This window comes from Peribacillus loiseleuriae (genome assembly GCF_001183985.1).
GTDB classification, from domain to species: domain Bacteria; phylum Bacillota; class Bacilli; order Bacillales; family DSM-1321; genus Peribacillus; species Peribacillus loiseleuriae.
The window spans coordinates 4,360,963-4,418,633 of sequence record NZ_LFZW01000001.1 but is presented as its reverse complement, the minus strand read 5'-3'; the positions used below and the strand labels follow the sequence as shown (position 1 = coordinate 4,418,633).

The window sequence follows — 57,671 nt, the reverse complement described above, 5'->3', positions numbered from 1 at the left end:
GAGTTAAGCTCTTTAGATCTTTACTTGCTGTAATAGTTTTTTCAAAAACTTTCTCAAGAGTAAGGGATTCTTCTTTTTGCACAGGTTTTTCAGTTTTTATTTTGGCTTCGGAATTTCCATTTTCCGAAACCTGTGTAGCTTTTTGGCCACAGGCACTTAAGAGTAATACTAGTGCGAAGAGGGGCAAAGCTAATGATTTTAGCTTCATTACATCGACTCCTTTATAACTATGATAGAAGTTGTTCAAAAAATCCGGTGAAAATTGCTATTGAATTTCTTTATTGTTCTGTCTCTCCGGTCTCCACGTATTACTCTATACGCTCCGGGTTCTCAAGGCTGTCGCTCCTCGAACTTCATGGCTCTTTTTTATCCTTCTTTTTGAACACATACATACACATACATAATATAATAAAAAAGGGAAAAATTGTTGATTTGACATTTTTTTTATTTAAATAAACCTTTCAGCCTAAATATTTAGGTAGAAAATAGGGAGAAAGTATGAAAACATTTTTTGATAATAATGGACATCAAGTTGACTTTTCAAGTAAAGATGAATTTGGTGATGCTTGGCATGTGCTTGTTTTAACGTGTTGGAATGGGCGATGGGTTGTAACACGACATAAGGTGAGGGGACTTGAATTTCCAGGTGGGAAGCGGGAAAAAGGAGAAACGATTGAGGAGGCAGCAGTGCGTGAGGTGTACGAGGAGACAGGTGGGAAGGTAGACAAATTGCTTTATCTTGGACAATATCGCGTGCACGCGGTAAGCGGCCCTTTCATTAAATCGATTTACTTTGCGGAACTTACTGAGCTAGTTAGAAAGGACGATTATCTGGAAACGGAAGGACCGGTATTATTGGATAAACTTCCAGATCATCTAAAAACGGACTCTCGTTATAGCTTTATTATGCGAGATGAGGTTATTCCGTTAAGTATAGATCGACTAAGACAGATTCTACCAGATTGTAAATCATATCAATAAGGCTAAGGGTCAGATGCCGCAACTACTATTACTAGGAGTGCGTGGTCAGACCCTTTTATATCGCCTTATCATTTCAGCGGTCATTCTTAATAAGAGCTTTTTCAAGTAATTCAACAAGCTGGTACATAACTGTGGCACAGACAGCAATTATCATGAGCGACAATAGGACAAGATTAAAATTGAATACTTGGAAGCCATAGGTAATCAAATAGCCAAGTCCTTTGGAAGAAACAAGGAATTCACCGACGATAACGCCAACCCAGGAAAGACCAACATTTACTTTCAAGGTCGAGATGATGGTTGGAAAGGATGCGGGTAGTACAGCTTCTTTAAACGTTTGAAAGCGGTTGGCGCCAAATGTTTGGAGCACTAATAGATAGTTCGGATCAACACCTTTAAATGCGGTGTAGACGACAATGGTCGTAATAATGACTGAAATAATCGCTCCCATTGTAATGATAGAAGTGAATCCTGGCCCGAGTGCTACGATTAAGATAGGCCCAAGAGCGACTTTTGGCATCGCATTCAAGATGACAAGATAGGGATCAAGAACTCTTGAAAGAAATGGCGACCACCAAAGAATCGCGGCAAGCAATGTCCCAAGCAAGGTACCGATGATAAATCCAAGTACTGTTTCTGCTAGGGTTATGCTTAAATGGTTAACCAATGTGCCATCACTAATTTTTGTAAGAAATAGGCTCCAAATCTTTGACGGTGAGCTGAAAATGAGTTGATCAATCCATTTGAATCTTGAAGCGATCTCCCATCCTGAAAAAAAAGCAATGAAGATGAGGAGTTGATAAAACCGAACCAAGCGTTTCTCTTTGACGAGTGCTGCTTTGTATTGGTTATGCAGTGTATGAATGTTCAAGGCTCTCAAGCTCCTTCCATATCGTTTGAAATAGGGAGGAGTAACTTGGATGGTTACGGGCTTGAAAAGGAGTTAACAATCTAAGTTCATTAGGTACTTCAAATACTTTGTGAATTCTGCCAGGATGGGCCGCAAACAAGTAAATACGGTCGCTCATGGCAATCGATTCGCCAATATCATGTGTAACAAGCACAGCTGTTTTACCATATGCCTTCAATGTTTCAGAAACGAGGTCTTCAAGCTTAAGCTTCGTTTGATAATCGAGCGCAGAGAATGGTTCGTCTAGCAACAGGATCTTTGGATCAACGGCGAGTGTTCTTGCTAGCGCTGCCCGCTGCCTCATTCCACCTGACAACTCCCTTGGATATTGATGTTCTACACCAGGTAAGCCAACATCTTGAAGGAGCTTCATCGCTGTTGATAGAGAAGCTTCTTTATCATGTTTCAATAACTTTAACCCGAGTGTTATGTTTTGCCCAATCGTTTTCCACGGAAATAAGTAATCTTGCTGTAGCATATAGCCTATTGAAAGCTCATCCCTTGAAAGCACGGGCTGCCCTTCCAGCAAAACAGTGCCAGCTGTTGGTGGAAACAGCCCCGCGATAATAGATAATAGGGTCGTTTTTCCACAGCCACTTGGCCCGAGAAAGGAGATGAACTCCCCTTTCTCGATGGATAAGTTAATATTTTGCAGTGCCGGTGTTGCTGTTTGCTTGGAAAAGTACGTATGATCAACGTGATTGATTGTTAGAAAATTCATGATTACTTCGATACCTTTTCTGCAAATGTTGTGTTCACTAAGTCTTCATAAGCTAATCTACTTGGTAGTTCACCTGCTGCATCCATAATGTTCTGCAAGTTATTCCATTCTTCTTCATCTAAAATAGGATCTGTTGCGAATGAGCCTTGTGCTTTATAGCGATCAACAACTGTGCTAATTAATGCAAGATCGGTGTCTTCAAAAAACGGTTGAATCGCTTCGGCTACTTCCGTGCTGTTATGTTCTTGTACCCAATCCTGTGCTTTTTTCACAGCACGCGTGAACTTCTCGACGGTTTCGCTATTATCTTTTATATAACTAGCTTTTGTCATGAATGTTGTGTAAGGAATATGCCCAGATTCTGTTCCAAATGAAGCGGCAATATGGCCTTTCCCTTCTTTTTCAAACAGGCTGGCAGTCGGTTCAAATAGCTGTACATAATCACCTGTACCTGAAGCAAAAGCTGTTGCAACGTTGGCAAAATCAATGTTTTGGATAAGAGTAAGATCGTTGTGAGGGTCGATACCGTGCTTTTTAAGTACAAACTCACCGGCCATTTGCGGCATGCCACCTTTACGCTGACCAAGGAAAGTCGACCCTTTTAGCATATCCCAAGAAAAGTCATCGATTTTTTCGCGAGACACGAGGAACGTTCCATCAGTTTGAGTGAGTTGCGCAAAATTTATGATTGGATCATTTGCGCCTTGTGCGTTCACGTAAATCGATGTTTCAGATCCAACAAGGGCAATATCCGCCCCGTCCGATAATAAAGCAGTCATCGTTTTATCGCCGCCAGCTGTCGTTTGTAAGTCAATGTTTAGTCCTTCATCTTTAAAAAAACCCTTTTCAATTGCTACATACTGAGGCGCATAGAAAATAGATCGAGTCACCTCTGCGACTCGTACTTTTGTCAAATCTTCTTTGCCACATGCAGCAAGAGCAAGGATTAAAAAACATGTCAATACAATCATGAATCCTGCTTTTACCCAATGTTTCATCTTTCATTCCTCCTCTATTTGTAGGTCATTCACCTAGAATAACGTATGCAGCAGTGAAAAATGTGTGAATGCCTATAAGAGAGAGAAAAAAGGATTGCGCCACTTCCAGCGTATAAGGCCTAAACCGGGATAAAATGTGGGAGTTGATTTACAATAAGGGAAACGAGTTTTATGGAAGGAGGATGTATGGTGGAAGATGGCACAATTGTAACGAAGCAGCGGTTTCCATCACCGCATCCAAATATTCGTCTGTTTATCGTAACGTATCTGTCACAAGGGTTGAGGGTGAAGGGACTTCTTGCTGAGCCAGATGACGATCAAATTTATGATGGTTTCTTATATTTACGAGGAGGCATTAAAAATGTCGGCAAAGTACGCCCGAGTCGTATTGTGCAATTTGCAGCAGAAGGCTTCATAGTGTTTGCCCCGTATTATCGGGGAAATCAAGGCGGAGAAGGGGATGAAGATTTTGGAGGGGAAGACCGTGCTGATGGGATTGCAGGCTTTACATTACTCGAACAGCATCAACGTGTAAATCCCGATAACATCCATATTTTCGGGTTTTCACGAGGGGGAATTATGGCCCTCTGGACGGCGATCCACTGTAAATCAGCAGCCTCCGTTGTCACATGGGGCGGAGTGTCTGATATGTTTCTAACCTATATGGAACGAGTAGATTTACGTCGCATGATGAAGCGTGTCATTGGTGGTACGCCTCAGAAAGTTCCAAACGAATATAAATACCGCACACCGTTGTTTGCAGTAGATGAACTTGAAGCACCAGTCCTGATTATTCATGGTGAAAAAGACAATAACGTATCGATTGAACACGCCTACAAGCTGGAGAAAATATTGAAGGAAAAAGACAAGCCTGTTTGGAGTTGGTATTTTGACGAATTTAGCCACTATTTCCCGCCAAACGTCAACCGAAAAGTCGTTTGTGATTTAACACAGTGGATGAAAAACCAAACGAGAAAGCAATGGGCTAAAACGTAAGTAAAGGAAGGGAGGTTTATGCTTTGGGAATGCCGCTGGAGCTAAACACGATGATCGTGACAAAAGGACGTGAAAGTAGAGAGGAAGAAAATCTTTTTCGCTTAACGAAAGACGGCTATCGCCTATACCCAATTGATATTCCAATTGAAGTTCGCAAAACGATTGAAAGTGAAACAAATGGAATGGCCGTTATTCAAAAAGTCTCTTGGTCGAACAACCAAACCGACATCACCTATCAGTTGGTGTCATTGAATTCAACAAATTAAACAAGCTGGCCTAAGAGTAACGGGTTCCGTTTAGAGGGACAAACAATATAATGAACAGTAGATGAAAAGGGTGAAATCGCGTTGATTTTACCCTTTTTCATCTACTGCAATGCTTGAGTCATATATAAATATCGAGTCTAGTAACATATGTATCATTTACGCTATTGACGATAAATATTTAAAATATCATATTATTATAAATAGTTTAATAATTGAAACTTTTCTTATCGAGAGAGGCGGAGGGACTGACCCTGTGAGGCCTCGGCAACCAGCATATCATGCCCGGTGCCAATTTCAGAGGAATTTTAACAATTCCGTAGATAAGAAGGTGGATAATTCTTGAATATAAACATTCAAACTCCCCTTCTGTTCATATGCAGTGGGGAGTTTTTTGTATGAAGGACATGGGGGCGTGGCTTCACGACTTACTAATATAGCCACTCTACTTAGCGGGTATAATCATTTTATCGAGAAAGCATCCAAAATTCTGGCTCCGTACCGCTACCATTGTGATTAGGCGAGTATAGCGTTTTTAATGATATTTCCTTTAATGATATCAAAAATTAGAAGTCATGTTGAAAATCGTGTAATTACATTGAGTAATGGAACCCCTGTGCCAATACTTGGACAAGGAACATGGTATATGGGCGAGGACCATAGAGCAAAAGACAATGAAATAAAGGCGTTACAACTTGGAATTGAGTTAGGAATGACCTTAATTGATACGGCAGAGATGTACGGAAATGGCGGTTCAGAACGATTAGTCGGTGAGGCAATAAAAGGGATTCGGGACAACGTTTTTTTAGTTTCTAAAGTTTATCCCCATAATGCAGGAAAAAATAAGATTTCAACAGCGTGTGAAAACAGCTTAAAACGATTAGGAACAGACCATTTAGACTTATATCTTTTACACTGGAGAGGAAGAGTTCCATTAGAAGAAACGATTGAAGGAATGGAAAACCTTAAAAAGAAGGGAAAATTTTGAGGTGGGGTGTTTCAAATTTTGATACCGATGATATGCAAGAATTATTAAGTGTTACCAGTGAAACAAATTGTGCGACCAACCAAGTTTTATATCATCTAGGATCCAGAGGAATTGAGTTTGATCTACTACCATGGCAAAAAGAACATCAAATCCCAATCATGGCATATTGTCCTCTTGCTCAAGGAGGATCTTTAAGAAATCAATTATTAAACGATCCGACGATCCTCGAAATTGCCAGAGAGCACAATGTTAATCCATTGCAAATTGTTCTCGCTTGGTGCATCCATTCAAATGATGTGATTGCGATTCCGAGGTCGACACAAGAAAAACACGTGATTGAAAATGCAACTGCTGCTTCTATTGAGTTGAGCAAAGAAGAACTGGATAAACTTAATAAGATTTTTCCAAAACCACATAGAAAATTGCCATTGGATATTGTTTAACAAAAAATATAGCCTGTTTTTGAGAAATAATGATCAAAAATAGGCTATATTTTTAATAATCAAGACTTTAACAGACGCTTTACTTTTTGGTGGAAGCAGTTTCCGATATTGGAGTTCTCTAAAAGAATATCGTGTCTTTGTACTTATGACTTTACTTGTACATCTCTCAACAAGCTTATCTTAAGTTATCATATATTCTGATACAATAATTTAGATTTAGTCATTTTAAACTATATTTACATTCAAATAATGACTAATTAATGGAAGTGTAAGTTGCTAAATTGTCTATCAAGCCTTTTCTTTTATTACAGACTTTTTTTGTTTTAAGTGAACGTATCATTTGTTATAGGAACGTATGTTCCGGGTTGTGGGATTATTTAAATAATAGGATGTTCCTTGAAAACTGAAAATAGGGAGTTGTGATAGGGAAAAACGTCTGTTATGTAAAATTTTCAACGTTCAACATATCGTCATCTCAAATGACAACCCTATTAAAAGTATCGCCGGTTGAACGGCGTAGTTGGCACCGACCTTGTCCCCTTGAGAGAAATTCTTTCAAGTATTGCTCACCTAAGTCTCTCCCCTGCCACTTCTTATGGAAGATAGTAAGTGGGGTGTTTGTGAGAAAGAACCCCATCGGCTTTAGCCAAGGGAGTGGTCAGATTTATGCTAATCCCTTAGTTGACATAGTAACTTTTTGTAGATAATCAGAACTAAGACTATAAGAAACAACTTTCTTCTTGTACTGCTTGACTACATCAACGTGATCATCGTAACTATAAACAAAGAAATTAACATCTTTTTTGCCTCTTTTTAGGTTGATGACAAATGGAGTAACATTAGTCTCTGGATGTAGAAATAATTTTTCATTACCTGGAAATATATAATATTTTTTTAAAAAGTTAGCTTCATTAAAATAGTCAGTAAATCTAACCTTTTCTTCCTCTGTTAAATGCTTTCCGTTAAATGTTACAGTAACCTCTTTTGACTCAAGTTTTGGATGAAGTTCAAATTTACCTATGACCCATCCCACCATTGCACTTGGAGGGCTAAGTAAAAATTTGAGAATAAATCCAACCACTACCGTAATAACAAAAGTCATATTATATCAACTCCTTTTTTAATTTCAGTGAAAATGAAATAGTTTTGATCGTTTAACTGATTCACTATTATTGATTTTTATAATAAAGACACCAATTTTAAAATGCAATTAAATATGAGATGTGTCACTAATTGTTCAAATAAGAAAAAATTTTTTTAAACAGATATTTAGCTGTTTAATAGGGTTCTAAACTTTTTAAATAACTTGATATATGGGCTTTTATTAATAGCTAAAGATGAAGGGAGATGGTGTAAACAATCAAGTGGATGGTAAAATTCATTGGAAAGTGGATGGGTACAAATGTTACAACTTATTTTATAGTGATGATTTAGATGAGAATTTATCCCGGTTTAACAGGCTGTAATACCCCCACCTCAATTTTTGTGAGAGAATCAAGAAATAAATAGTTGGGGGATAAACAGCCTGTAAATCCCCGATTGGTTCAACTAACCATCAGTGGGGATAAAAAAACCCCCCACTGATTGAAGTTTCACTTTATCTTTGGGCATTTCGGATAGACTTTTTTACTAAAATTCAGTGTAGAAGTGGCCTATGAAAATGTTGATAGCTTTTGTCGTAATTATTTTTATACTAGCTTTGGTTGGGACAGTATGGGCAGTGAGTAAGATTGATAAAAATTATACTAGCTCTACTAAAAAAATATTTCAAGCTTAACATTCATATATGCTATCGTTATTCTATTGTCTTTCATTGCACTTGGTGTGTACATCAGTCTTTCTGTTTAGTGGAAATTAGGGTAAATAACCTATTGGTCGTGATGACTCAATAGGTTATTTATTTGTATTAAAGAAAAAAGTAATGATAATTAGGTTACAATATTTAAAATGAGTTTTTAAAAAGGGATGCAAATAAATGGACTGGAATATTGATCGAAAAGCTAAAAAGCCGATTTATAAACAAATTGCTGAGTATATTGAAAATGGAATTGCTGATGGAACTTTTCCCCCAGATAAACCACTACCCTCGGAGAGATACTTAGCTATGGAGTTAAATATAAATAGGAGTACTGTTGTAGCCGCATATGATGAGCTTGAATCAAATGGTCTAATTCAACGTAATCGTGGAAGTGGTACCACTATAAGTAAGGATATATGGGGGATAACTAAAAAACGTATACCTAGTTGGAACAGATACATTGAAGCAGGTTCAATTTTACCTAATCTACCGGTCACTCAAAGAATACGTAAAGAGATGGAAGAGCAAAAATTAATCAATTTAGCCAGTGGTGAATTATCGGAGGACCTCTTCCCAATGAACGCCTTAAGGGAAATTACTTCAACTCGGTCTTTTATCGGTAGGCTAGGTTATGATCATCCACAGGGGAATGCAGTATTAAGGACTACAATTACAAAGCATGTGAAGGAATTCCGGAATATTGAAACAAATCCATCTTCCATACTTATTACTTCTGGAGCACAACAAGCTTTACACCTAGTTGTTCAATGCTTATTAAAGCCCGGTGATGCAGTGGTGATTGAAGATCCATCCTATCATTATAATCTCCCAATATTTAAATCAGCAGGTTTAAATATTTTCTATTTACCAGTAAATGACGATGGTGTAGATCCAAATGAGTTACTGGCATTACATAAAAAACATCGTATAAGAATGATATTTTTAAATCCAGCTTTTCAAAATCCAACAGGAACTTTGCTGAAAGAGAGTCAGCAGAAGGCGATTTTAGAAATATCATCAGAACATGGAATTCCTGTTGTGGAAGACGATCCGTATAGTTTAACGTCTTTTAAAGGAGAAGAAGTTTCAACATTAAAATCACTTGATAAACATGGAAATGTCCTGTACATTAGCTCTTTATCGAAGTTCGTTGCTTCAGGTTTAAGAATTGGCTGGATTATAGGGCCAAGATCGGTAATAGAGAGATTATCTGATGCTAAACAACAAATTGATTTTGGGCATGCTAGCTTTACCCAATGGATCGCTAACGATTTTTTAGAATCAGAGCATTTCCATTCTCATATCAAGAAATTAGTGAAGGAATTAGAAAATCGGCGCAATCAAATTGTATCAAGTTTTAATTATTTTCTAAAAGATCAAGTGGAGTTTACTATTCCTCAAGGTGGAATCCATATTTGGTGCAAATTAAAAAGAGATGTGAATGAAATGAAATTATTGGAAAACTCCATAAAGCGAGGAGTTATCTATGTGCCCGGGTCTATGATGGGATCCAAAAGATGTTATGTACGATTCACTTTTGCTAGAGAGAAAGAAGAGACTATAAATGAGGGAATAAAAAGGTTTGCGGATGCACTAAACTTAACCAGATAAAGTGAATCCCCCACGGATGGTTAGATGAACCAATCGGATCTTTACTGCCCGTTAAGGGTGGGATAAAAAAGAGAATCATGATTTCATTCATGATTCTCTTTTTTATAGTCTAGGAGTAAATGGCCGGAAAAATATTGAAGTGTATGATTGAAAAACATTTAAATTCATTATGATAGAAGAGTAGGTTACTCACATGGCTATCACGATTGCTGCAAATTCTGGCAGGATCTTTCAGCATTGTTTAAGTTGCTACCATCATAAAGATTAATGAAAAAGAAAGAATACATGATATAATCGATACATTTTTTGAAACAAGTAAACTCATGTTATTTCTCCTCGTTTATCATGAATTTATACTTATAAATGAAACATTAGGGGAAATCTGAAGATACATGTTTGCCCTATTAGAAAATAAGTATGCTCCTACATAAAGATACTTAATAAAGAAATATATTAAGAGACTTAAGGATTCGGAAATGGTACGTTATTTGAAAGTAGGAGAGTTGAAATTATGGAATTGGGCACGATAAAACAAAAATTTTTCCTATCGATTGGTTGGCTTAGTGTTGTTATGGGACTTACTTCTTTGGCCATTCTTAATATTTTTCTCTTATGGGGATACGATATACCGATTGCGAATAACATCTTTTTTTTGCTTTAGCTTGTTGTAACGAAGTTACTTACTACTAGAATATGGGCCTCTTAACCAACCTATAAACTCTGCTAAATCTACTATAGTGATGTCTCTCTTGCGTTTTTTTTCGGCGAATTGAGTGTGGGAACCTCTCAAACGCAGTGGGCATAAGCTGATAATATATATATCGAATTGAAAGGATGTCTTGTACATGTTTCCTTATCTCCAAGAAATTTATCAATTCCCCTATCCCGATTATAGGTTTATGCCCGGCGGGAACTATTCCCCCCCTTATTCTGAAGGATGGTGGCTCAGGAGCAATGGTGCCCTTGAATCGGATGAAAGATATCGTTTACCCGCACAGCAACGGCTTACCTTCGTACTTGTGCATGGTTCTTGGGCTGACGCTCACTTCTGGGACGGCGTAGCGGCGGTGCTGCACAGTCAAGGGCATGCCGTCTATACGCCGGAATATGCAGGCCACGGCAAAGATCCGAACAAAGATGTCACGCATGCGATGATCACAAAGTCCGTCGTTGATTTTATAACGAAACTGAACCTACGCAACTTTGTTCTCGTCGGGCACAGCTTCGGCGGAACTGTCATCCAAAAGGTTGCAGAACAGGTATCGGATCGCATAAAGCGCCTTGTCTTCTGGGACGCGTTCGTCCTGAAAGACGGCGAATCGGTTGCCAACGAATTCTCGCCCCAAATGAGGAAAGGTTTCGAGCAACTCAGAGCCGGCTCGAAGGACGATACGATCATGCTTCCATTTCCGCTGTTTCGGGATTTTTTCGTCAATACGGCCACTTTAGAGGAAGCCAAACGGATGTATGCAGGTATCACTCCGGAACCGGCTAAGCCGCTTTTCGAGAAGCTGGATCTTAAAGCGTTCTACGCGCTGCCTACGCCCAAAAGCTATGTCTATTTCTACCAAGACAACGCATTGCCACAAGGAGAGGGCTTCGGCTGGCATCCGCATATGTCAATACGGCTCGGCCAGTCCCGCCTGATCGTCGGCGACGGCGACCACTTTACGGACACGCGTACAAGGCCAGCTATGATGGCGCAGAAGTTTTACGAGGCGGGCCGAGACTGACGCGCTGTAAGAGCATTTTATTGTGTGGCCAGAGCAAGATTGATCCGTAAGCCACCAAGATTCGGGAATTGATAGAAAAGGAAACAAGAGGTATTTAAAAAGTCTATCCTTTGCAGGGTGCCTCTTTAAGTATGAGTATTATCTAATTAACTCACACTTAAAGTGTTTCCAAATACTCAATATAGAATTAACGGAAGTAGTAGGAACAACTAGGCAGTGATTATAAGCAAGATTAAGCTAACGGGGGCAATAATTAAAAATGAGCAACGCCCATGCAGCGCTGCTTTAATCATATCTAAAAGTATTTTTGATAAAACTCTTGTCTCAGACTGCCGCTTAATGGAGCATAAATACGAGTGGTTTCACTCTTTTCATGCCCTATTAAACTTTGAATAACATCAATCGGAGATCCATTATCTAGTAAGTGAGTGGCGTAGCTATGTCTTAATTGATGTGGATGGATCTCTTTATTGATACATGCACGGTTTGATATTCTTTTAATGATATATCTCATTTGTGCGATGCTCAATCGATGAGGAAACTTTTTTGTAACAAAAATTGCTGCGTCCACATCTTGACGACTGTCTATATAACGTTTAAGCCAAACATCACACCGAATATTAAAATAAACTACTCTTTCTTTATCACCTTCTCCTCTAACGAATTGTAAACGTTTTTTGTTATAGTGATTACTGGGTTGGATAGCATGTGTGGCTGTCATAGTATCTGGCGTAGGTGGGGCCGATACCAGGGAGAGGGATTAGAGGAAGTGTCTCTTTTTATTTGTATAAACCTAGCTTTTTTATGCAGTTTAGAGGTTTCTTCAGAAGCCGAAAACGTTGATGTACCAACGATGTATAAAATCATACACAAACAATAAAAAAAGACGTTAAACCCCTTGGTGCTCAAGGGGTTTTTAGTATAATTACTTCCTGAAATGGGCTTTATGTTAACTAGCTTTGTATAGAGTATTCATGTGATACTTTGGGACCTTGTTCATACAGATAGGTAAGGGTTTGAAGTTATAGCTCCCTTTTCACCGAGCTTATAACACGATCATTCTTACTAAATCAAGTGCTATTCGACTAAGAGAGAGCCCTTCAAGGCGTTACTCTATCATTTGACTCTTCGATATAACCCTTCAATCCCTGAAGGAATTGTCTAACTTTTATCTGAGTAATGTGACCATTCTCAAGTTAGGATAGAAACGTATCGCACCGCAATTTGGCCCGATTGCGGAGCAACTCCTTTATAAAAATGGTATAGATGTTCTTGTAAGGATATAATAGTCTTATACTAAATCAAAGGAGTCTTGCTTTATGAGCCAAAGAATTTCTTACTATGAAATTGCACCTGATGGTATGAAAATTATGATGGATATGGAAAAATACACGAAAACGACGGCAATCGAACGAAAACTTCGTGAGCTTATTAAAATACGTGTTTCTCAAATTAACGGCTGTGCATATTGTTTGAATATGCATACAGCAGATGCACGAAAAATGGGTGAAACAGAACAAAGAATATACTGTGTTAGTGCTTGGCAAGAGTGTGAATTCTATACAGAAGCAGAAAAAGTAGCTTTAGGATTGGCAGAGCACGTTACATTAATCCCGACAAAACGTGCTCCAGATGAGCTTTATCAACGAGTGCGTGAACATTATGACGAAAAACAGTATGTTGATCTTGTTCTGATAATTAATCAAATTAACAGCTGGAATAGAATTTCTATTGCAATGGGTAGTAGAGCAACTGAGAAATAATTACTCTAAATCGCATTTTCAATATTCAGCAATAGAGCGCTTTAATTGAAGAAGCAGTTAAAAGGATCTTCCAACCGAAGATCCTTTTTCAGTACCGATAAAGTCGCATTATGTTAATTAAATTTGTATAAAGTAGTCATCTAATCCTTTTAGATCTTGTTCAACGAAGCAGGTTAATTGAGGGAAAAGTGATATACTTACTTTGTAAAGCAATTTGAGAAAAGACATCCAAGTGGAATTAAATTGGGGGAAAGTAATGATTAAAATTCTAAACTCATTTTTGGATAATGATTTTGAGGGATTGATTTTAAGACCATCCTTATTTTATTCGTGGATAAATAGTATTCGTTTTGAAATTTCACATCCGCGGATACCACACTATGAAAAGGAAAATTTAGAACAGACTTTTCAACGAGCTATCACCTTGTTTAATAAGGTGTTTGGAGAGAAAGATGAAATTTTGTTTGTTACGGACGTACATTCTACTAGTAATGACCTTTTTCTTCAAAGAAAACCTTTAAACGTATATCTAAAATATATAAAAGATCAACAAAGATTATACAAATTACAGTATCAACTTCTGCCAAGTGTTTTCGAGGATGAAGATGCCCAATTTGTGACTCATCACTTTGTGCTTCCTTGTAAGAAAAATGAGATTAAATATGCTCCGCTTTTAAAAGCCATTAGTTATGAAGACTTTGCTCATCCATCTACTATTCTGAAAAATAATCCTCAAAGTGGGTATGATATTTATTTTGTTAATCTCTCCAAGAAAATAATTTTTCATTTGTATGATGATCGTGGATGCGATGTCTTAGCGGCTGATAAAGAAACTATACGCTTTCTTTATGAAGAATGTAACGATTGGATCTTGGATTATGACCGCGAAGAAATTGACCTTTTGTTTAGGGAGAAAATAATTTCCATGTTGAACTAACGAGGTAGTTTAGTTTAAGTTCACTTCTTCACAAACTATATTTTATAGTAAAAGATAGTTTTGGAACATATAATCATTTCAGGATGCTGGTTATGGGAGTACAAAGAAAGCATTCGCAAAATCTCTGGAACGATTACAAGTGGATTATTTAGATGTATATTTGATTCATCAACCATTTGGTGATGTATATGGTTCATGGCGTACTATGATAAGTAAAGGAAAAAATTAGAGCGTGGAGGTTCACAGGTAACAGCAAACCAAAGTCTTAATCATTGCAAGAAGCTGGGTTAAGGCTTTAGTTTTTGTATGTTCCGAGACCTTGTAGACGAACTTCTCACTTTTTACAAGCTTTTAAATAATTTATAATTATCATATAATAGAAATAATTGTAATGCACTATTTAGGGGTATAATTGAGTCAGAAAAGGTGTGAGAGTAGGTCATTCCTTAGCTTGGTGTGAGCCTACATCTTTTTTGCTAAATTTAAGGGGAAAAGGTTGATAAAAATGAGCAACAGTGAAACTAAAACAGACGTCATTTTAATTGGTGCCGGAATCATGAGTGCGACTTTAGGGACAATCTTGAAAGAATTAGTGCCGGAATGGGAAATTACAGTACTTGAGAAGCTAGCAAACGCAGGAGAGGAAAGCTCTAACGAATGGAATAATGCGGGAACGGGGCATGCGGCATTGTGCGAGCTTAACTACACGGTCGAAAAACCAGATGGATCTGTAGATATTAGTAAGGCTATAAAAATTAATGAACAGTTTCAGGTTTCCATGCAGTTTTGGTCTTATCTTGTAAATAGCAAGCTGATAAAAAATCCGCAGGACTTTATCATGCCATTGCCTCATATGAGTATGGTACAAGGGGATAAAAATGTAACGTTCTTAAAGAAACGTTTTGAAGCGCTGTCAAACAATCCGCTGTTCCACGGGATGGAATTTTCTGATGATCCAGTAAAACTGATGGAATGGATTCCGCTTATTATGCAAGAACGTCCATCGAATGAAGCGATAGCGGCAACAAAAATCGACTCTGGAACGGATGTCAACTTTGGTGCTTTAACGCACATGTTGTTTGGCCACTTAAAGACTAGAAACGTTGATATCAAATTTAAACATAGTGTTGATAATATTAAGCGTACTAGTGATGGCTTATGGGAAGTAAAAGTGCGTAATGTCGATAGCGGTAGCGTCGAACGCCATACTGCAAAATTCGTCTTCATCGGAGGCGGGGGCGGAAGCTTGCATTTACTGCAAAAATCCGGTATTCCAGAAGGGAAACACATTGGCGGATTCCCAGTAAGCGGGATTTTCATGGTGTGTAATAATCCAGAAGTTGTTGCGCAACATCATGCAAAAGTATACGGGAAAGCTAAAGTTGGTGCTCCACCAATGTCTGTTCCACATCTTGATACACGATATATCGATAATAAAAAATCGTTGCTATTTGGACCATTTGCCGGCTTCACACCAAAGTTCTTAAAAACAGGTTCAGTGTTTGATTTAGTAACTTCCATAAAACCGAGTAATGTCTTAACGATGTTGGCGGCAGGTGCAAAAGAGATGTCATTGACAAAATACCTGATCCAGCAAGTTATGTTATCGAAAGAACAGCGAATGGAAGAGTTACGAGAGTTTATCCCGAACGCTAAGCTTGAGGATTGGGATTTAGTAGTAGCGGGCCAACGTGTACAAGTGATCAAAGATACTGCTGAAGGTGGCAAAGGAACGCTTCAATTTGGTACCGAAGTTATTACTGCAGCTGATGGCTCAATTGCAGCATTACTAGGTGCTTCTCCAGGTGCTTCTACTGCTGTTCACGTTATGCTTGAAGTAATGAAAAAATGCTTCCCACAACATATGGAAGAGTGGGAACCAAAGATCAAAGAAATGATTCCTTCTTATGGCGTGTTATTAATGGAAAATCCTGAGCTACTGCACGAAATTCATTCTTCAACAGCAGAGACGCTTGGTTTAAGAGAAAAAGAGCTAGTCTATAGTTAATTCTTTATTTCTATGATGAAGAGATTGAAAAGGCAATGATTGAAAAACAGAGATAAAATAATAGAATATCATTGAAATCAAAACACAGAACCTTTGAAATCTTTGGATTTAAGGTTCCTTTTTTTAGATATGCAGTTAGAGGTTACAGTGACCCGAACCAAAAGTAAGGGCGAATTTTCTATGATATTCGTAATACTAAGACTATAAAAGTATAGATTATAAACAAACAAAAAAACAGCTGCCGTGAATTTCACGACAGCCAGGGTAAAGTTATCTTTACCCTTACTTGCCCTTACCCTTTCCTTTGCCAGTACCTTTTGCTACCGGGTTTCGAGTTAAGAACTCATCCAGTCCTGTTTTTTCTGCTTGTTCAATTAACTCTAAAATCGGGGCTCTTCCCATCTATAAAACCACCTTTTAAGATATGGTTCATTATACAATCACTCTTACACTCCTAATGCTGGGTATATAACTAACATTAAAAACGAAACGATAGATATCTATGCAAGAAAAGATATTCATAAGGGAGAAGAAATAATGATCAATTATAATGGAGGCCCAAAGGATCAGTCTCCATTATGGTTTAAAGTTAGAGAGTGAAATTCGTTGCCTTGCATGTGTGGGAGTCCTCAGATCCTTTTTTTTGAAATGATGAAAACTAACGTAAGGTTTTGGTGAATGAGATTATTATTGTCTTCGGAATTAAAAAGCGATTGATTACAAGAAATTGTCCATGTATGATAACCCTTTTAAATCCCTTTTGATTTCTTAGTAGGAAATGATTATGGAAGGGGAGCTTTTTATTACAAATTTGATTTTTGTATCTAATCAAATCCTATATTAGTTGGCTTTTTTTTGCAGTTTTAGCCATTACGGTGAACCGTTGATTTTTCCACTGCATGGATGGCTATGGGCAGGTTAGTTGCACAAGTTATAAATTGAATAGTTTAAAGTCATAGAGCATTTCCCTGTAATGAGGAATGCTTTTTATCCTGTTTAAAATTAAAAGGATAATTATATAACGATAATAATGTAATTAAAATCAATGTTTTTTTATTGTGAAACGATAAAAGATGTGTTAAAATCAACTTTCAATAAATACGTGAGGTGCTTTTTATGAAACGAGGAACAACACTCTTTTTAAAGATCGCTGTTATTCTTATTGGAATTCCGGTTCTTGCTTTGTGCATATTTTTGGTGCCTGAGATAGCGAATTATGCAGCAAAATTGTATCCAGATATCACTTATATGAAATATCTCATTTTAATCGATTTGTATGCAACGGCGATACCTTTTTACTTTGCTTTGTATCAAGCTTTTAAACTTTTAAGCTATATTGACAAGAATAAAGCTTTCTCGGATTTATCTGTAAAGGCTTTAAAGACTATCAAATACTGTGCAATCACAATCAGTATCTTGTATGTGGTAGGCATGCCACTCTTTTATCTCATGGCAGAGATAGACGACGCCCCAGGTATCGTAGTAATCGGATTGGTCGTTATTTTTGCTTCAATGGTAATTGCGGTCTTTGCAGCAGTTCTTCAAAGACTTTTACAAGAAGCCATCGATATAAAATCAGAAAATGACTTAATAGTCTGAGGTGAAAACAATGGCGATTATAATCAATATTGATGTGATGTTGGCTAAAAGGAAAATGAGCGTCACGGAACTTTCGGAGAGGGTTGGAATCACAATGGCTAATCTTTCTATATTGAAAAATGGGAAGGCAAAAGCGATTCGATTATCAACTTTAGAGGCGATTTGTAAGGCTTTAGAATGTCAGCCTGGAGATATTTTAGAATACCGAAGCGATGAAGAAACCCAAGAGCAATAAATATTTAACATTGAAAGGAGAGGCACAAATCATGAGAGCACTAAAACAACTCGTTCGTTTTGGTTGGGAGCAGGCCCTATCATGTTTGTTCCCTGTCGTTATTTTTGCCTCTTTGGCTTTTACACAAATCATGCCACTTCCCTTCCTGCCAAGGTATGATTGGCTGCTCATCATCTGCCTTCTGATGCAGTGGTGGATGGTGCGTTCTGGGCTTGAAACACGGGATGAATTAAAGGTTATCACATTGTTCCACCTTATTGGACTTGCTCTTGAACTTTTTAAGGTACATATGAGCTCCTGGTCTTATCCAGAGGAAGGATATTTCAAAATTTTTGGAGTGCCTTTGTATAGCGGATTCATGTACGCAAGTGTAGCGAGTTATCTTTGCCAGGCGTGGAGGAGGCTTAAGGTTGAACTGGTTAAGTGGCCACCATTTTTGGTAGTTGTCCCTCTTGCAGCTGCGATTTATTTGAATTTTTTTACCCACCATTATTGGATTGACGTCCGTTTTTGGTTATCTGGACTTGTAATTATCGTCTTCTGGCAATCATGGGTCACATACGAGGTTGGTGGAACTCGTTACCGTATGCCACTCGCACTTTCTTTTGTGCTCATTGGATTTTTTATATGGATAGCCGAAAATATCGCAACGTTCTTTGGAGCTTGGGAATATCCAAACCAAACCGATGCATGGAGTATCGTTCATCTAGGAAAGGTGAGTTCATGGCTCTTATTAGTGATTGTTAGCTTTCTTATAGTAGCGACGTTAAAGCAGGTTAAGGGAAAGGATTCCACTAGGGTCGATACTAGTCAATTTTTATAACTGTTAAGATCCCTCTTTAAAAAGGTCGAATCCTTAGCATAGTAAGGAATTCGACTTTATTTAGGTTGAAGTTCTCCTAGCGTACAAAATTCCGAATAAAATAAATTGGAAAAAGCAACGGTCCAATAATCTGCCCTATAAATGTTAGACAAAAAAATAAAGTAGGAATAGTTGGACCTGAGTTTAAGGCTGGTGAGACGAATAAATGGTTGTGGCATTTTGGAGGAGATGAAAAAGCTATAAAATCTGGCAACTTTAAAGTAGTTGCTGTGAACAAGAAGACTGGAAAAAGGAAAGAGTATTGGTCTCCGAAGTCGGTAAGGTTTGGAATTACGGTACCTTAGGTTATGCACCTGTTCGAGGATCGTACAGTTCCAGACCATCAAATATGTCTTTATCTACACCTGGTATTTGGCGTTTAGAAGTTTTTATCGGTTCCGAACGATTTGGTGCAATTGTTGTCAATGTAAAGTAAAGAACTAAAGCACACTTTGGTTAAAAGGGTGATTAGTGAAACATCCAGGCTGTCATTGTGGCAGCTTTTTCTTATTGAGCGAAGGTGCAGGATTGTTGAGCAAGGGAATTGTCTGAAATATTTATGGGGAAATGTAGGGGTATCTACAATTTTTTCACCTAAATATTTTTAACTAGCTTACAATGCAGGTGATGTACTAAACGTTACAAAAGCAATGAATGGACGACCAAAAGGTTTTGAGAATGTTTCCTTAGGGGTTAGTGATTTTGCGTGGTTTCCAAGCGGAAAAGAATTTATCGTTTCATCACAAGCTAATTTACTTCCTGCTGGATGGCAACCCGTTCATCTTTTTAAAGTTCCAGTAGATGCTAATCTTCATTCAAATAAAATAAAGCCTTTTTACACCATTCAAACAAATACACCTGACCTATTTGCTATTGATGCCGAATATTTTAAGTGGAGTACTGATGGCAAGTGGGGTAGCTTTCTAGCAACACCCACTGCGTCTTGGTCCAATGATAGCAATACACTATGTGTAATATCATCAGCAGGAGAACATTTTCAAGTTGTAGGAAAGATGCTCTGGTATGAAAACTGGATAAAATGGGCTCCGACAAAAAAACAAATAGCCTTTCTATTAAAAGGTAACTGAGTGAAAAAATCATAGTAACTTATTTAATCAGACATCGTCTAAGAATTAAAGGGGGGATTTGATGAAAAAATGGATTGGAAAGTTCTTTGTACTTTTTGTTTGTATATTAGTTTTTGGAGGTTGTAGTAAAAGTTCTAAACAACTAACCAGAATTGATATTCAAAAAGTAAAAATAGATGAAAATTATGGCGAGGCTGTCATGATAACAGATCAAGATGAGCTAGAAAGTATAGAAGCAATTTTCAAACAGATTAGTTGGGATAAGAATATTATTCCTAAAATGGCAAGAAAAGAGGACGTAAAAACAACATTTTTCTATGAATTTGATAAAAATAGGCCTGAGAAATTAACTGAATACAGTATATGGTTAAATCAAGAAAATGGAACTGCAACTATCATTAGTAGTGATAAAGATGAGAATTATGGAAAATTAGATAAAGAGAATAGCGAGGCTTTAGAAAAGCAATTGATAGATACAAGTTCATCTGAAAGTAGAGAAAAGGTTAATATTTACAAAACGATAAGTTTTTCTGAGGTTAATGAGAAGTCGTTCGTTGTCATTACAGATTCTGAAGAAATCAATAGCATCAAAGAAGCAGTTAATGGTGCAGAGAGGGTTTCTGGTATTGTGAATATGGCTGATCCGCAGTACAAGGTCGATATAGGAGAAACGTATTACCTTTGGGTAAGTGAGAAATCTGGAACAATAATGGATGTAAAAGACACTCATACGATTTATACGCTTTCAAATAAGTCAGTTAAACAAGTTAATGAGTTGATAATAAGCAAATTTGATAATTGAAAACATTTCCTTGTTAAAATTACATGTGACTCCCTTCAATAAGGAGTAGAGCCTTCCTTATTCAAGAGTAACCGGGCAGGTTAAAAGAAGAAAGAATTTTCAATAATAATTCAAATGGTATCTTTAATATGCCATCGTTAATTAAGAAAATAGTCTAATTTTTATCGAGAGGAGGAAGAGTGTGTAAACATCTTAAAATTTAAAAAAGGCTTACTGATGATTGTCGCTTTTGTAGTTATATTAGTAATCTCAACTTTCCTCATAGGAAATGATAAGAAACAAATTATAAGTGAAATGGAAAATCATAGCGACGATATAGGCATACAACATATTGAAGTGTTGGATGGTAATAAATCTGTTGCTTTTATCAAAAAGGATGACGGTACAGAAAAAGAAATGTACTTCGGAAAAACTTTGTTTTCTTGGAAGTTCAAACGGGACTACATCTTTTATCCAGAGGGAGTTAATGAACCAGTTCAACTTTCATTTTTCCAATCTCCTTTTACGAAGGAAGAAACATTAGATTCTATTCTACTTAGGGTATTCGATAATGAAATAAGTAGGGTAAGAATCAAAAAAGGCGACAATATTATTCATGATTTTGAACTTTTGCCCAAAGGTTCTGGTAAAAGGTTTGGATTATTTAGAACTGATAGTAATGATGTCTATGATGCTGAATATATTGCTTACAATAGTGAAGGTGAAGTGGTTTATGCAGGTAAACCTGGCGAGCAATCTCAATAAAGAAAGATTAGAAGAAATAGTAATCCTTATTAAGCTAGCGGGGAAGGTTAGTAAGAGAAGAGATATAAACATTTGCCTTTTACTTCTATTGATTTTATTTTGAGACTGACGTAATATATATTGAAATTAACTATCTATTTAAAATTATGTGAAGAGAAAGAGTACGTTATAAGTCCTGTTCCAAAGAGAGCTGGTGATTTGCTGAAAGCTAGTGTTCAGGTTATAACGGAAAATCCTCTCTGAGAAGTAAAGCTGAATGATTAGTAAGCTTTATCGAATTCCACCGTTAGAGGGCCAGCGTATGATTGTACGTTGGTCAAGAGTAATGATAGGCTTATTTATTGCTTAGCAGTAGGTGAGTTATTCATTAAACAAGAGTGGTACCGCGAGTTCAAATCTTGTCTCTTAATGAGACGAGATTTTTTGTTTTTTTCATCCTTTTTAAATCAATGAAAATAAAATGTAAAGTAGGCGAAGGCGTAATGAAAACACTATTATTCGTAACAGATTTATACTATGAAGCAAAAGGAAGAAATTATTATGAGGAGGATTTGTTCCTTACTTCGAAGCTGAGAGAAGATTTTCATTTAGTCATCTGTCATCCTGAAGACATCGAAGCATTTGAAAATAACGCTGACTTAATTATCTTTCGAAATGCAGGTCCAGTCGCAAATTTTAAAGATAAATATGAAGCGTTCCGTAACCGAATTGTTTCGAAGTATTTAAAAACATTTAATTCATTTAATGGCAAGGCTGATATGAACGGGAAGGAATACTTAATTGAACTAACGAATGCTCATTTTCCTGTTATTCCAACTATTGATACTCTTGATTTTTTAGATAAGCTGCCCAATGTAGACACGTATATTGTAAAGCCGAAAGATGGGGCAGATTCTATCGGTATGGAATTTGTCACGAAAGATGAATTGGGAGAGAAAGTTGATTCAAAATCAAAAAACACATTGGTACAACCCTTTATCAACTTTGAGTATGAGGTCTCATTTTATTTTATCGATAAAGAATTTCAGTATGCTCTTTATGCACCAGATAAGGAGAAAAGATGGGAATTAAAAGAATATGTACCTACTGAAGAAGATTTAACTTTTGCTAAACGATTTATTGAATGGAATAATCTTGACTGGGGAATTCAACGAGTTGATGCTTGTCGGAATGAACAAGGGGAGCTTTTATTAGTCGAATTGGAAGATTTAAACCCTTATCTTTCCCTATTAGAATTATCTGCTGAAGCACGTCAGAACTTTGTAGAATCAATGAAAAAATCATTACAAAAAGCTCTTCAAGCATAAGTTCAAGAACAATCATTAGAAGAGGGTATCTCATAAAGTCTGACCTCTCGCACTCTAAATCAGTATGTAGTGCTTCATACATTAATCTTGTACTGTATTTAGTTGCTGCGGGTCTGGCCCTTTGCCTTTGAGACGCCCCCTTAATGTATTGTTCATTACACTAGGATTACTGTGTGATTTTGTCTGTTATTTACGGCGAGCTATGGTATCTTGCACCTCTTAGCGGAAGGGGAGAGCCTGTTTTTTTGCTGATTGTTGCTATTGACATTGCCTGCGTCATTTTCTACAAACCATCCATCTGGAGTTATTATCCTAATAAATTCAAGGTTACTTTATTCCTCTTTTTACCTTTAGAAAAAGAGAGAACCGATAGTTGTATTCTCAAAATAACTATGATAAATTAATTGTGTAATCGGTTACATGGAAGGTTACATCGTGCGAGGTGAAGTTAAATGGCAACAATAAAGGATGTCGCTAAACAAGCAGGGGTCTCAGTAGCGACCGTTTCAAGAGTGTTAAATGATAATGGGTATGTTCATGGAAATACTAGAAAACTGGTAATCGAAGCCATTCAGCAGCTAAGCTATAAACCGAATGAAGTCGCTCGATCCCTTTTTAAAAAGAAGTCTAGATTGATTGGTTTATTGCTTCCGGATATTCGTAATCCATTTTTTCCTGAGCTTGCACGAGGGATTGAGGATGAGATACAAGAGCAAGGCTATCAATTAATCATTGGCAATATAGATGAGAAATATCCAAAAGAAATGGATTATATACAAACATTTCAACAAAATAATGTAACTGGAATCATTACGGCAACGAATCTGACGGGGCGTAGCCATTATGATGATCTTTCATCACCGGTGGTTTTCCTTGACCGAACCTTTAATGACCATCCATCTGTCTTTGCAGATGGAATCGAAGGTGGAAGAATGGCTGCCTCGGAGTTAGTGAAACGAGGCAGCAAACGGATTACCATTCTTAAAGGGCCTGCGCAATTGCAGACCGCACAAGATCGATTTAACGGAGCAATCGCTTGGCTTCGTGCAGAAAAAGTAGATTTTTCTGTGATTGAGACTAGTTCATTTTCTTTTTCAGATGCAGAGATGTGGGCAAAGGAATTATTTGAAAAATATCCCGATACAGATGGTATACTTGCGAGTAACGATGTGGTTGCGGCCGCGGTTCTGCATGAAGCATTAAGATTGGGGAAAGCGATACCAGAAGACCTGCAGCTGATCGGATTTGATGACATCCCGCTAAGCAGACTGCTATTTCCACCGCTATCTACGATTAGGCAGCCTGCGTATGATATGGGAAAGGAAGCGGCAAAACTGCTTATAAGATTGATCAATAAGGAAACACATTTTGAAAAAAACATACGGATGCCTGTTATGTTTATCGAAAGGCAGACGACAAGAAAGGTTGAGGAAAATGGTTAAAATAACAGTAATCGGAAGTTCGTCGATGGACTTGGTCGTAATAGCGCAGAAACGACCTAATAAAGGAGAAACGATACTTGGGGAGTCCTTCAAAACAGTGCCAGGCGGAAAAGGGGCCAACCAAGCAGTAGCGGCTAGCCGTCTTGGCGCAGAAGTAACGATGATTGGCCGAGTTGGCGATGATGATTTTGGGATAGAGATTATTAAGAATTTCTCAAAAAACAATGTGCTAACGCAGTGTGTGGAACGGGTTACAGATATGGAAAGCGGAACCGCTCACATCACGCTTGCTGAAGGAGACAACAGCATTATCGTTGTCAAAGGGGCAAACGACATGGTAACGGCGGAGTATATAGAACAGAAGCTAGAGGTTATTCGAGAATCCGATATCGTTCTCATTCAACAAGAGATTCCAGAGGAAACAGTAGAGTTTGTCAGTGAAACATGTTATGGCATGGGGATTCCACTGCTATTAAATCCTGCGCCTGCGAGGCCATTAAGCCAAAAGGTCATAGAAAGAGCTACTTATATTACACCGAATGAACTTGAAGCAGCCGTGCTATTTGGGAGTGACGATATTCATGCAGCCTTAAAGCAATATCCAAATAAGGTGTTCATTACAGAAGGAAAAAATGGTGTGCGGTATCATGATGGGGAAAAGGAAGTTCTCATTCCATCTTATCAAGTGGAAGTTGTAGATACGACTGGAGCAGGAGATACGTTCAATGCGGCCTTTGCTGTTGCATTAGCAGAAGGCAAAGGGTTTAGTGATAGTGTTCGTTTTGCGAACAGAGCAGCCTCTCTTTCGGTTACGAAGTTTGGAGCTCAAGGTGGCATGCCAACAAGAGCTAACGTTGAAGAGAGTCTTTAATGTGAAAAGGTTCGGGATATTGATATCCATGAAATCAACCAAAAAAACAGGCCCTGGAGCCTGTTTTTTTATTAGGTTTCTATTGGGATTATCTACTTTGAAAAGCAACTTTTAAACCAAGCACGAGATAGATCGTTCCGACGATTTTGCCGCTAAAGCGGCCGAGCCAAGATATTCGTTTAACCAGCCGACCAAGTGGACGGATGCAAAAGGCAATCAGCGTAGTGTACATCACACCTAGCAATACAAAGAGTAAGCCGAGAAACAAGAATTGTAGAACAGATGCCCCTTGTTCAGGGTGAACAAACTGCGGCAAAAATGCTAAAAAGAAGAGAGCTGTTTTCGGATTAAGCACCTCCGTTAAGATTGCCTGTCCATAAGTATTTAAAGACGATACCGGAGCAACCTTTGGCAGCTTAGGATCAGATGGCTTTTCTAATAGCGCACGAATACCGAGATAAATTAAGTAAGCAGCACCTGCAAACTTCACTATGTTAAAAGCAAGTGCGGAAGTCATCAAAATGGCAGAAAGTCCAACTGCGGCAAATATAGTATGAATCAAATCGCCAGTCGCGAGTCCAATACCAGCAATTACGCCTGCTCTACGCCCACCTTGAACAGTGCGAGTGGCCGTAAGAAGAACAGCCGGACCTGGAATCAAAAAGAGCCCAATTACGACTGCAATGAACGCTCCTAAAGTAGAAAAATCAAACATTGGGGTTTCCTCCTATTCCTTCAATATCGTCAAGTATAGTAGAGGATGAATCGTAAATCAACAGCCGTTCAAGAGTTTAAAAACAATTTGTGTGGGATGGTATCCATTATCAAAAGGAATGTTTGAGATAATATGGCGATATAGATATAAAGAAAAGTAGGGAATGAATCGCTTTAGAATAAGTGATGTCTACATTTTGATTGTCAGACTATCCAATTGCTGTCTAAATGACATGAAAATTAGGAAGAAGTGTATATAATTAGAATGTACGTCATAAGCCCGAAGAAATGACAAATAGCCATCTAAAGATGGGTAGAAAAAGATCAATCAAGGATTGTTGAGGTGAAATAGAATGGACAATCAATATTTTGTTGGTTGGGGAACACTTGCCCTTATTAATGCAGGATTAGCGCAAGGTAAAAATAGGACTGGCTTAAATTGGTTTTTATTATCTTTGCTGCTTGGACCAATTGCAACATTGATCTTATTGTTTTCAGAAAAGAAGCCAGACTAAATGAACTTTATCAGGATTAAACGATATGATACTATTTAGTCAAAAAAATAATGATCCCAAATCGAAATTGGAATCATTAAAGTACATATTATAAGAGAAAACTTTTATCTTTATTGAACAGATCCTCGCTTAATTAACGACACATCAATTGTTTCGTTTACAACGGGCTCATTGGAAATAAGTTTTAATAGATTAACAGTAGCAAGAGCTCCCCATTTATGCTTGGAATAATCAATTGTAGCTAAATTTGGCATGATGTATTGGGACATTTCAATATTATCAAATCCAATAATATGAACATGTTTTCCAATTTGATACGTTGTTGTTGAAAGATAATCATACATGCCAATGGCCATTTCATCATTTAAACAGAAAACGGCAACAGGCTCCTTGTACTCTTGAACGATTTGATCTGCTGCGCGTGCTCCTGAAAGTTTAGAAAAGTCGCCTTTAATTTCCTGATAGTGAATATGGTCATATTGTTTAACCGCTTTCCTAACAGCTTGCAGACGTTGATTGGCATCATAAGAAATATCAGGACCTGTAACGACATAAAGCTTTCGGTGGCCTTTTTCAAGCAAATAGTTGATGGATAAAGCGGATCCAGTTGTATTATCCAGGATCACTCGATTAATGTTTGGATGTTCAAGTTCTCGATCTAGGACGACTAGTTTACTCCCGAGGTCAGCATATTTGATTAATTCTTCATCCGAAAAACCCCAATCCAGAACAATCGCTCCGTCTATCACTTGTTCTGGTAGGAAACGATGAGATTTAATCCCGCTACAGACGATAAGCTCATAATCAGTACTGTTTAGCGTATCATTGATTCCTTGCAGAAGCGGTCCAAAAAAATTACCACTGTAATCGGACATTAAAAAAGCACCTATGATTTTTGTTTCGCGTTTTTTTAATGAGCGTGCGGCAGCATTTGGAACATAGTTCAATTCTTTTGCAATCTCTCGAATCCGTGCTGTAGTAGCTTCTGTTATTTTTGAGCTTCCATTCAGAGCATACGATACAGTTGAAATCGAGACACCGGCTTTTTTCGCGATATCTTTTATACTTACCACGATAACGCCCCCTATCTTTTCCTTAACGGTATTATCTGTGTAGTATATCGTATTTGATTAGGTGAAAAATCTCAATATATGTCTCGTAGGAAAAAGGCATCCATTATAGATCGACCGGTTACTCCTCCTCTGTTTAAATAAGTAATGGAAATTTTCTAATAAACTATTGAAAACGGTTACCTTAAGATTTATAATAACTCGTAGAATCGTATTAATAAAAAATATCGATAATCTTAGTAATGGAATATGAGCGTTTTATATTTTTTTATCGTTTATCGAAACGTTTCACTAAACGTGATATAACTGAAAACTATGATAAACATGAATTCATTTTGAGTAAGAAAATAAAACTGATGCTCTTTTCATGAAAATCTACACACCTAATAAAATAGTAGAAATGGGGATAAAGATGACAGTGATTCCAATAGCAGTTCAAATGTATTCATTGCGTGAGGAAAGTGAAAAAGACTTTGCTGGTACATTGAAAAAAGTTGCAGAACTTGGCTTTGATGGAGTTGAATTTGCTGGACTTGGAGGATTGACGGCGACAGAAGTCCGTGTGTTATTGGATGATCTAGGGCTGAAAGCTGCATCTAGCCATGTTCCACTTGACGAGTTGAAGCACAACTTGGCACAAGTAATTGAAGATCAAAAAACATTAGGAAGCAATTATATAGTCTGCCCTTATTTAATGCCGGATCAACGAAGTGAAGAAGATTATAATACGCTGATTCCATGGCTAGATGAGGCGGGTGAAACGTGTCTGCGTGAAGGGATTACCCTTTGCTATCATAATCATGATTTTGAACTAGATCGCTTGTCAGATGGAAGAATGGCACTAGAGGCGATTTTTGATGATACAAACGCAGACCATGTGAAAGCAGAACCAGACATATACTGGCTGACAAAGGCCGGGGAAAAGCCAGTAGAGTGGCTCAATCGTTATAAAAATCGAACTCCACTCGTTCATTTGAAAGATATGACGACAGATGGAGAACAATTTTTTGCAGAGCTAGGAACTGGCGGTGTTGATATTGAAGCCGTGCTCACTATAGGAGAAGAAATAGGTGTTCAGTGGTGGGTGGTTGAACAGGATCTAAGCAGAACCACGCCATTCGAAAGTATGGAAATCAGTATCAAGTACTTGAAAAAGAAACTTTCTTATCTTCTGAATAAATAAAAAGGGGACAAAAGAATGGCATTAAACGTAGGGATCATCGGTTGTGGGAATATTAGCGGCATATACTTAGAAAACAGCCATCGTTTTCCTGAATTTAATATGGTGGCATGTACGGATCTGGATAGTGAAAAAGCAAAAGCAGCTGCTGGAAGATATGGCATTCAACATATAAGTAGTGTGGATGAAATGATGGCCTCACCTGATATTGATATCGTATTAAATTTGACGGTTCCACACGCTCATGCAGCGGTAGCGCTAAAAGCAATCGAAAATAAAAAGCATGTGTATACAGAAAAGCCGCTCGCGATTTCATTTGATGATGGAAAGAAAATCATGAATGAAGCTCGTCTCAAACAAGTTATTGTAGGATCTGCACCTGATACTTTTCTAGGCGGAAGTATTCAATTGGCTGGTAAGTTAATGGAAGAAGGTATGATTGGAAAACCGATAGGCGCCTCGGCCTTTATGATGTCACGTGGACCGGAATCCTGGCACCCGAATCCTGACATTTTTTATCATGTAGGCGGCGGTCCGATGTTCGACATGGGCCCCTATTACATAACCGCACTAGTTAGCTTATTGGGGCCGATTAACAGAATCACTGGATCTGCACGCATTACATTTCCAGAACGAACAATTACTAGCCCGAAGAAATATGGAGAAAAAATAACAGTTCAAGTCCCAACACATGTGTCTGGTATTCTCGATTTCGTAAACGGAGCGACCGCGACGATTACAACAAGCTTTGATGTATCAGCAGCCCGGACACCGTTCATTGAAATTTATGGAGAAGACGGTACAATCAGCTTGCCTGATCCGAATCATTTTAATCAGCCATTACTCGTAAAACGACATGGTGAAGAAGATTGGCAAGAAATAAAGCCAGAAGGGGACGCTCGTGATAATTTGCGTGGCATTGGGCTTGCTGATATGGCTAAAGCGATTGAGTTAGGAAAACAACCACGCGCAAATGGCAAGATGGCTTTACATGTGCTTGAAATTATGCATGGGATTCACCGCTCATCTGAAGAGGGGAGTCATTATATGTCCGAAAGTACATGTGACAAGCCGCCTTTGTTATTGAAAGGAATTGTTTAACAACGGGAAAGGCTAGGGAGGAATCAAGGATGAGTACTTTAAAAGTAGGCGTTATCGGCTGTGGAAGTATAGCGAAATATCGTCATTTGCCTGAATATCATGCCAATAAGCAAGTTGAGATTGTTGCTGTTTGTGATATTGTCGAAGAACGTGCTGAAAAAATGGCTGCGCAATATGGTGCTAAAGCATTTGTCGACTATAAAGAAGTACTGAAGTTGAAAGAAGTCGATGCAATCAGCGTCTGTCTGCCAAATTATTTACATGCACCTGTTTCCATTGATGCGTTGAATGCAGGCAAGCATGTGCTTTGTGAGAAGCCCATGGCAACGTCAAAGGAAGAAGCAGAAGCGATGATTCAAGCCGCAAATATAAATGAAAAAACGCTGATGATCGCACATAACCAACGCTTTGTGGCTTCCCATCAAACGGCAAAACAAATTATTGACAGCGGTAAGCTCGGGAAAATTTACAGTTTTAAAACAACATTTGGTCATCCAGGTCCAGAGGCATGGAGTGTGGATGGTGCAGATAGCTGGTTCTTTAATAAAAAACAGGCTTTTATCGGTGCAATGGGCGACCTTGGCGTCCACAAATCAGATTTAATGCGTTATTTACTTGGCGAGTTTACAGAAGTAGGCGCATTCATTGAAACGAATGCGAAGAAAGATACAGAAGTGGATGACAATGCCGTCTGTATTCTACGAACAGAAAGTGGGATTGTCGGTACGCTTACAGCTAGCTGGGCATATGTGTCGGGCGGTGACAATTCTACAGTTATCTACGGAGAAAATGGAACCTTACGTTTAGAAGCTGATCCAGAATATTCATTAATTGAAGAATATCGAGACGGCAAAGTGATTCATCATAAGCTTGATAAAATTCAAACGAATGAAGATGGTGGCCAGACAAATTCTCATGTCATTGATCATTTCGTTGAGAGCATTTCGGGAAATAAAGAACCACTCATCACGGGTGAAGAAGGCTTGAAATCACTAAAGATTATTCTAGCGGCACTTGAGTCACAGGAAACGAAAAAAATTATTTCATTGGAACAGGAAGTGTAATTGAAATGAAATTAGGCGTATTTACTGTATTATTTGCAAATAAATCATTTGAGGAAATGCTTGATCACGTGAAAGCTTCAGGGCTTGATGCGGTTGAAATCGGTACAGGTTGCTATCCAGGGAATGCACATTGCCCGCTTGATGAACTTTTAGAAAATGAGCAGAAACGAAATGACTATTTAGAAGCTGTCACATCACGTGGTTTAACAATCAGTGCATTTAGTTGCCATGGCAATCCACTCACACCGGATAAAGCCTTTGCAGAAGAGTCGGATTCTGTTTTACGTAAAACGATTAAACTAGCGTCTCTTCTTGGGGTTCCAGTAGTTAACGCTTTTTCTGGCACTGCCGGTGACAGCGATGAAGCAAAGCAGCCGAACTGGCCTGTCGTTCCTTGGCCTGCGGAATATGGTGATGTGTTAACGTGGCAATGGGAGAATAAATTGATTCCATATTGGAAGGAAATTGGTGAACTGGCTACTCAGCATCATGTGAAGATTGGTCTTGAATTGCACGGTGGCTTCCTTGTTCACACACCATACACGATGCTAAAACTACGTGAAGCAACATGTGAAGCAATCGGTGCGAACTTAGACCCAAGCCATATGTGGTGGCAAGGAATTAATCCAGTTGCTGCGATAAAAATCCTTGGTAAAGCAGGCGCCATTCACCATTTCCATGCAAAAGATACGTATATCGATCAAGACAATGTCAATATGTACGGATTGACAGATATGCAGCCATACGGAAACGTACAATCACGAGCATGGATGTTTCGAAGTGTCGGCTGCGGCCACAGCATGCAAGAATGGTCAGATATGATGAGCGCACTTCGTACATATAACTATGATTACGTTGTCAGTATTGAGCATGAAGATGCGATTATGTCCATTGAAGAAGGCTTCTCACGTGCAGTGAAAAATTTAAATGACGTATTGATTCGCGATTCTTCGGGTGATATGTGGTGGGCATAAAAGTGTGTAATTGAAAAGAGGCAAATCGCCTCTTTTTTGGCGTAGAAAATAAGTAGATTTAGCTGCTCTTATTGTTTGTTTAAGTAAAAAATTTTCATAATGGAATATAATTGGAGTGTAACTAGAAGGTTAAGGAGGAGAAAACGATGTCTTTTAGCTTTACAGGCATTCACCATGTTCAATTAGCCGCACCACCAGGTTCGGAGGAAGTAGCAAGAAAGTTTTTTGTAGGAATTTTAGGATTTGAAGAAATCGAACAACCGGAACCAATGAAAATACGAGGTGGGGTGTGGTTCGGATTTGGAAACTATCACCTTCATATTGGCATTGAAGAACCGTTTTCTCCTGCCAAAAAGGCTCATCCAGCGTTCGAGGTAAAGAATATAGAGGCTTTGAAAATTCATTTGGCTGAAAATAACATTTCTTTTATAGTCGACACAGATTATCCAGGGGTAAACAGAATCTATATCGAGGACCCTTGGGGAAATCGAGTGGAAATTTTAGAAAAATGTATGTAACGAATCCCTTCATAAAAAGAGAAGGGGGGAAGTAATGCAAAACCCAAGGAATAGAATCCCTGGGTTTTGTTTTTCATGATGAAATTATGCTGTGTCCTTATTGTTTATATTGAAAACTTTAAAGGATTGTATGAAAAGAGTGACGGATGACATCCCCGCGGCTAATGATTCCAGCCAATACCCCATTACGCACGACTGGTAATTTTTTTATTCGTTTTTTTCCTAAAATGGCTGCAATATTTTCAATATCTTCATGATAGTTAACTGTGATAACCTTTTTCTTGGCAATATTCAATACGTTTAAATCAAGTATCTTCTTTGCCCTTTCCTCAAATTCATCGTCATCCCCTTTTAACACGTTCACATAATAGATGGAGTCTACAAAGATATCCTTATGCTTGCCAATATGTCTCATAATATCACCATCACTTATATACGCGATGATTTCATTTTTGTCATTGATGACTGGAAGACCGCTTATGTGGTGCTCAATAAATTTCTTGATAACGGAACGGATGGTATCGCTCCCAAAAACCTTGTAAACATGACGATTCATAATTTCATGCGCTTTCATATGAGTCCTCCTAAATATCAGTCATGAAAAAGGGAGCGTATCTTTAAAGCCTCAACTTAATGACTCCTTCCAGAGCTTGTATTAGTCACTCTAATAAAAGGTTGATACGAGTATATAATTGTATCATACAATTAAATTCCAGGAAGTCAATCCTTCTTTTACAGATGTTTACGGTAGGGTATCATGGTTTATATAGAAGGATAATAATAAGGTGGTAAAGAAATGAATATGCATGCACTGGAAACCATTGAGCTTGAAATGGCGGTTCTGGCTCGCCTTGTCAAATCGATGACATCTGATTTAAGGAATTTAGACAAATCTGCCTATCTTCTGTTGCATCAATTATCTTCAGAAGGATCCTATGGAGTAAAAATCTTGGCAAATAAATTGCATTTGGATATTTCCACAGTAAGCAGACAAACTGCATCTATGGAGCAAAAAGGGTATGTGTGCAAGGTTCCTGATCCCAAGGATGGTAGATCATACTTCTATCAGATTACGGATTTGGGATTAAAGGAATTGAGCCAATACAAACAAGCACGATTGGACAAGTTGGAAGAATTGCTAAACGGTTGGTCTGACGAGGAAGGTCAAAACTTTGGGCAACTGTTAAAAAAGTTTAATCAAAGGCTAATGGAAAAGTAATGGTCTGATTAGATTTTTTGGAGTAAATATTGGATTTGTTTGGTTAATATAATGATTTTTTTGAATGTAAGTGCTGCTCACAATTGAACTTTGTGATAGTAGCAGGAATTATTTTGATTTGAAAAATTGTTAATAAAGGAATAATAAAAACACGCTTAAAATGATTCTAAGCGTGTTTTTATTAAAGTCAAATAGTCGACCTGCCAAGTTTCTCAATCCTGTCAGGAGAATTGTTTTCAGAATTCTCTTCTTTTAATAACTCATCATTTGATTCGGTCCAGCTTTTTGATTATGAAGAAGTTGCTATGCAATAGGGTAATACTTCATATTTGCTAAAATTTGCTCGTACGTTATAAATTCATTTGTGTCATTAAATTCACTCCCAGTTTTCAATGTGGTTAATGCGCTTTCAATTAAAAAATGTTTAGAATCCTCATTCTTATTCATGATTTCTTCTTGTATAAAATATAATAAGTTTAAATACGTAGTAAGTTTTGGAGCTTTCGGTGCCAATTGCTTCTCCATCACCTTTTTTACATTCAATGTTGCAATAGAAAATTCATTGTTGAAAAAATCATTGTAATTCAATTGAGGATGTAGTTGATTTATATTTTCTCGTACGAATAAATGAATATCCTTTCTGCTAATATCATCTAGAATCGTCATTACACGATCCAAACAGTATTGAGCCATTTGAGGTACGGGTATTATTCTGTTTAAAGCTTTACTTGTATGCATCATATTTTTCATCATCCCTGTATAAAGCACCGCACAATCCACCAAATATTTTTCTTGGTTTTTCGGGAAAATATTTAAAAAACGTTCATATATCCAAGTTAAATAGAAATATTTTGACTGCTTTATGAATGTAATGAGGTCTGGATCATTGGAGGCGAACACATCCTCAATGAGTTGAATGATTTTATTTTTCCAGCTAAGCTCCATCATAAAACTGACTTGCTTAATAAAAATGTCCTTGTCTGTAAGATCTTCGCCAATGAGAAGTTTATCTCTTTCCGATTCCATGTTATCTTGTATCAGATTGAAGACCGCTTTAAACAATTCCCCTTTGGAAGTAAAATAATTATAAAAAGACCCTTTCGAAATCCCGCTATGGTTCAAGATATCTTGAATGGATGTAGCATGATAGCCTTGTATAATAAATAATTCATGTGCTTTATCTATGACATTCCTTTTTTTCTTATTCACGATTTGTCCTCCTTTCAAGGTAAGTCAACTCCATTATTTGCTAACATTATACCACGAATAAACCATGAGTATAATTTTATACTCATGGTTTATTTTTTTCTTGATTGTTTATTCTGTAGATGATAATATGAGTTCAGCGGAACCGATGGTACAATATTGAACCGTTGGTATAAGATGATTAAAAGGAGGAGAATACTTTATATGTCAGAGAAACAAATGAAACCCTCATATGGCATACTGGCTATTTTAATGACAGGTGCTTTCGTAGCCTTATTAAGTAATACGTTACTAAATGTCGCACTACCGTCCATTATGAAGGAATTTGATGTCAGTGCTTCAACCGTACAATGGTTGTCAACAGGTTATATGCTAGTAAACGGGATCTTAATTCCGACAACAGCCTTTTTAATTAAAAAATATACGGCGAGACGACTATTCTTAATCGCTATGGCATTATTTACAATTGGTACATTAATTAGTGGATTTGCGCCGAGCTTCTCAGTGTTACTTGTAGGACGCATGACACAAGCTTCAGGGGCAGCATTAATTATGCCTTTATTAATGAACGTACTCTATACATCATTTCCACCTGAAAAACGTGGTTCTGCAATGGGGATGTTCGGGATCGTAATGATTTTTGCACCTGCTATTGGACCAACACTATCTGGCTGGGTCATCCAACACTATAATTGGTCGGTATTATTCTTTATGATGGTCCCGCTTATGGTTATCGTGTGGTTTTTAGGCTTCTTTAAATTACACGATCAAAAAGAAAAAAGTAATGATACAATCGATGCCTTATCAGTCGTGTTATCAGCTCTAGGGTTTGGTGGTATTTTATACGGATTTAGTTCAGCTGGTAATTCGGGGTGGGGTGCACCAAGTGTGTATGTATCCATCATTGTTGGTGTACTTTCATTGATCTGGTTAGTCGTTCGTCAATTCAAACTTGATGTACCAATGCTTGATTTTAGAGTATATAAACATCCAATGTTTGCTCTATCCTCTATCATTTCGGTGACATTAAACATGGCTATGTTCTCAGCTATGCTGCTTATGCCCATTTATCTTCAAAATATTCGGGGGATCTCTGCGATGGATTCTGGTTTACTCATGTTACCGGGGGCATTAATTATGGGGATTATGATGCCGATTACAGGGAAAATCTTTGATAAATTTGGTCCTAAGCTATTAGCCTTTGTCGGTTTAGCGATTATCATCGTAACAACCTACTTATTTAGTCAATTAACAGATTCAACTGGATACACACATTTAGTGGTACTTTATTCCGTTCGCATGTTTGGTATTTCCATGGTGATGATGCCGATTATGACAAACGGTTTAAATCAACTTCCACCTGTTTTAATCCCACATGGTACGGCGATGAACAGTACGATCCAACAAGTATCTGGAGCGATTGGTGCTAGTTTACTTGTAACCATTATGTCTAATCGTACATCGATACATGTAGAAGATATGATGGCAGCCGCTATGTCGAAATTAACAACGATGCCTACCGGTGAAGCGCTTGTGGAACTACAACAACATATTACAATGGAAGCGACGATTTCGGGGATTAATGATTCGTTCTTAGTATCTACAGGAATCGCTGTTGTTGCATTTATTCTGTCCATCTTTCTTAAAAGAACAACGGCTCCAAAATCACTTAAAGAGAAAGAGAAAGAGAAAGCTGAAGTATATGAAGGATAATAATGTACAGACTTTCTATAGAAGTACGAAGGCCAGAGATCAATCGGATCTCTGGCCTTAAAATTGGATATATTTACTTATACGAGAGGGATCTATTAAAAATTCTATGGTACGGAAACGATTCGAGGAATGAGAGATCAAATGAGTAAAATTCCCTAGTATTTAGAAACCTAGTTAAAAGCATTCAATGAACGGGTTCTTTGGTCAATGAAAAGAATGTGAAAAATTATCCATTTATATGAGAACCATCGATTAACCGTTGCAGATAGTAGGAAATGTTATCGTTTATTATATTTTGCAAGTTGAATAAGGACACATGCAAATGGTATATAATTTTAAGCAGAAAAAACTATGGAATGTTCAAACCATAGTTTTTTCTGCTTATAGAAAAGATATGAACGTGTTGATGGTTATTGGATACTATTTAATTTACAGCATTTGAGTTTGAATTGGATCCCATGTTCCATAAGCTAAATAGAATCGTGACTAATCCAAGAATTACGCTTGACCAAACCGCTCCATTTGATATTGAATAAATAAATGGGAAAATGACAAACCAGACACCGGTAACGACTGACACCCAGTTTTGCCATGAATTCCAACCAGATTTGTTATAACCGCACCATGCTGCGATAATTTGAATGATTCCAAAAACGACACTTAACCACAAAGCTCCTGTTTGATCCGAAAAACCAAGAACCCATGGTGCGATAAAAAACCAGACACCGATTAATGCGTTTAAGACACTTCTTGTTTTCATGACTACCCCTCCTTAAAGTTTAGGAAGCCCATTAAGACTTCCTTGGTGAAGTATATGTTTAGAAATAATAAAAATTGACTAAAATTATATTTTATAATTAGTTATAGGAAAAAAAGGGGGAAATCCAAAAGGAAGAAGGAACGTTCTATCTTAATGTTTTGTATGAAGGACATGGGGACGGGTCTCCGCGACGTATTAATATAGCCAATCTACTTATTTTACCTTAGATAGTATCCAAAATTCTGGCTCCGCACCGCCACCATTGTGATTAGGTGAGTGTAGCGTGCTACTTGATAGATCCTTCATGGCAATTGGTGGCGTTTTAACGCCATATAGGTTTTGTATGTAGGATTAGGCTTAGGAATGATTCTAGTTCCTCTTTTGCTTATTCTAATTATTTGGATATTACTCAAAGAGTGTGTTAGAAAAGGAGGATAAAAAAATCCGAGAAATTCTGCGAGCGGTCGTCTCAAACCTTTCGCTTATGCAGTGCGACTCAATTATGGCTGTCATGTCCTTGTTGAAATTATGTTGGTGGAATTGAAAGACTAAACACGCTTGGATTTATAAATCCAAGCGTGTTTTTTGTAGCTTTTTATAAAAATCAAATAGTCGGCCCGCCAAGTTTCTTGATATCATCAGAAACATTGGAGAATTTTTTGAAATTGTCTTTGAATTTCTCGGCAAGCTCGGTTGCTTTTTCTGTGTAAGCAGCTTGATTTGACCAAGTTTTAATCGGTTGAAGAAATTCGTCTGGAACCCCTGGTACATGAAGGGGGATTTCAAGTCCGAAGATACCGTCTTGAATGGTTTCAATATTGTTCAATTCGCCTTCAAGGGCGGCTTGAATCATGGCGCGTGTATAGGCGAGTTTCATTCGGCTTCCCGTTCCATATTCCCCGCCTGTCCATCCTGTGTTTACAAGGAAGACCCTAGAGTTGTTCTCATCGATTTTTTGGCCGAGCATTTCTGCATAGCGAGTCGCTGGTAATGGTAGGAATGGCGATCCGAAGCATGTTGAAAATGTTGCTTCAGGTGTTGTAACACCTCGTTCTGTACCAGCCAATTTACTTGTGTATCCGCTTAAGAAGTGGTACATCGCTTGTTCTTTTGAAAGCTTCGAGATTGGAGGCAATACCCCATAGGCGTCTGCGGTTAAGAAAATAATGGCATTCGGGTGACCCGCTACACTCGGGTTAATGATGTTGCTGATTGCTTGTAGCTGGTAAGCTGCACGAGTATTTTCCGTTAATGTACCATCCTCATAATCAGCTACTCGTGTGTCTGGATTAACGACCACATTTTCCAATACTGCACCAAAGCGAATGGCATCGAAAATTTGTGGTTCTTTTTCACGTGAAAGATTGATGGTTTTGGCATAACAGCCGCCTTCGATGTTGAAAACGCCGTTAGAAGACCAACCGTGCTCGTCGTCACCAATTAACTTCCGACTTGGGTCAGCGGATAAAGTGGTCTTACCTGTCCCAGACAAACCGAAGAACAAAGCAACATCCCCTTCCCTGCCAACGTTTGCTGAACAGTGCATCGGTAGAATTCCTGCTTCCGGGAGCAAGTAATTCATAATGGAGAAAACAGATTTTTTCATTTCTCCGGCATATTCAGTTCCACCAATTAGTACAGTACGGCGTTCAAATGAAATGATGATGAACGTTTCTGATTTAGTTCCGTCCACTAAAGGGTCCGCTTTGAAACCAGGAGCGGAAATGACCGTGAATTCTGCTTGATGACCGAGTAATTCTTCATCGTTCGGACGCACAAACAATTGATGGGCAAACAAGTTGTGCCAAGCATACTCGTTAATGACTTGAATAGGAAGTCGGTGTTGTGCATCTGCGCCAGCAAATCCATTGAATACGAATAGCTCTTTTTTTTGTTTTAAATAATTTATTACTTTATTGTAAAGGTTTGCAAAAGTATCTTCAGAAATAGGCTGATTAACCGGACCCCAGTCGATTTTGTCTTTGAACACTAATTCTTCCACTATATATTTATCTTTAGGAGAGCGTCCAGTATATTTGCCTGTTTCGGCACTAACTGCACCCGTTGATGTAAGAATAGCTTCATTTCGTTTAAGAACCGTCTCAACTAATTGAGGCACAGAAAGCTGTACGTTTACATTTGATCCGGCTAATAATTGATGTAATTCATTTGAAATGCCCACTGTATTCATAGATAAGATACCTTCCTTTACCCTTATTTACAGAAAAGTATAACACATTAACATAATTAGTCTATACTAATCATGGTGTTAAACTCACTTTTTTCCTGAATAGGTATTTTATTTAGGTAGTAAACAATATTCATAGAATCAAACAACCTATAATGAAACTATTAATTAGGAAAAAATTCTTGACACTTTTCCTTATAGTGCGTTATTATTTTAAATTGTACGGATTCTCTTATCCCGAGTTGGTGGAGGGACAGGCCCTAAGAAACCCAGCAACCTGCCGAAGTGTAGAAAGTTTGCGAAAGATTTATTGCAATTAAAAGCAATTCTCTTTTAATAATTTTGGCGTTGGTGCTAACCTGAGCAAGGTAAAAAACCCTTGAACGATAAGAGTGAAAGGATAGATTCAGTCAATAAACCTTTCCTCAATGATGGGGAAGGTTTTTATGTTTTTCGGGAACACTGATGAACAATGCTGAGAAGATCTGCATCTATTATAGAAACCAATAAGGGAACGAGCTCCGTCAAAAAAGGTGGATAAGATGGATGGGGTAAAAGCCTCCGTTTGCGTACCTAACACATAATTTCAATAATAAGGGGGAATTAAGATGTCAACAAAACGTCGTCTTTTTACTTCTGAGTCTGTTACAGAAGGCCATCCGGATAAGATTTGTGATCAGATTTCAGATTCAATTTTAGATGCTATCCTAGAAAAGGATGCAAACGCGCGTGTTGCGTGTGAAACTTCAGTAACTACTGGTCTTGTACTAGTAGCTGGTGAAATCACAACTTCCGCGTATGTAGACATTCCGCGTATTGTTCGCGATACTATTGCTGGGATTGGCTACACTCGTGCGAAATTCGGCTTTGATGCTCAGACATGCGCTGTTTTAAGTTCAATTGATGAGCAATCAGCAGATATTGCTGCTGGTGTTGATCAAGCACTTGAAGCACGTGAAGGTACAATGAGCGATGCCGAAATCGAAGCAATCGGTGCAGGGGACCAAGGTTTAATGTTCGGATTTGCTTGTAATGAAACTGAAGAGCTTATGCCACTTCCGATTTCATTGGCTCACAAGCTTTCACACCGCTTGACTGCTGTTCGTAAAGACGGCACTTTAGCTTACTTGCGCCCAGATGGAAAAACGCAAGTAACGATCGAATATGATGAGAACAATCAACCGGCTCGTGTTGATACAATTGTTATCTCTACACAGCATGATGAAGAAACTACGTTAGAGCAAATTCAAGCTGACCTGAAAGAACACGTGATTAAAGCAGTTGTTCCAGCTGAATTGATTGATTCTGAAACGAAGTATTTCATTAATCCAACAGGCCGCTTCGTTATTGGTGGACCTCAAGGAGATGCGGGTCTTACGGGACGTAAAATTATCGTTGACACTTACGGCGGATATGCTCGTCACGGCGGTGGCGCATTCTCAGGTAAGGATGCAACGAAGGTCGACCGCTCTGCAGCCTATGCAGCACGTTATGTTGCGAAAAACATCGTAGCAGCAGGGCTCGCTGATAAAGCAGAAGTTCAACTGGCGTATGCAATCGGTGTAGCGAAACCAGTGTCAATTGCGATTGATACATTCGGAACAGGAACAGTGAGCGAAGATGTATTAGTAGACTTGGTTCGTGCTAACTTCGACCTTCGTCCTGCTGGTATTATCAAAATGCTTGACCTGCGCCGCCCAATTTACAAGCAAACAGCCGCTTACGGACATTTCGGTCGTACAGACATTGATTTGCCTTGGGAACGCACAGACAAAGCAGCAACATTGAAAGAACAAGCTCAATAATAGTAAAAAGAGGAATCCATATATATAACGGGTTCGGTTAAAGAGTACAAAAAGGTAAATAGTAAAACAAAAAGAAGTCCATTTCACAAATGAATTGGACTTCTTTTGTTTATTCTTCTATTCGTTTCTCGTTCTTGTAGTACTGCCCTTTTTCCGCGTATTCTCGGACGATGCGTTCCATGTCCGCGCGGTCTGCGTCGTTCAGCTCACGCACGACTTTGGCGGGTCGACCGAAAGCGAGGGTGTTGGGTGGAATTACTTTTCCTTGTGACACGAGACTTCCAGCACCGATGAAAGCTCCTTCGCCGATTTCCGCTTCATCTAGAATAATTGATCCCATCCCAATGAGTGCTCCTTTGCGGATTTTGCAGCTATGTAGCGTGACTTGATGTCCGACTGTGACTTCATCTTCGATGATAAGTGGGTTGTTCGGGCTTTGATGAAGAACACTGTTATCTTGAATATTTACTTTTTTTCCAATGATAGTTGGCGCTACGTCCCCGCGAATCACAGAATTGAACCAGACTGTTGATTCTTCGCCGATTCTCACATCGCCTGTTACAACAGCGTTATCGGCAAGGTAGGCGCTCATTGATATTTCCGGTTTTTTTCCTTTGTATGCGTAAAGAATCATTTTAAAACCATATCCTTTCCGTTTCGATGTTTTTTAGGTATTATTTTTACTATACAATAATATGTGATATTTCGTTATAATAAGGTTCACCCATCATGAAGATAAATAGATTGAATACTTTATAAGTGTTCAGGGAGCCAATATTTATCCCTCACCTTCAATTTTTGTTAACTTTTCAAAAAATGAAGGTGAGGGTAGTATAGCCGGTTAATCCGGGACAAAATAAAGAATAAGCAAAGTGTAAATCAAAGAATAGCAACTAGAGATAAAGTAGGAGGAGATTTCATATGTGGAAATGGGAGGCAGACGTTACACCAAAAGGAGTCATCGTCATCGTTCATGGTGCCATGGAGCATCACGGGCGTTATAAATGGCTATCGCAAATGTGGCGGTCCGCTGGTTACCATGTGATTATGGGAGATCTTCCAGGACAGGGTATGACAACCCGTGCATTTAGAGGACATATTCAATCCTTTGATCAATATTTAATAGAAGTAAAAAGCTGGATCGAAGAAGCTTATCAATATTCACTTCCGGTCTTTTTACTGGGACATAGTATGGGCGGATTAATCGCAATCCGATTACTTCAGCAAGATGAATTGGATTTGGCGGGAGTTATTCTATCGTCCCCGTGTTTAGGGCTCGTTAAACAGCCATCCAAGCTACTGACTGCGATTTCGTTAGGGTTGAATGTCACGTATCCAACATTCCGAGTGGATCCAGGTTTAACCCCCGAGCTTGTTACCAGAAATGAAGAAGTAAGGGAGTCTGATTTAAACGATTCATTATATGTTACGAAGGTTTCAGTTAGATGGTACCGCGAGCTTACGAAAAACATGAAAGAAGCCTTTGAAGATATCCCTGAATTTCAGGATATTCCACTCCTTCTCATGCAGGGCGGTGATGACCGCGTCGTCGATAAACGCCCGGTTCGTGAATGGTTCAATTATAATCTTTGTAGTGAAAAACAATACAAGGAATGGCCTCATTTATATCATGAAATTTTTAATGAACCAGAACGCGATGATGTATTTCAATATGCACTTGGGTTTGTGGAAACGAGATTAAAGACGTTAGGGTATGTTCTTTAAAGAAAGCTGCCTATCATCCCGGCAGGTTTTGTAATCATTCGTTTAATTCAAAAGAGATAGGAGAAGCTACAACTATGAAAAACGCAGAATATTGGATAGAAAATTTAGCCATGACCCCTCATACAGAAGGGGGATATTTTAAAGAAATGCTCCGATCAGAGGGAGAACTGGTCACTGAGTATGCGAACAAAAGAGCGTATTATACAAGCATTTATTTCTTACTTCGCGCTGGCAACCCTTCTCATTTTCATCGCTTGCAATCGGATGAAGTATGGTATTTTCATACTGGAGACTCCTTGAATATACATATTATCCATCCGAATGGAAAGTATGAAAAAGTGAAGCTTGGACTCAATGTGGAACAAGGAGAGGTATTGCAAGCCGTTGTTCCAAAGGGAGCGATATTTGGGTCAGATGTAGATGAGGGTGCAGATTATTCGCTGGTCAGTTGTATGGTTTCTCCAGGGTTTGACTATCGGGATTTTGAGTTATTTACACAACATGAACTACTCAAAGACTATCCTAAACATGAACAAATTATTAAGAAACTTGCTTATGAAAAAATACCAGAATAAGAAGTAAACGAGATTGGTTTAAATCGAGCCAATCTCGTTTTTCTATCTCGGACGTACTGATTCTGTCCATTTAGTTTTGTCTGATTCGCGTAAACTCGAGATATCTTGTTCCTTGAAATTGCAAATTGCCCATGTCACCCTCTATCAGCTGGCCATATTCAAGGTCCTTCACTTGGAATTCCATGCGATCCCCACTATCGACTTCAAATGTGATGTAGTAATGATTATATGCACGCGTTTCCCCTCCACCTTGTATGCTCATTCTTTTTGCGACGATTTTAGCTGGGACTGTTAATCTAGGGGCATCATTGTTGCTGTTCCAAGTCGCAATCCCCTTAATCATCGCAAAGATAATAATTCCGAAAATAATGATAAAAAAAGCAACGAAAAACATTGGTACGATATCAAATATAAAATCTCCTGGTGCTTCAAACATGTTGATCTCCCCTTTTGGTATTATTTTTTATATACGATGGAGGGAGGGGAAGGTTTCGAAAATAGAAAATATTAAAAAAATGCAATATCCCATAAATAAAGTGTCTGATCTTACACTACAATAGAGTGTGAGGACAGACACTTTAGGGTACTCTTATCTTTTAAGAAGTTGTTCAAAAAGTCCGGTAAAAAAGCTTGCGAATTGCATCAAAGCTCTGTCACTCCGGTCCTCACGGATTATTGCATACGCGAAAGGCTTGAGACGATTGCTCCTCGAACTTCTCGGCTTTTTTTACCCTCCTTTTTGAACACACATTTTAAGATTTTACTTTCTTTTTTCAATCGCAATAATAAATGGTGGGTGATTTACCTGATTGATGAATCCGTATTGTAGAACATGGGCTTTGTCCTGGTGGAGCGATGTGACATAATCCATAATGGCGTCTCGTTCAATCGCTCCACCTTCGTGTCCATGATAGATGACAAGAACGATAACGCCTTTAGGAGCCATGATCTCAAGCAGTTGTTCAATCGCAGCAATGGTCGACTCGGCAGCGGTGACAATTGATTTGTCTCCGCCTGGAAGATACCCCAAATTAAAGATGGCAGCTTTAATTTGGCCGTACTGTTGCTCTGATACATATGTTTTTACATGCTCATGCCCGGTTTGAATAAGTGTACATTGTTGCAACAGGTTTTCGGTTCGTAATTTATCCTTCGTATTTTCAATCGCTTCCTGCTGAATATCGAAACCGTACACATGTCCAGTTTCACCAACGAGATTCGCCAGATATGCTGTATCATGCCCATTGCCACAAGTCCCATCGATTGCAATATCTCCTGATTCAAGTGCCGTCTGAAGCAGAAACCGAGCGAAGGGAAGAATATTCATGAGTTTCATCGTTTTTCACTTCCGTTGTCATAGTAAAATTTATCGAGTAAAGTCCAATATGCGTCAAATTCGAAATGCTTCCTTACTCTTCTGTTAATTGATAAAATTTCCCTTGCCAGCTATCCCGATGTTTTAGCTCTGCATCAATCGAGTTCAATACATCCCATTTATTCACACTCCACATTGGCCCAATCATCAAATCTATCGGACCGTCACCAGTAATTCTGTGAACGATCATTTCCGGAGGGAGTATCTCCAGCTGATCAACAACAAGGTTCACATAATCCTCTTGCGTTAAAAATTCGAGCATCCCTTTTTCATATTGCTTGACCATTGGTGTTCCTTTAAGGAGATGAAGTAAGTGAATCTTGATTCCTTGAACGTCCAATTTCGCTACTTCACGAGCTGTTTCCATCATCATGTCATAGTTTTCAAGCGGTAGTCCGTTAATGATGTGCGTACAAACGCGAATGCCACGCTTCCTAAGCTTGTCGACACCTTCTTGATACATTTTGTAATTGTGAGCTCGGTTAATGAGTAAGGCTGTTCGTTCATGGACGGTTTGCAACCCAAGCTCGACCCATAAATATGTCCGTTCGTTCAGCTCGGCCAAATAGTCGACAACATCATCAGGGAGGCAATCTGGTCTGGTCGCGATGGATAATCCGACTACACCCTCCTGATTCAGCACGCTTTCGTATTTTTCTCTTAATTCACTAACTGGGGCATGGGTGTTCGTATACGCCTGGAAATAGGCCATATATTTGCCATCTTTCCATTTTTGATGCATTTTTTCACTGATGTTCTTAAATTGAACATCCAGCGGCTCAACCCGATCCCCGGCAAAATCACCTGACCCTGCTGCACTACAAAATGTGCAACCACCATGCGCCACTGTGCCATCACGGTTCGGGCAATCAAAGCCACCATCCAGTGCTACTTTAAAAACTTTATGTCCAAAATGCTTTCGCAAATGATAATTCCACGTATGATATTGTTTATTGTCCATTGCATAGATAAATGGCTCCGTCTGTGTCAAATTTGCAACCTCCTAAAGGTAAGCTAGCCAGATTAATTATACTACAGACAAGCCTTGTAGAAAGAAAAAAGAACACTTAATTAGCGAGGCTCTAAAAACCCAATCACACCCAGTTATCTACATATTGAAAAACAGGCAACCTAATAAAAAATGTGCTTCCCATACCTTCTTCACTTTCAGCCCAGATTTCACCTTTATGAAAAGTAATGATTTCCTTACAAATCGAGAGACCCAGACCGTGACCTTTTGTAACAGAATATTTTCTAGCTTTCGTAAAATTACGATCAAAGATGAACGGTAGCTCTTCCGTAGGAATCCCTGACCCAGTGTCTTGCACGCTTATGATGATATGTTGTGAATCACGAGCTTTTGCTAATGAAAGAATAATTTCGCCTTCTCTTGTATGATTCAAGGCATTGTTAATCAGATTTGTAAACACTTGCTCGATGCGGTCAGAGTCCAGCTCGACCATCATAGAGAGAGTATCTGCTTCGGCTAATTGGTTATCCAACCTAAAGTTTAGTCCATGGCTTACGGTATCAGTTTCATATTTTTGATACAAATGATCCATAAATTTGTCGAGCGGAATAAAATCCAATGAAAACGGAATTTGTCCAGACTCCAATTGGGATAGTTCGAATAAGTCATGAATCAAAAGATTTAAATTATGAATCCGGTCGAGGCTATTCTTTAAATACTGCATTCTTTGGCCATCTGTTTGCACGACTCCGTCTAAAATGGCTTCAAGATACCCCTTTACTGAGCTTATTGGTGCTCGTAAATCATGCGAGATATTAGAAAGAAAGTGGCGCCGCGATTGCTTATCCTTCTCTAATCGTTGGTTTAGCTCTTCCAGATAACGATTTGCTTCATTCAGCTCAATTGTACGTTTGGAAACTTTCGATTCGAGTTTCTCATAAAGATAAGCATTTTCAATCGAAATCGCCGCCTGGGTGGCAAGGAAGGTGAGGAGTTTTACTTCTCCTTCCGTAAAGGCATATGTGGCTTTATTATTTTCCAAATACAGAACACCGCTGACCATACCTTTAATAATAATGGGGAGACATAACAGTGATTTCAGCCTTTTTGTCGCAATATACGGGTCTTCAGTAAACATTCCTTCAGTTGCTGCATCATCAAGTACTACCGCTTCTTTACTTGTTTCCACATAGTACACCACATTTTCGGCAAGGAGACCTGAACCGATGACTGGTTGATTCCTCACCAATTCTTGTTTCCCTTTATCTAAGCTTTTCTGCTCAACTATCAACAGTTCAGTGTCTTCTTTGTATAAAAGAAATCCCCTATCTGCACCGCCGTATTGCATCGTAATATCCATCAGTTTATTCAATAAAGCCTCCACAATGATTTCTTTTGAAAGGCTTTGGGTCGCTTCCAGCGCAGTGTTGACATCGAAAAACGACTGGGAATCCTGATGTCTTCTTGCTAAATTAGGAATCTGATTTGTAGGGTTGATGAGATTTTGCTCTAACAGCAATTGCTCCGCCTTATTTGTTGCCCCCCATTTGACGTACAATTTATACGCCTCACTGAAAAATGCTTTCGCAAGCTTTGTATAGCCGATTGTAGCAAAGTAGTAAGCGGCACATTCGTTTCCAAGTGCCGAGTCCTGGATATAGCCATGCTGTTCTGCAGATTCGATGGCATCTTGATAGAATCGAAGAGCTGCTGTTTGATTTTCTTCGATGCGTGCAAGTTCAGCCATTATCAGCAAATATTTATGTAGATAATTGTCTGGAGCTAACTTGGCCCATTTCCTTAGTTTTTTCAATCGCTTCCGTAAACGCTTCAAAATCATCTTTTTCTCAAATGCACTGTTAGCCTCTGGATAAAAGCGGGCAAGCCAGAGGGCGTGATAAAAATAATACTCTGGTACGATGATAAGAGTCAGCCGGTCATTAATTAGCTGGTCGAGCTGGTCCAGCAGGTACTTCGCATATTCCGCTTTATTGAATAAATAGGCCATTTGCAGCCTAATTGTATAATGGATGATTTTTGCTGAATCATCATCCAGAACAGTCTCGAATTCCCAGGAATGATGGGGGCTAGTACCGTTCAGAAAGTGCAGCCATTGGTGCATTTCCTCAAGGAATCCCGTTGAAATCTGATACTGAATCTGGTGGACAAACTGCATCTGACTTTCTACCCCTTCGAGCGCCTCATTGATGGGTGTACCTTTGATAAAAGAGGCAATGACAATAAATGATACGTTCGCTCCAGCCAGATGAATATTCCCTGCATCTAAGCAATACGCTTGAGATTTTTCAAAGTATTCTAGACTTTTGCTAATAGGATGAGCCCAGTGATTAACAAAGCTGCCGTAAACAAATTGAATCCTGCCTTTAATTCCAATGACATCGAAGCGTTCAGAAAGCTCAACGGCGAGATTGCCAAATTCGTAGCTACCTTTAAAATCGTTAAAGCCGGCACTTAGAATCAGTGCGTAATTGTTGAAAACTAATGCACTGATGTCTGCGAGTCCATGTTTTAGCGTGAATCGTATAGCTCGAAGCATGAGTAGAGTCGCCAGGTCTTGATCTGCATGAAAGGTAGGTCCATTCATATTGATCATAGTTTGAAGAATCTGCCGCTTAGTAGGATCAGTCATTTTTGGTAGATTGAGTAGATCCTCTTTGGTTTTTCCATAAAGCGTTTTCTTAACTAATGCTAGTTCCTTCAAAATGGCCAGTTTTCCAGGGTTTCTTGATAAATGGATCCCATATTGCTTCAAGCCTTTGATGCCTGCGTCCACAGCTTCCTCTACTCTGTGGACATGGGTGTAGAGCGTCATTTTCATTTGATAAAGATCTAGTTTGTCAGATTGAGATTGGGCATACTCGAGAATGTGGTTTATAGTTGCCTCGGACTCCTTAAAGCTACTTGTTACATACTGACATTCACCGATTCCTTTCATCATCCGGATCGTTAATTCGTATTGTTCCCTCCAATTTTCCCCTGCCAACAAATAAGCATTTTGAAAATATTTCAGTGCTTCACTGAAGGCAGCAGAGGCTTGTGCCTTTTCACCAGCACGGATATTCCATTCAGTCAATTGGATGACTTCTTCTTTGTTTAAGTGCGGGCTACTAACATTAAGATGATTCACAATCGTAAATAAATTATCCTCCAGATTATTTGTAAATTTCACCAGGAGGCGTCCGATTGTTAAGTGAGCTTGCTCTTGTTCATTCTTAGTCATGGTGGAATAGACAGCTTGCTGGACGCGATCATGAAGGAAGGTATATACAGGTGGTTCGCTTTCAAGGAAGCGTTTTTCCTCATCCGGATAGATCCATTTATACAGCATATCATTTGGGAGAATCAATCCAGCATCAAGTGCTGTCCATAGATCATCGGCTGCTTCTTTATAGGTTTTTTCAGAGATAATGGCTAATGTCTGTAAGTCGAAGCGGTTGCCAATGCAGGAGGCGAGCTTTAGCATATCCTGAGTCGGTTCAGGAAGGAGTGAAATTCTTTCTGTTAAAAACTGGATGATGTCACCTTCCACTGGCTTCCCGGCAATTTGCTTCAGACTAGGAATCCACGAGCCTTGTATAGGCTGTGAGATAATATGGCCATCCTCATAATACGATTGAAGTAACTGTTTCACGTGAAAAGGGTTTCCTTGTGTAATACGATGCATCAATAAGGAAAGTTTTTCAATCCCGTTACTTCTGTTCCTAAATGAATCCTGGAGCCATTTATGAACTGTATCCTTTGGGAGGTTATGTAACGGAATTTCTTCGATGGAAACGTTAGTATCCTTGATTTTTTTCATAGTACTGACAAATGGATGATTTGGACCGACTTCATTATCCCGATAGGCGGCAATCACCATCAAATATTGACAATTCGTTTGCGAGAGCAGATATTCAATCATTTCTAATGAGGCAATATCTGCCCACTGCATGTCATCGAGAAAGAGAACGAGCGGATGCATCTTTGTTGCAAAAACATTAACAAATTTTTGAAAAATAAACAAAAAGCGTTTTTGAGAATCAGCCGATGAGCCATCCTGTGCAAGGTCTTGATCACCGAGCAGCCATTTCAGCTCAGGGATGATACCTGTAATCACAGCGGTGTTTACGGTTAGTTCCCGTTGAAGCACATTTTTCCATTGCTCAATTTGCTCGGCATCTTCAGTCATGATTTGGCGGATTAGCGATTGAAAGGCAGCAATGATCGGTGCAAATGGAACCTGGCGTTGCATTTGATTGAATTTACCAGAGATGAAATAACCTTTCTCTTTGACAAGCGGCTTATGGATTTCGTTGACAAGCGCCGTTTTTCCAATCCCGGAGCGGCCTGGAATCAAAACAAAGCCTAAATCGCCATGACAAACTTTTGAGAAAATCGATTGGATTTGATGTAATTCTGAATCGCGTCCATAAAGCTTCCGTGCCGTTTCAAAGATCGTTTTGTTATCGTTTTGCCCTAATGGAAACGATTCTATGCTGCCGAATGCCTCAAGCTGACTGAGGGCTTTGACAAGGTCTTCCCGGACACCCCAGGCACTGTTATATCGGGCTTCGGGCGATTTAGATAATAACTTTATGATGATTGCTGAAATAGTTTCTGGGAGTTCTTTCCTTAGTTCCCAAGGAACTTGCGGTGTCATGGCCAAATGAGCATAAACGAGCTGAACGGGATCTTTGCTCATAAACGGAAGGGTGCCTGTAAACAAACGATAAAAGGTGACGCCAAGGGAATATAAATCGGTCCGAAAGTCGAGAGTTTGGTTCATCCGACCTGTCTGCTCGGGTGAAATATAGGATAAATCCCCATCAATTGCATGAGGCCGAGTCGTTGCCAGGTGATTTTCCTGTTTTAAAAAAGTAGCATGATTGAAGCCAGTTACTTTTATCGTAAAGGTCTGCGGCATAATGAACAGATGAGCAGGGTTAATATTTTTATGTATCACCTGCTTTTGATGTATTTGGGAAATAGCCGTAGCAAGATTCTTTGCAATTTTTAATGAATCATTGATGGATAGTGGGTACTGTTTTCGTAAAAATCCCTCTAAAGTAACACCCTCAACGTATTCATACACGAAGTAATGGTCCTGCAAATGGTGAATCATTTTGATAGGCTTGAGGACTGCGTTGGACTGTATGGAATCACTAAGATGGAAATCGTGGATATACGATGCAGCTTCAGATGCTGTCAATTCTCTATTTTTTGCTGCTTTGATTAGCACCAGCTTATTTAATTCAGAGGAGTACGCTTTATAGAAAAAGTCTGAATCATTCGCTGCTTCGATTTCAATCAGTTTATAGCCTGGCAAGAACTGGTGTTGAATCATTTCGTTCGCCTCCATGTTTAATGAAAACTTTAATATGACTTTAACAAAACTTTAAGTTTGTCATTTACAATACAGATAACTTGTTAATATTTGAATAGTGGGACAATTAAGGTCGCAAATTACAAATAGTGTTGACTAATCTTACACCGATAAGAAGACTATCAAAGGATTCGCTTGCCGCGTCGATTTTTTGTTTCGTTGTTTTATGCAAGAGAGAAGGGTGTCGATTTCATATGGAGGATAATAAGATGAACAAGTACGGAAAGGATGTTGAGAACATTCCTATGACTGAGGATGTTGATGAATGGGTGAACCTACTCAAGGAAGCAAAAAAAATTGGCTTGACCCTAGAAGAGGTTCACAATTTTTTTCGCAATTTTAAGAACTCTATTGAACATTAAACTTATATCCTAATCCCCTTGAAGTTGTGATAAACTTCGGTTTTGTAGGATCACACTCAATTTTTTTTCGCAGATTGCTGATATGGACCATGACCGTCCGATAATCACCAAGATGGTCTTCACCCCAAATACGCTCGAAAATCTGCTCTAAACTAAGAATACGATTGGGATTTTCCGCAAAAAAACATAATAATAGAAATTCTTTCATCGACAACGTTAACGGTACCCCGTCCTTCTTCACGACGCCGTTTTCTTTCTCAATAATCAAGTTATCAAATACGAGAACCTTCTCTTCAGTGGACACACCAAGTGTTTCTGTTTGATTTTTTAAATCACGATAGCGTCGTAAATGCGCTTTCACCTTTGCTACAAGAAGACCTGGGTTAAAGGGTTTCGTGATATAATCATCGCCACCGATTCTATGACCAAGTATCTGATCGAAATGATCTTCTCTTCCACTTAAGAACAGGATAGGAACTTTTGTTATCTCCCGCAATGCTTGGCAAACTTCAAAACCATCCATTCCAGGAAGAGAGACATCGAGAATAATTAAATGTGGATTATACTCCTCTGTTAGCTTAATTGCCGTTTGTCCGTCTTTTGCAAATAGAAGCCGAAATCCCTCCCTCACTAAATATAGCTTCAGGATTTCTTGAATGTCCTCGTCATCATCCACCAGTAATAATGTTTCTTCTGCCAACCTAAACACCCCTATTCAACTCCAACTTCCTATTCGGGATTAATCCCTGTATATATCAATGTCATACGCTAGTCCGAAGTATATGGTAAATTTCTTTAATAATAAGTCGAGATCATCCATGACTTCAGTCTCGGTAGTTGGAATATTACTCTTACATAATATATCGCTATTATACTATAAAAATGGCATAATTAACTAAAAATATCAGATTATTCGAAATTAGAACGTATGATCATTTCCTATACGAAAAATGAATCATCACTTTCATTCACCTTACTCTAAATCTCAAGTTATAACGATTAACCTTAATGTTACGCTTTAACATATCTGATTTAATCTCACATCTCACTAACTCGGTGCTACGATGTTCTTCTAAAATCCAATGTGTGAATCATTTTGAAAAATGAAGATATATTTATCTAAGGGTGCATATATTCAATAGAGAAAATAATGTGAGGTGTAGAAATGGATCAACAACGAGAGCGGTTTACGCCGATGAAATCATATGTTCCTTTTCGCGGCTTATTCGATCCTTGTCCGCCAATTGGAGAAAAATATTACAGTACTCCACCTAATTTGTATGTAGGTTTTCAGTCACCAAATCTCGAACAATTCACTCCGCAAGAGGCTTTAAGAAAGGGGACGCTGTGGAAGGTGTTCTACGATTATTATGACAATCCTTATAAGCGGGGAGGAGATAGCGGTCATGGCTAATACGATGCCGATTGAGTATTATCAGCAATTAGAAGAGATTCAAGCCGTTGATTTTGTCATTGATGAATTGGTGCTATACCTAGATACCCATCCCACTGACCAGAATGCCATTCAACAATATAATCACTTTGCCTTGTACAGCAAACAAATCAAACAGAAATTTGAAGAGTCCTATGGTCCCTTGCAAAAAGGAAGTGTAAATATTCGACAAGATTACTGGGCCTGGAGTGGCCCTTGGCCGTGGCAAGTTTAAGCAGAAAACATATATAAGCATCTGCTCCAAAGTCCTACGATGGAAAAAGTTCAAGTACTAGAATTGCATTACCTAATGAAGGTGGGGGGCTGCGCTGATCGTGCGAAGCCCCGCCCCTTTTCCACAGAGAGGTGAGGAAATCGTGTGGATTTATGAAAAAAAACTGCAATATCCAGTGAAAGTAAGTACGTGTAATCCAACGCTTGCCAAGTATTTAGTGGAGCAATATGGAGGGGCAGATGGTGAGCTTGCCGCTGCCCTCCGTTACTTAAATCAACGGTATACGATTCCTGATAAAGTGATTGGGCTGTTAACAGACATTGGTACAGAGGAATTTGCCCATCTTGAAATGATTGCAACGATGATTTATAAACTCACGAAGGACGCGAAACCTCAAGCATTAAAGGAAGCAGGTCTTGGGGAGCATTATGTACAACATGATAGCGCGCTATTCTATAATAACGCAGCAGGAGTACCTTTCTCCGCTACATATTTTCAAGCAAAAGGAGACCCAATTGCGGATCTTTATGAAGATATTGCAGCTGAAGAGAAGGCAAGGGCTACTTACCAATGGATCATCGATATGTCTGATGATCCAGATTTGAATGACTCTTTACGTTATTTGAGGGAAAGAGAGATTGTCCATTCCCAGCGGTTTAGAGAAGCGGTAGAAATACTGAAAGATGAACGAGATCGGCAGAAGATTTTTTAAAGGGAAAAAGACGATTCTTCCACATTTAGGAAGGTCGTTTTTTTGATGAAATGGATGTTTAGTTCTGAACGTATCTGTTTAGATGCCAAATTTCTATAGGTGAATGATATTGACAATATTAGGAATAGAACGTATAGTTAAATCAATTTAAATACCAACTAATCCAATGTGAATAATTTTTATTTATACTTAATATTTTTTCAAATAGGCAAAAATCTATTGCAAGTACTATGCCGAATCTAGCAATTATTATGTTCGAGAGGTAACAAGAGAAATAAAGTCCATATCCGTAAAGGAAAAGAGGAAGATGAGATGACAAATGAAAACGAATTGAAATTCGATACAATTGCGCTGCATGGAGGCCAAGAAATCGATCCTGTTACCCGTTCAAGAGCGGTACCTATCTATCAAACTACGTCTTACGCTTTTGATGATACCAATCATGCTGCATCGCTTTTTCAAATGCAGGAAGAAGGGTATATCTATTCGAGAAACGCCAATCCAACGAATGCAGTATTGGAAAAAAGATTAGCGCAATTAGAAGGTGGGGTGGGAGCATTTGCAGTCTCTTCTGGACAAGCGGCTATATCCATTGCTTTATTAACTCTTGCAAAAACAGGCGATGAGATCGTTGCGACCAATGCCTTATATGGAGGAACCTACAATTTGTTCTCGGAAACATTTCTGCGCTTTGGGATTACCGTTCGTTTTGTTGACGGAACAGATTTTCATGCTGTGAAGAAAGCAATAAATGAAAAAACAAAAGCGGTATTTACAGAAACGATTGGGAACCCAGGTTTACAAATTGCCGATTTGAAAGTTCTTAGCAGAATCGCTCATGAACATGGTGTTCCACTAGTCGTTGATAATACATTTACGACTCCTTATTTAGCAAGACCGTTTGAGTTTGGCGCTGATATTGTCGTTCATTCTATAACCAAATTTATAGGAGGCCATGGTACATCTATTGGGGGAGCCATTGTAGACTCAGGGAAATTTCCATGGGATAACGGTAAGTTTCCAGAATTTACGAAAACGAAAGCTAGTTTGAATCACCATTCTTTTGTGGAGTTGGCAAAAGAGCGAGCGTTTATTTCTAAAGCTCGATTTGAACTTGGACATGATCTAGGTTCCTCTCTGTCCCCTTTCAATAGCTGGTTATTTATTCAAGGACTGGAATCATTGTCTTTACGAGTGAAACAGCATGTGAAAAATGCCGAAAAAGTTGCCGAGTATTTATCACAGCATGAGCAAGTTGAATGGGTGAATTATCCGACGCTTAAGGATGATCCGCAATATGAACTCGCAAAAATCTATCTTCCTAAAGGTGCCGGTTCTATTTTTACGTTTGGAATAAAAGGCGGTCTAAAATCAGCTAAGGCGTTTATTCATTCAGTAAAACTCTTGTCGCATGTTGCGAATGTTGGCGATTCAAAAACGCTTGTCATTCATCCTGCAAGCACGACTCATTCAAGATTGTCAACCGATGAACAGCTTGAGTCTGGTGTAACACCAGAGCAAATTCGCTTATCTGTTGGTTTGGAAGATATAGAGGATATCCTTGCCGATATAAATCAGGCCCTACAGGCAAGTAGAGAAAAACAAGTTAATTAAGAAAAAAGATAGTGGATTGTTTTGTTGATACAAGGCAATCTGCTATTTTTTTAAAGCCGTAAGGAGGGAAAGCCGCAATGGATTTAAGGACAATCAAAACGTTTAAAACGATTGTGAAGTACGGAAGCTTCCAACGAGCTGCAGAGGAATTAAAATATGCTCAATCCACTGTTACAACTCAGATCAAAAACCTCGAATCCGCTTTAGGTGTGACACTGCTTGAAAGAGGGAAAAATCTGCAACTCACCGAAGCAGGCAAGTTATTGAATGAGAAAGGAGATCTCTTATTAAAAGGATTTGAAAATCTCCAGAGTGCAATGGAAGACCTGGTCAATGGCGAGTCAGGCATAATCAGAATCGGTGTGATGGAACCAACAGCCAGTTTTCGATTTCCGCAAATCTTAACTCCATTTAAGAAAAAATTCCCAAAAATTCAATTGAGCATTCAAATACATAGTGTAAAGATTCTAAGCGAAATGGTAAAAAAGGACGAAGTGGATATAGCGATATGTACAGCGCCGGAGCAGGCATTAGGCACAATATTTGAGCCGCTTTTTACAGAAGAAGTAGCCTTGCTGACACCGAGTACTCATTATCTAAGCGGAAAGGAAACGATTTGTTTACAAGACTTAGATAATGAGCAGTTGTTGGCGACCTCTTCATTCTGTCCTTTTCGGAAGAATTTAGAAAAGCAACTGATAGAAGCTGGTATTAATCCGAACTACGGACTAGAAGTGAGTAATATGTTGGCATTAAAACACTTCGTTCAATCGGATTTTGGGATAGCGGTTGTCCCAGTTATTGCGATAACACCTTTATTGGAGGGGACTGTCATTAAGCCAATTACCGATTTTGATAAGGGATTGACAGTCGGGATCATGAGAAATGAGGAGCGGTCCTATCAAGGAAAAGCTATGGAGTATTTATTAGAATTACTCCACCAAGGATTAAAAAAGCCTGTAAAAAGTCTATTCAGTAACTAAACTCGCTTATTCAATATTTTTGAATTTTCTCTTCATTTTTTTCAATTATACAAAAATTATTAACTGCGTTATAGTTGAATATATATTAATCATATAAGTTAACTAAGAATTATTGATGAAAGTCGGAGAGGAGAACGATTATGTTAGTAGCTGCTGTAATTGATTTGGAGGAAACGATTGTCCCGTTTATAGAAGGAACAGTGATTCGTATTTATGATACAGAAACTGCAAAATACGAGGACTTCAGAAATCCCGCCATTGATGTAAAGGAAGGCAGGAGGGGAGCGGTTTTACATTTTGCTGAGGAAAAGGGAGTGATCGCATTTGTGGCACCACCTCAAACATTTTGTGAATTATCCTATACGAAAGCTCAAGCGGATCAGGTGAAATTCTATCATTTAACAGCCAACGTTAAATTTGAAACATTTCAAAAGTTATTAATCCATCAATTGTTAAAGGTGCAGGATGCCCTTCCGGCAGATGAAATTGCTCCCAGTTATGTTCCAGTACAAAACGAAATATAGTCAAGAGTTAAAAAATGAAATCGTTACGGGGTGAATAACATGAGTGGGGAGAAGAATGGGGTTCAAATAAGTATCCATCATTTAGAAAAATCATTTGGCGATATAGAGGTTTTGCGAGACATTCATTTAGACATAGCTCCTGGTGAATTTGTTGCCATCGTTGGAAAGAGTGGTTGCGGGAAAAGTACATTGCTAAGGCATATTGCTGGGTTAGAAGCAGTGAGTGCAGGAGAAATAAAACAAGACAATCACCGAATTAATGGATTGAACCAAACGGCCAGAATCATGTTCCAAGATGCACGCTTATTACCCTGGGAATCAGTTTTAACCAATGTTGGGATAGGAACAGGATTGAAAAAGAATTGGAAAGAACAAGCGAAAAAAGCGTTGCAACAGGTGGGATTAGAGGAACGTGCAAATGATTGGCCATCTATCTTATCTGGCGGGCAAAAACAGCGAATTGCTTTAGCAAGGGCCTTAGCAGCTCATCCAAGATTGTTGTTGCTTGATGAACCATTGGGCGCTTTAGATGCGTTAACAAGAATTGATATGCAGGAACTCATTACAGATTTATGGCAACAGAAACAATTCACGACACTTTTAGTTACACATGATGTTAGTGAAGCCATTATGTTAGCGGATCGTGTCGTACTG

Annotated in this window: 54 protein-coding genes, 5 pseudogenes, 2 riboswitches and 1 other annotated feature (2 of these 62 only partly in view); of the genes and pseudogenes, 41 read left to right on the top strand and 18 right to left on the bottom strand. The window is 38.6% G+C overall.

Annotation, left to right across the window (positions count from 1 at the left end; genetic code table 11):
• Window positions 1–208 carry the start of a DUF6612 family protein gene (locus AC625_RS20380; RefSeq protein WP_049682961.1) on the bottom strand. The gene continues 662 nt to the left of window position 1, outside the view, so 208 of the gene's 870 nt are visible here — the first part of the coding sequence; its start codon is at window positions 206–208; its stop codon lies off the left edge, out of view.
• 290 nt (window positions 209–498) lie between these two features.
• On the opposite strand from AC625_RS20380, the gene ytkD reads away from it, so the two are divergent.
• A complete protein-coding gene (gene ytkD / locus AC625_RS20375) occupies window positions 499–981 on the top strand; it encodes an RNA deprotection pyrophosphohydrolase (protein ID WP_049682960.1) in 483 nt (160 codons plus the stop codon).
• Between the two features lie 73 nt (window positions 982–1,054).
• Here the strand turns inward: ytkD and AC625_RS20370 are convergent, their stop codons facing one another.
• The 3 genes from AC625_RS20370 to AC625_RS20360 are packed head-to-tail and all read right to left on the bottom strand — an operon-like array spanning window position 1,055 to window position 3,610.
• Window positions 1,055–1,852 (bottom strand): ABC transporter permease, encoded by a 798-nt coding sequence (locus AC625_RS20370; protein WP_245645053.1) that lies wholly within the window; start codon window positions 1,850–1,852, stop codon window positions 1,055–1,057.
• Window positions 1,830–2,612: an ABC transporter ATP-binding protein gene (locus tag AC625_RS20365; protein ID WP_049682958.1), complete on the bottom strand. Its 783-nt coding sequence runs from the start codon at window positions 2,610–2,612 to the stop codon at window positions 1,830–1,832. Before AC625_RS20365 ends, AC625_RS20370 begins: the two co-directional genes overlap by 23 nt.
• A gap of 2 nt (window positions 2,613–2,614) precedes the next feature.
• Window positions 2,615–3,610 carry an ABC transporter substrate-binding protein gene (locus AC625_RS20360; RefSeq protein ID WP_049682957.1) on the bottom strand — a complete coding sequence of 332 codons (996 nt, stop codon included), beginning with the start codon at window positions 3,608–3,610 and terminating at the stop codon, window positions 2,615–2,617.
• A 186-nt stretch (window positions 3,611–3,796) separates the two neighbouring features.
• On the opposite strand from AC625_RS20360, the gene AC625_RS20355 reads away from it, so the two are divergent.
• From AC625_RS20355 to AC625_RS20345, 3 genes and pseudogenes are all read left to right on the top strand, one after another.
• Window positions 3,797–4,606: an alpha/beta hydrolase family protein gene (locus AC625_RS20355; RefSeq protein ID WP_049682956.1), complete on the top strand. Its 810-nt coding sequence runs from the start codon at window positions 3,797–3,799 to the stop codon at window positions 4,604–4,606.
• 23 nt (window positions 4,607–4,629) lie between these two features.
• Window positions 4,630–4,872, top strand: a complete 243-nt coding sequence (locus AC625_RS20350) for a DUF2584 domain-containing protein (RefSeq protein ID WP_049682955.1) — start codon at window positions 4,630–4,632, stop codon at window positions 4,870–4,872.
• Between the two features lie 221 nt (window positions 4,873–5,093).
• Window positions 5,094–5,199, top strand: a riboswitch (SAM riboswitch).
• A 223-nt stretch (window positions 5,200–5,422) separates the two neighbouring features.
• Window positions 5,423–6,300, top strand: a pseudogene (locus tag AC625_RS20345) (aldo/keto reductase).
• Between the two features lie 664 nt (window positions 6,301–6,964).
• Here AC625_RS20345 and AC625_RS20340 read toward each other — a convergent pair.
• A complete protein-coding gene (locus AC625_RS20340) occupies window positions 6,965–7,402 on the bottom strand; it encodes a YfmQ family protein (RefSeq protein WP_049682954.1) in 438 nt (145 codons plus the stop codon).
• 873 nt (window positions 7,403–8,275) lie between these two features.
• Between AC625_RS20340 and pdxR the strand changes: the two genes are divergently transcribed.
• The 3 genes from pdxR (at window position 8,276) to AC625_RS20330 (ending at window position 11,442) form a co-directional block, all read left to right on the top strand.
• Window positions 8,276–9,709 carry a MocR-like pyridoxine biosynthesis transcription factor PdxR gene (gene pdxR, locus AC625_RS20335; RefSeq protein WP_049682953.1) on the top strand — a complete coding sequence of 478 codons (1,434 nt, stop codon included), beginning with the start codon at window positions 8,276–8,278 and terminating at the stop codon, window positions 9,707–9,709.
• A gap of 511 nt (window positions 9,710–10,220) precedes the next feature.
• The gene (locus tag AC625_RS26980) at window positions 10,221–10,370 is read left to right on the top strand and encodes a hypothetical protein (protein WP_156187595.1); all 150 of its coding nucleotides are present in this window, start codon (window positions 10,221–10,223) and stop codon (window positions 10,368–10,370) included.
• 184 nt (window positions 10,371–10,554) lie between these two features.
• Window positions 10,555–11,442: an alpha/beta hydrolase gene (locus tag AC625_RS20330; protein ID WP_049682952.1), complete on the top strand. Its 888-nt coding sequence runs from the start codon at window positions 10,555–10,557 to the stop codon at window positions 11,440–11,442.
• 295 nt (window positions 11,443–11,737) lie between these two features.
• Here AC625_RS20330 and AC625_RS20325 read toward each other — a convergent pair.
• Window positions 11,738–12,109, bottom strand: a pseudogene (locus AC625_RS20325) (tyrosine-type recombinase/integrase); the annotation flags it as partial.
• Between the two features lie 652 nt (window positions 12,110–12,761).
• On the opposite strand from AC625_RS20325, the gene AC625_RS20320 reads away from it, so the two are divergent.
• The 15 genes and pseudogenes from AC625_RS20320 (at window position 12,762) to rbsK (ending at window position 25,100) form a co-directional block, all read left to right on the top strand.
• Window positions 12,762–13,205, top strand: coding sequence for a carboxymuconolactone decarboxylase family protein (locus AC625_RS20320; RefSeq protein WP_049682951.1), 444 nt, complete (start codon window positions 12,762–12,764; stop codon window positions 13,203–13,205).
• A 256-nt stretch (window positions 13,206–13,461) separates the two neighbouring features.
• On the top strand, window positions 13,462–14,142 hold the full coding sequence (locus AC625_RS20315) for a DUF3885 domain-containing protein (RefSeq protein WP_049682950.1): 681 nt from the start codon (window positions 13,462–13,464) through the stop codon (window positions 14,140–14,142).
• A 79-nt stretch (window positions 14,143–14,221) separates the two neighbouring features.
• Window positions 14,222–14,350: pseudogene (locus AC625_RS26130) on the top strand (aldo/keto reductase); the annotation flags it as partial.
• A gap of 297 nt (window positions 14,351–14,647) precedes the next feature.
• The gene (locus AC625_RS20310; protein WP_049683845.1) at window positions 14,648–16,150 is read left to right on the top strand and encodes a malate:quinone oxidoreductase; all 1,503 of its coding nucleotides are present in this window, start codon (window positions 14,648–14,650) and stop codon (window positions 16,148–16,150) included.
• Between the two features lie 414 nt (window positions 16,151–16,564).
• Window positions 16,565–16,750 (top strand): annotated as a pseudogene (locus AC625_RS26125) (SET domain-containing protein-lysine N-methyltransferase); the annotation flags it as partial.
• A gap of 516 nt (window positions 16,751–17,266) precedes the next feature.
• Window positions 17,267–17,749 (top strand): DUF2975 domain-containing protein, encoded by a 483-nt coding sequence (locus tag AC625_RS20305; protein WP_049682949.1) that lies wholly within the window; start codon window positions 17,267–17,269, stop codon window positions 17,747–17,749.
• A gap of 10 nt (window positions 17,750–17,759) precedes the next feature.
• Window positions 17,760–17,984, top strand: a complete 225-nt coding sequence (locus tag AC625_RS20300; protein WP_049682948.1) for a helix-turn-helix domain-containing protein — start codon at window positions 17,760–17,762, stop codon at window positions 17,982–17,984.
• Between the two features lie 31 nt (window positions 17,985–18,015).
• Window positions 18,016–18,807: a DUF817 domain-containing protein gene (locus AC625_RS20295; protein WP_049682947.1), complete on the top strand. Its 792-nt coding sequence runs from the start codon at window positions 18,016–18,018 to the stop codon at window positions 18,805–18,807.
• Between the two features lie 301 nt (window positions 18,808–19,108).
• A complete protein-coding gene (locus tag AC625_RS26975; RefSeq protein WP_156187594.1) occupies window positions 19,109–19,282 on the top strand; it encodes a hypothetical protein in 174 nt (57 codons plus the stop codon).
• A gap of 172 nt (window positions 19,283–19,454) precedes the next feature.
• Window positions 19,455–19,919: pseudogene (locus tag AC625_RS20290) on the top strand (translocation protein TolB); the annotation flags it as partial.
• Between the two features lie 76 nt (window positions 19,920–19,995).
• Window positions 19,996–20,736: a YhfM domain-containing protein gene (locus tag AC625_RS20285; protein ID WP_049682946.1), complete on the top strand. Its 741-nt coding sequence runs from the start codon at window positions 19,996–19,998 to the stop codon at window positions 20,734–20,736.
• Window positions 20,737–20,952: 216 nt separating this feature from the next.
• A complete protein-coding gene (locus AC625_RS20280; protein WP_049682945.1) occupies window positions 20,953–21,480 on the top strand; it encodes a hypothetical protein in 528 nt (175 codons plus the stop codon).
• A gap of 139 nt (window positions 21,481–21,619) precedes the next feature.
• Window positions 21,620–21,889 (top strand) — a binding site (T-box leader).
• A gap of 73 nt (window positions 21,890–21,962) precedes the next feature.
• Complete coding sequence (locus AC625_RS20275; protein ID WP_049682944.1) at window positions 21,963–22,787, top strand: ATP-grasp domain-containing protein; 825 nt, start codon at window positions 21,963–21,965, stop codon at window positions 22,785–22,787.
• Window positions 22,788–23,239: 452 nt separating this feature from the next.
• Window positions 23,240–24,229 carry a LacI family DNA-binding transcriptional regulator gene (locus AC625_RS20270; protein ID WP_049682943.1) on the top strand — a complete coding sequence of 330 codons (990 nt, stop codon included), beginning with the start codon at window positions 23,240–23,242 and terminating at the stop codon, window positions 24,227–24,229.
• Window positions 24,222–25,100 (top strand): ribokinase, encoded by an 879-nt coding sequence (gene rbsK, locus AC625_RS20265; RefSeq protein WP_049682942.1) that lies wholly within the window; start codon window positions 24,222–24,224, stop codon window positions 25,098–25,100. The genes AC625_RS20270 and rbsK overlap by 8 nt, the downstream gene beginning before the upstream one ends.
• 88 nt (window positions 25,101–25,188) lie before the next feature.
• On the opposite strand, the gene AC625_RS20260 is transcribed toward rbsK, so the two are convergent.
• A complete protein-coding gene (locus tag AC625_RS20260; protein WP_049682941.1) occupies window positions 25,189–25,815 on the bottom strand; it encodes a LysE family translocator in 627 nt (208 codons plus the stop codon).
• Window positions 25,816–26,167: 352 nt separating this feature from the next.
• Here AC625_RS20260 and AC625_RS27345 point away from each other — a divergent pair, with 352 nt between their 5' ends.
• On the top strand, window positions 26,168–26,329 hold the full coding sequence (locus AC625_RS27345) for a hypothetical protein (RefSeq protein ID WP_172796805.1): 162 nt from the start codon (window positions 26,168–26,170) through the stop codon (window positions 26,327–26,329).
• Between the two features lie 110 nt (window positions 26,330–26,439).
• Here the strand turns inward: AC625_RS27345 and AC625_RS20255 are convergent, their stop codons facing one another.
• Entirely contained in the window at window positions 26,440–27,402 is a 963-nt protein-coding gene (locus tag AC625_RS20255) for a LacI family DNA-binding transcriptional regulator (RefSeq protein WP_049682940.1), read from the bottom strand.
• 409 nt (window positions 27,403–27,811) lie between these two features.
• On the opposite strand from AC625_RS20255, the gene AC625_RS20250 reads away from it, so the two are divergent.
• The 5 genes from AC625_RS20250 (at window position 27,812) to AC625_RS20230 (ending at window position 32,236) form a co-directional block, all read left to right on the top strand.
• The gene (locus tag AC625_RS20250; RefSeq protein WP_049682939.1) at window positions 27,812–28,582 is read left to right on the top strand and encodes a sugar phosphate isomerase/epimerase family protein; all 771 of its coding nucleotides are present in this window, start codon (window positions 27,812–27,814) and stop codon (window positions 28,580–28,582) included.
• Window positions 28,583–28,597: 15 nt separating this feature from the next.
• A complete protein-coding gene (locus AC625_RS20245; RefSeq protein WP_049682938.1) occupies window positions 28,598–29,680 on the top strand; it encodes a Gfo/Idh/MocA family protein in 1,083 nt (360 codons plus the stop codon).
• A gap of 29 nt (window positions 29,681–29,709) precedes the next feature.
• Complete coding sequence (locus AC625_RS20240; RefSeq protein ID WP_049682937.1) at window positions 29,710–30,744, top strand: Gfo/Idh/MocA family protein; 1,035 nt, start codon at window positions 29,710–29,712, stop codon at window positions 30,742–30,744.
• A 5-nt stretch (window positions 30,745–30,749) separates the two neighbouring features.
• Window positions 30,750–31,718: a sugar phosphate isomerase/epimerase family protein gene (locus AC625_RS20235; protein WP_049682936.1), complete on the top strand. Its 969-nt coding sequence runs from the start codon at window positions 30,750–30,752 to the stop codon at window positions 31,716–31,718.
• 146 nt (window positions 31,719–31,864) lie between these two features.
• Window positions 31,865–32,236, top strand: coding sequence for a VOC family protein (locus tag AC625_RS20230; RefSeq protein ID WP_049682935.1), 372 nt, complete (start codon window positions 31,865–31,867; stop codon window positions 32,234–32,236).
• Window positions 32,237–32,354: 118 nt separating this feature from the next.
• Here the strand turns inward: AC625_RS20230 and AC625_RS20225 are convergent, their stop codons facing one another.
• Complete coding sequence (locus AC625_RS20225; RefSeq protein ID WP_049682934.1) at window positions 32,355–32,810, bottom strand: CBS domain-containing protein; 456 nt, start codon at window positions 32,808–32,810, stop codon at window positions 32,355–32,357.
• Window positions 32,811–33,032: 222 nt separating this feature from the next.
• Here AC625_RS20225 and AC625_RS20220 point away from each other — a divergent pair, with 222 nt between their 5' ends.
• Window positions 33,033–33,455, top strand: a complete 423-nt coding sequence (locus tag AC625_RS20220) for a MarR family winged helix-turn-helix transcriptional regulator (protein WP_049682933.1) — start codon at window positions 33,033–33,035, stop codon at window positions 33,453–33,455.
• Window positions 33,456–33,758: 303 nt separating this feature from the next.
• Here the strand turns inward: AC625_RS20220 and AC625_RS20215 are convergent, their stop codons facing one another.
• Window positions 33,759–34,664, bottom strand: coding sequence for a TetR/AcrR family transcriptional regulator (locus AC625_RS20215; RefSeq protein WP_049682932.1), 906 nt, complete (start codon window positions 34,662–34,664; stop codon window positions 33,759–33,761).
• Between the two features lie 201 nt (window positions 34,665–34,865).
• Here AC625_RS20215 and AC625_RS20210 point away from each other — a divergent pair, with 201 nt between their 5' ends.
• Window positions 34,866–36,374 (top strand): DHA2 family efflux MFS transporter permease subunit, encoded by a 1,509-nt coding sequence (locus AC625_RS20210; RefSeq protein ID WP_049682931.1) that lies wholly within the window; start codon window positions 34,866–34,868, stop codon window positions 36,372–36,374.
• 424 nt (window positions 36,375–36,798) lie between these two features.
• On the opposite strand, the gene AC625_RS20205 is transcribed toward AC625_RS20210, so the two are convergent.
• Both AC625_RS20205 and pckA read right to left on the bottom strand, forming a co-directional pair.
• Entirely contained in the window at window positions 36,799–37,134 is a 336-nt protein-coding gene (locus tag AC625_RS20205; protein WP_049682930.1) for an SPW repeat protein, read from the bottom strand.
• Between the two features lie 604 nt (window positions 37,135–37,738).
• Window positions 37,739–39,325, bottom strand: coding sequence for a phosphoenolpyruvate carboxykinase (ATP) (gene pckA / locus AC625_RS20200; RefSeq protein WP_049682929.1), 1,587 nt, complete (start codon window positions 39,323–39,325; stop codon window positions 37,739–37,741).
• Between the two features lie 226 nt (window positions 39,326–39,551).
• Window positions 39,552–39,715: riboswitch (SAM riboswitch) on the top strand.
• A gap of 215 nt (window positions 39,716–39,930) precedes the next feature.
• On the opposite strand from pckA, the gene metK reads away from it, so the two are divergent.
• Window positions 39,931–41,127 (top strand): methionine adenosyltransferase, encoded by a 1,197-nt coding sequence (metK, locus tag AC625_RS20195; RefSeq protein ID WP_049682928.1) that lies wholly within the window; start codon window positions 39,931–39,933, stop codon window positions 41,125–41,127.
• Between the two features lie 109 nt (window positions 41,128–41,236).
• Here the strand turns inward: metK and AC625_RS20190 are convergent, their stop codons facing one another.
• Window positions 41,237–41,758: a gamma carbonic anhydrase gene (locus AC625_RS20190; protein WP_049683844.1), complete on the bottom strand. Its 522-nt coding sequence runs from the start codon at window positions 41,756–41,758 to the stop codon at window positions 41,237–41,239.
• A 290-nt stretch (window positions 41,759–42,048) separates the two neighbouring features.
• Between AC625_RS20190 and AC625_RS20185 the strand changes: the two genes are divergently transcribed.
• Both AC625_RS20185 and AC625_RS20180 read left to right on the top strand, forming a co-directional pair.
• Window positions 42,049–42,852 (top strand): alpha/beta hydrolase, encoded by an 804-nt coding sequence (locus AC625_RS20185; protein WP_049682927.1) that lies wholly within the window; start codon window positions 42,049–42,051, stop codon window positions 42,850–42,852.
• Between the two features lie 74 nt (window positions 42,853–42,926).
• Complete coding sequence (locus AC625_RS20180) at window positions 42,927–43,427, top strand: cupin domain-containing protein (protein WP_049682926.1); 501 nt, start codon at window positions 42,927–42,929, stop codon at window positions 43,425–43,427.
• 70 nt (window positions 43,428–43,497) lie between these two features.
• Here the strand turns inward: AC625_RS20180 and AC625_RS20175 are convergent, their stop codons facing one another.
• The 4 genes from AC625_RS20175 to AC625_RS20160 form a co-directional block, all read right to left on the bottom strand.
• Window positions 43,498–43,863 carry a DUF2500 domain-containing protein gene (locus tag AC625_RS20175; RefSeq protein ID WP_049682925.1) on the bottom strand — a complete coding sequence of 122 codons (366 nt, stop codon included), beginning with the start codon at window positions 43,861–43,863 and terminating at the stop codon, window positions 43,498–43,500.
• Window positions 43,864–44,187: 324 nt separating this feature from the next.
• Window positions 44,188–44,763, bottom strand: coding sequence for a tRNA 5-(aminomethyl)-2-thiouridylate-methyltransferase MnmM (mnmM, locus tag AC625_RS20170; protein ID WP_049682924.1), 576 nt, complete (start codon window positions 44,761–44,763; stop codon window positions 44,188–44,190).
• Window positions 44,764–44,836: 73 nt separating this feature from the next.
• Window positions 44,837–45,793 carry a tRNA modification radical SAM protein MnmL/YtqA gene (gene mnmL / locus AC625_RS20165; RefSeq protein WP_049682923.1) on the bottom strand — a complete coding sequence of 319 codons (957 nt, stop codon included), beginning with the start codon at window positions 45,791–45,793 and terminating at the stop codon, window positions 44,837–44,839.
• A gap of 103 nt (window positions 45,794–45,896) precedes the next feature.
• Window positions 45,897–51,116 (bottom strand): ATP-binding sensor histidine kinase, encoded by a 5,220-nt coding sequence (locus AC625_RS20160; RefSeq protein ID WP_049682922.1) that lies wholly within the window; start codon window positions 51,114–51,116, stop codon window positions 45,897–45,899.
• A 248-nt stretch (window positions 51,117–51,364) separates the two neighbouring features.
• Between AC625_RS20160 and AC625_RS26120 the strand changes: the two genes are divergently transcribed.
• On the top strand, window positions 51,365–51,517 hold the full coding sequence (locus AC625_RS26120; RefSeq protein ID WP_156187593.1) for an anti-repressor SinI family protein: 153 nt from the start codon (window positions 51,365–51,367) through the stop codon (window positions 51,515–51,517).
• Here the strand turns inward: AC625_RS26120 and AC625_RS20155 are convergent.
• The gene (locus AC625_RS20155) at window positions 51,504–52,217 is read right to left on the bottom strand and encodes a response regulator transcription factor (protein ID WP_049682921.1); all 714 of its coding nucleotides are present in this window, start codon (window positions 52,215–52,217) and stop codon (window positions 51,504–51,506) included. The genes AC625_RS26120 and AC625_RS20155 overlap by 14 nt on opposite strands.
• A 465-nt stretch (window positions 52,218–52,682) precedes the next feature.
• On the opposite strand from AC625_RS20155, the gene AC625_RS20150 reads away from it, so the two are divergent.
• From AC625_RS20150 to AC625_RS20120, 7 genes are all read left to right on the top strand, one after another.
• Window positions 52,683–52,931, top strand: a complete 249-nt coding sequence (locus tag AC625_RS20150) for a spore coat associated protein CotJA (RefSeq protein ID WP_049682920.1) — start codon at window positions 52,683–52,685, stop codon at window positions 52,929–52,931.
• Window positions 52,924–53,184 (top strand): spore coat protein CotJB, encoded by a 261-nt coding sequence (locus AC625_RS20145; RefSeq protein WP_049682919.1) that lies wholly within the window; start codon window positions 52,924–52,926, stop codon window positions 53,182–53,184. The genes AC625_RS20150 and AC625_RS20145 overlap by 8 nt, the downstream gene beginning before the upstream one ends.
• A 142-nt stretch (window positions 53,185–53,326) precedes the next feature.
• Complete coding sequence (locus AC625_RS20140; protein ID WP_049683843.1) at window positions 53,327–53,896, top strand: manganese catalase family protein; 570 nt, start codon at window positions 53,327–53,329, stop codon at window positions 53,894–53,896.
• A gap of 312 nt (window positions 53,897–54,208) precedes the next feature.
• Window positions 54,209–55,510, top strand: coding sequence for an O-acetylhomoserine aminocarboxypropyltransferase/cysteine synthase family protein (locus tag AC625_RS20135; RefSeq protein ID WP_049682918.1), 1,302 nt, complete (start codon window positions 54,209–54,211; stop codon window positions 55,508–55,510).
• A gap of 77 nt (window positions 55,511–55,587) precedes the next feature.
• A complete protein-coding gene (locus AC625_RS20130; protein ID WP_049682917.1) occupies window positions 55,588–56,493 on the top strand; it encodes a LysR family transcriptional regulator in 906 nt (301 codons plus the stop codon).
• 140 nt (window positions 56,494–56,633) lie between these two features.
• Window positions 56,634–57,017 (top strand): hypothetical protein, encoded by a 384-nt coding sequence (locus tag AC625_RS20125; RefSeq protein WP_049682916.1) that lies wholly within the window; start codon window positions 56,634–56,636, stop codon window positions 57,015–57,017.
• Between the two features lie 39 nt (window positions 57,018–57,056).
• A protein-coding gene (locus AC625_RS20120) for an ATP-binding cassette domain-containing protein (RefSeq protein ID WP_049682915.1) crosses the window boundary here: on the top strand, window positions 57,057–57,671 show its 5' portion. The gene runs 168 nt beyond the window's last position; only the first 615 of its 783 coding nucleotides appear in the window; it begins with the start codon at window positions 57,057–57,059; its stop codon lies beyond the right edge, outside the window.

Excerpts from the sequence above, each read along its gene's own strand:
- ytkD (WP_049682960.1), top strand. The coding sequence starts at position 499 with ATGAAAACATTTTTTGATAATAATGGACATCAAGTTGACTTTTCAAGT.
- AC625_RS20365 (WP_049682958.1), bottom strand. The coding sequence starts at position 2,612 with ATGAATTTTCTAACAATCAATCACGTTGATCATACGTACTTTTCCAAG.
- AC625_RS20360 (WP_049682957.1), bottom strand. The coding sequence starts at position 3,610 with ATGAAACATTGGGTAAAAGCAGGATTCATGATTGTATTGACATGTTTT.
- AC625_RS20355 (WP_049682956.1), top strand. The coding sequence starts at position 3,797 with ATGGTGGAAGATGGCACAATTGTAACGAAGCAGCGGTTTCCATCACCG.
- AC625_RS20340 (WP_049682954.1), bottom strand. The coding sequence starts at position 7,402 with ATGACTTTTGTTATTACGGTAGTGGTTGGATTTATTCTCAAATTTTTA.
- pdxR (WP_049682953.1), top strand. The coding sequence starts at position 8,276 with ATGGACTGGAATATTGATCGAAAAGCTAAAAAGCCGATTTATAAACAA.
- AC625_RS26980 (WP_156187595.1), top strand. The coding sequence starts at position 10,221 with ATGGAATTGGGCACGATAAAACAAAAATTTTTCCTATCGATTGGTTGG.
- AC625_RS20330 (WP_049682952.1), top strand. The coding sequence starts at position 10,555 with ATGTTTCCTTATCTCCAAGAAATTTATCAATTCCCCTATCCCGATTAT.
- AC625_RS20320 (WP_049682951.1), top strand. The coding sequence starts at position 12,762 with ATGAGCCAAAGAATTTCTTACTATGAAATTGCACCTGATGGTATGAAA.
- AC625_RS20315 (WP_049682950.1), top strand. The coding sequence starts at position 13,462 with ATGATTAAAATTCTAAACTCATTTTTGGATAATGATTTTGAGGGATTG.
- AC625_RS20310 (WP_049683845.1), top strand. The coding sequence starts at position 14,648 with ATGAGCAACAGTGAAACTAAAACAGACGTCATTTTAATTGGTGCCGGA.
- AC625_RS20305 (WP_049682949.1), top strand. The coding sequence starts at position 17,267 with ATGAAACGAGGAACAACACTCTTTTTAAAGATCGCTGTTATTCTTATT.
- AC625_RS20300 (WP_049682948.1), top strand. The coding sequence starts at position 17,760 with ATGGCGATTATAATCAATATTGATGTGATGTTGGCTAAAAGGAAAATG.
- AC625_RS20295 (WP_049682947.1), top strand. The coding sequence starts at position 18,016 with ATGAGAGCACTAAAACAACTCGTTCGTTTTGGTTGGGAGCAGGCCCTA.
- AC625_RS20285 (WP_049682946.1), top strand. The coding sequence starts at position 19,996 with ATGAAAAAATGGATTGGAAAGTTCTTTGTACTTTTTGTTTGTATATTA.
- AC625_RS20280 (WP_049682945.1), top strand. The coding sequence starts at position 20,953 with ATGATTGTCGCTTTTGTAGTTATATTAGTAATCTCAACTTTCCTCATA.
- AC625_RS20275 (WP_049682944.1), top strand. The coding sequence starts at position 21,963 with ATGAAAACACTATTATTCGTAACAGATTTATACTATGAAGCAAAAGGA.
- AC625_RS20270 (WP_049682943.1), top strand. The coding sequence starts at position 23,240 with ATGGCAACAATAAAGGATGTCGCTAAACAAGCAGGGGTCTCAGTAGCG.
- rbsK (WP_049682942.1), top strand. The coding sequence starts at position 24,222 with ATGGTTAAAATAACAGTAATCGGAAGTTCGTCGATGGACTTGGTCGTA.
- AC625_RS20260 (WP_049682941.1), bottom strand. The coding sequence starts at position 25,815 with ATGTTTGATTTTTCTACTTTAGGAGCGTTCATTGCAGTCGTAATTGGG.
- AC625_RS27345 (WP_172796805.1), top strand. The coding sequence starts at position 26,168 with ATGGACAATCAATATTTTGTTGGTTGGGGAACACTTGCCCTTATTAAT.
- AC625_RS20250 (WP_049682939.1), top strand. The coding sequence starts at position 27,812 with ATGACAGTGATTCCAATAGCAGTTCAAATGTATTCATTGCGTGAGGAA.
- AC625_RS20245 (WP_049682938.1), top strand. The coding sequence starts at position 28,598 with ATGGCATTAAACGTAGGGATCATCGGTTGTGGGAATATTAGCGGCATA.
- AC625_RS20240 (WP_049682937.1), top strand. The coding sequence starts at position 29,710 with ATGAGTACTTTAAAAGTAGGCGTTATCGGCTGTGGAAGTATAGCGAAA.
- AC625_RS20235 (WP_049682936.1), top strand. The coding sequence starts at position 30,750 with ATGAAATTAGGCGTATTTACTGTATTATTTGCAAATAAATCATTTGAG.
- AC625_RS20230 (WP_049682935.1), top strand. The coding sequence starts at position 31,865 with ATGTCTTTTAGCTTTACAGGCATTCACCATGTTCAATTAGCCGCACCA.
- AC625_RS20225 (WP_049682934.1), bottom strand. The coding sequence starts at position 32,810 with ATGAAAGCGCATGAAATTATGAATCGTCATGTTTACAAGGTTTTTGGG.
- AC625_RS20220 (WP_049682933.1), top strand. The coding sequence starts at position 33,033 with ATGAATATGCATGCACTGGAAACCATTGAGCTTGAAATGGCGGTTCTG.
- AC625_RS20210 (WP_049682931.1), top strand. The coding sequence starts at position 34,866 with ATGTCAGAGAAACAAATGAAACCCTCATATGGCATACTGGCTATTTTA.
- AC625_RS20205 (WP_049682930.1), bottom strand. The coding sequence starts at position 37,134 with ATGAAAACAAGAAGTGTCTTAAACGCATTAATCGGTGTCTGGTTTTTT.
- pckA (WP_049682929.1), bottom strand. The coding sequence starts at position 39,325 with ATGAATACAGTGGGCATTTCAAATGAATTACATCAATTATTAGCCGGA.
- metK (WP_049682928.1), top strand. The coding sequence starts at position 39,931 with ATGTCAACAAAACGTCGTCTTTTTACTTCTGAGTCTGTTACAGAAGGC.
- AC625_RS20185 (WP_049682927.1), top strand. The coding sequence starts at position 42,049 with ATGTGGAAATGGGAGGCAGACGTTACACCAAAAGGAGTCATCGTCATC.
- AC625_RS20180 (WP_049682926.1), top strand. The coding sequence starts at position 42,927 with ATGAAAAACGCAGAATATTGGATAGAAAATTTAGCCATGACCCCTCAT.
- AC625_RS20175 (WP_049682925.1), bottom strand. The coding sequence starts at position 43,863 with ATGTTTGAAGCACCAGGAGATTTTATATTTGATATCGTACCAATGTTT.
- mnmM (WP_049682924.1), bottom strand. The coding sequence starts at position 44,763 with ATGAAACTCATGAATATTCTTCCCTTCGCTCGGTTTCTGCTTCAGACG.
- AC625_RS20160 (WP_049682922.1), bottom strand. The coding sequence starts at position 51,116 with ATGATTCAACACCAGTTCTTGCCAGGCTATAAACTGATTGAAATCGAA.
- AC625_RS26120 (WP_156187593.1), top strand. The coding sequence starts at position 51,365 with ATGAACAAGTACGGAAAGGATGTTGAGAACATTCCTATGACTGAGGAT.
- AC625_RS20150 (WP_049682920.1), top strand. The coding sequence starts at position 52,683 with ATGGATCAACAACGAGAGCGGTTTACGCCGATGAAATCATATGTTCCT.
- AC625_RS20145 (WP_049682919.1), top strand. The coding sequence starts at position 52,924 with ATGGCTAATACGATGCCGATTGAGTATTATCAGCAATTAGAAGAGATT.
- AC625_RS20135 (WP_049682918.1), top strand. The coding sequence starts at position 54,209 with ATGACAAATGAAAACGAATTGAAATTCGATACAATTGCGCTGCATGGA.
- AC625_RS20130 (WP_049682917.1), top strand. The coding sequence starts at position 55,588 with ATGGATTTAAGGACAATCAAAACGTTTAAAACGATTGTGAAGTACGGA.
- AC625_RS20125 (WP_049682916.1), top strand. The coding sequence starts at position 56,634 with ATGTTAGTAGCTGCTGTAATTGATTTGGAGGAAACGATTGTCCCGTTT.